The following is a 56,253-nucleotide window of genomic DNA, read 5'->3' as shown; positions in this document are numbered from 1 at the left end:
GAGGAGGGCGAACTGATCGGCCGGGTGAACCTCGTGGATGTGACGGCGGACGGCTCGGCCGAACTGGGCTATCGGGTGGGCGAATCCGCGGCGGGGCGGGGCGGGGCCACGGCGGCGGTGGGGGCCGTATGCCGGCTGGCCGCGACGAGGTACGGGTTGACCTCCCTCACGGCGGTCACCACGCTCGACAACCTGGCCTCCAGGACCGTCCTGGAACGCAGCGGCTTCTCCGCCGAGGGCGAGATCACGGTGGGCGGCCGCCCCGGCATCGCCTACCGGCTCGCGTCCCTCTCACACCTCGGCCACTGACAGGGCCACACCAGCCGTCAGTCACGTACACGCGCCGCCCCCTTGTCGCCGGCTGCCTCCTTCCGGATGAGTTGAAGGAACGTCGGCGTGTTCTCAGTCGTGCGTACGTCGACGAAGGCGCGAACGAAGGCGCGCACATGACCGGCGTCGACAACCTGCCGTACCAGCTCATGCGCGAGATCGGTCCGCGCTGTGTACCGGCCGGGCAGGCGCGACGTGCCGACCCCGTAGTCGCTGACCGTGTCCGTGTCGAAGAGGCCGCCGGGGCGGAGGATCGTCCAGTCGAGGTCGGTGTCGCGGACGACGGCCTCCATGCGGCGCATGTCGTCGTAGACCGTGCGGCCCATGAACCGCATGACGGCCGGCTCCAGCACCTTGCGGAACAGGAGGTTCTCGCCGGGCGCAGACGTGCCGAAGAGGACGGTGGAGGTCACGGCGACGAAGCGTCGTACGCCGTGCTTGGTCATGGCCTGGGTGATGTGGGTGGCGCCGGCGGAGTACACGGTCACCGGGTTCTTGCTGTACGGAACGCCGAGCGCCGAGATCACGGCGTCCTGCCCGGCCACCGCACGCTCGACCGCGACGGGGTCGTGCACATCGGCCTCGACCACCCGCAGTCGCGGGCCCCGCACCGGAAAGGCCTCCGGGTGGCGTGTGACGGCGGTGACCGCGTGCCCCTCCGCCCCCGCCCGCTCGACGACCAGCCGACCCGTCGGCCCGTTCGCTCCGAAAACGACAATCTCCATTGCGCTGTCTCCTCCTGAGGTCCTGCCAACCAGAGGAGCCGGGCGGCCGTGAGTGTGACACGCCCCTCAAAAATCGGAGTTAATGCGGGTAACACCCCTGGTCAGCGGAGTAAGCGCGTACCGACCAATCAGTTTGGTGAAACCCTCGCGCACACGCCTACCTCCGAGTAGCGTGCGTGGCTCCGCTCGCCCACCCCCAACTCCTGAGCCGCGCAAGGAGCACCGGGATGTCCTACGACCCGTCACCGTCGTACCCGCATCAGCAGTACCCCCCGTATCAGCCGTATCAGAACCAGCCGCACCAGCCGCACGACTCCTCACCGCCCTACTCCACCTACCCCTGGCAACCCGCCGCCCCGCCCGAACCCCCCAGACAGCGCCCGCAGCACCGCCCCGCCCTCGGTCACCACAGCGACCTGCGGATCCTGCGCAGCGCCTACCGCTGGCAGCGGCGGACGGCCACGCTCACCGCGCTCGGGTACTTCACGCTCTTTCTGATCCTGTCCGCGTTCGCCCCGGGGTTCATGTCGAGCACGGTCGCCGACGGAATGCCCACGGGCCTGCTGCTCGCGATGATCCAACTGCCGGTCACCTGGCTGGCGATCGCGTTGTACGAGCACACGGCCCGGCGTTACGTCGATCCGATCGCGGACCGTATCCGCAGGGAGTCCGAGCTGAACGCCAAGCGGGAGGAGGAGGCGGGGCGATGACGGGATTCAGTGATTCCGCGCAGGCGATGTCCTTGGTGGCGTTCTCGACGGTCGCCACCATCACGCTGCTGCTGTGCGTGATGACCGGGCCCGACCGGGACGACCTCGACGAGTTCTACACCGGCTACAGCTCCCTGTCCCCCATGCGCAACGGCCTCGCGATCGCGGGGGACTACATATCCGCCGCGACCGTGCTCGGCACGGGTGGCGTGATCGCTCTGTACGGGTACGACGGTGTCGTCCTCGCGCTCAGTACGGCGCTGTCGCTGATGCTGCTGATGTTCCTGCTGGCCGAACCCCTGCGCAACGCGGGTCGGTTCACGATGGGGGACGCGCTGGCGCGGCGGATGCCGGGGCGCGGTGTGCGGATGGCCGCGTGCGTGGTGACGATCGCCGCGCTGCTGCCGCTGATGCTGGTGCAGTTGGCCGGGACGGGGCAGTTGCTGGCGTTCATCCTCGGGTTCTCCGGCGATTCGCTGAAGACCGGCTGCATCATCGGACTGGGCGCGATGATGATCAGCTACGCGGCGATCGGCGGCATGAAGGGCACGGCCCTCATCCAGATCATGAAGATCGTGATGCTGCTCGGGTCGGGCGCGGTGGTCGCCGTACTGATCATGAACAGGTTCGACTGGGATCCGGGCGCGCTGTTCGACACGGCGGCGGAGAAGAGTGGCGTGGGGTCCGCCTTTCTGCAGTCGGGGCTGGAGTTCGCGGGCAGTCCGCATCCCCGCCTCGACATGATCAGCTCCCAGCTGGCCGTGGTCCTCGGCGGGGCGTGTCTGCCGCACGTCACCATGCGCATGTACACCGCCTCCAGTGCCCGTCAGGTCCGCCGGTCGATGTCCTGGGCGGTGTCGTCGGTGGTGCTGTTCGTGCTGGTCATCACGGTCGTCGGGTTCGGCGCGACGGCGTTGATCGGCCGGGCGGTGATCGCGCAGGAGGACCCGCAGGGCAACACGGCGTATCTGCTGGCCTCCCGGGCGGCCTTCGGTGCCGACGTCTCCACGGCGGAGACGCTGCTGTTCACGACCGTGACCACGGCGCTCTTCCTCACCCTGCTCGCCTCCGTCGCCGGCATGATCCTCGCCTGCGCCAACTCCCTTGCCCACGACGTGTTCGCGGCCCGTGTGCACGAGATGTCCGAGCGCCGCGAGATGATGCTGGCGCGGGTGTCGGCGCTGGCGGTCGGGGTTCCGGCGATCGTGCTGGCCACGCTGGTCCAGCACCGCAGCCTGCAACCCCTGGTGACCCTGTCCTTCTGCCTGGGCGCCTCCGCCATCGCGCCCGCCCTCGTCTACAGCCTCTTCTGGCGCCGCTACACCCGAACCGGCCTGCTCTGCACACTGATCGGCGGCTCGCTGGTCGTGGTGCTGCTGATGCCGGGCACGAACCTGGTCTCCGGCTCCCCCTTCTCCGCCTTCCCCGAGGCCGACTTCAACTGGTTCCCGTTCACGACGACGGGCCTGGTGTCGATCCCGGCGGGATTCCTCTTCGGGTGGCTGGGCACGGTGGCCTCGGGAAAGCGGAAGTCGGAGGAGCAGCGGCGGCAGTACGAGGCGGTGGAGGGCTGGATCCTGGCGGGGGCGGTGCGGAAGGGCGGCTGACGCCGTCGAGGGGCGCCGTTCAAGGCCGGGCGCGCTGTCGATGGGCGCCGTTCAAGGCCGGGCGCGCTGTCGATGGGCGCCGTTCAAGGCCGGGCGCCCCTCGACACACAGGCGCCCGTTCACGGTCGGGCGCCCCCTGACACGGGCCCGGCTGCACGGCGGCCCGGTACCGCCGGATCCGGCGGATCCGGCGGATCCGCCGACGTCACTCCATCGCCGCCCGCCCCGTGAGCGCCGTCAAACTGTTCCGTACGTGATCCATCTGCGCCCGTACGTCGTCCCACCGCTCCCCGTGCTCCCGCAGCACCCGCTCCGTCTCCCGGGCGATGCGCTCCTCCCGCGCCCGCGCCTCCGCGAGCACGGCGGCCGCCCGCGTCCGTGCCTCCTCCTGCCGGCGGCGCGCGGACGCCTCCGCCTCGGCGAACGCCTGCTTCGCCTCCGACAACGCCGCTTCGGCCCGCGCCACCCGCTCGGCGTTGTGCGCGTCCAGCGCGGCTGCCCGCTCCTCCGCCTCCCGCTCGGCCTCGGCCCACCGTTCGGCGTGCTCCTTGGCCTGTTCGCCGAGCATGCCGGTGGTGCGCTGCCGCACCTCGCGCAACGCCGCGAGGGCCTCCCCGCGCCCCTCCTTCACCTCGCGCCGGGCGCCGATACGGATCTCGTCGGCCTCGGCGCGCGCCGCGAGCAGGCGGTGCCGGGCGCGTTCGTCGGCCTCGGAGCGCACCGCGTCGGCGTGCGCCTGCGCGGCTTCGCGCACGCCGTCCGCACGCTCCCGCGCCTCCTCGACGAGGCGCTGCGCCTCCTGCCGCGCGCTCTCCCGTACGGCGTGGGCCTCCTCCTGCCCCAGCTCGAAGAGCCGGCGCGCACGCTCCCCGAGCGCCTCGTACGTCTGCGGGGCGAGCGCCGCCACGGTCTCCCGCAACCGCGCCGCCTCCGCCTCCATCTCCTTGGCGAGCACGGTGAGACGGGCGGCGCGCTCCCAGGCGGCGTCGCGGTCCCGGGAGAGGGCACCGGCGTACGCATCGACCTGTTCGGGGCGGTAGGCGCGCCCCCGTACGGCCACGAATCCATGTGGTGAGACCGATGCGCTGCTCATCCTGGAACCCCTCTCCGTCGAACTCTCCGCCGGACTGCCGGACTGCCGGACTCTTCTCCGAACCGACACGAATGGATGCGAAATAATGATTTCGCGGACATCTTGATGTATCGGACGGAAGTGTTCATAACGCGACACTCCGCACATCGGTTACGGGTCACGCGGCGCACACAAAAGGGCCGGGCCCGGTCACACGACCGGGCCCGGCCCTTTCCACACAGGGTGTCTCAGCTGAGGCGTCTCACAGCAACCCGTCCCACATCTGCTCCAGCAGCACCGACCACCAGCTCTCCGGCGAACCGAGCGCCGCCGGGTCGAGCGCGGCCAACTGGGCCTGGAAGTCGACGGTCCAGCGTCCCGCCTGCTCCTGGTTCAGCCCGAACCTGAGCCGCCACATCCGGCCGAGCAGCGCCAGGCACCGCTGGAACTCGGGCAGCCCCGTGTTCACGAACTGCGGCGGTACGGGCGCACCGCCCGGCCCCGCCTCCACGGGTACCGCCACGATGTTCGCCGTGCCGTACTGCACGCAGACCGCCCGGCCGAAGTCGCTGCCCATCACGAGGTACGAGCCCGCGTCCGAGGCCGGCTGCACCCCGCGCTCGGCCGCCAGTTCCGCCAGCGTCGGCACCGGCCGGCCCGGCTGGGCCTGCGCCCAGAAGAACGGGCCCATGTCCATCGGCAGCCCCGCCACCACCAGCGAGTGCGCCACGACCGGCGGCACGCCCTGCCGGGAGACGGCGGCCTGCTCAAACCGGAAGACCCCCGGCCCGAACGCCCCCGCCACCTCCTGCGCCACGCCCTCCGGCGGAATCGGCGGCGCGGGCGGCACCTGCGGAACCGGCACCCGCACCGGAGCCGGGCGGGCGGGCCCGTCGGCGACCTGGTGCAACTCGCCCTGGTGCTCGAGGAGTTGCTGCATGCCCTGCTGCCGGCTCGCGTGATCCGTGCCGTACGGCGCGATGCTCGCGATCCGTGCCTGCGGCCACTGCTCCCGGATCATCCGCGCACAGTACGCACCCGGCAGCTCGCAGGACTCCAACTCCGTGTGCAGCTCCAGCACCTGGTCCGGCGGCACGTTCATCGCCCGCAGCTCGTGGAAGATCTGCCACTCCGGATGCGGCGTCCCCGGCACCGAACGCCGGATCAACTGCTGCTCCGACCCGTCCTGCGCGCGGTACCGCAGTACGGCCTGATACCCGGGCCCGACCGTCGGCTGTCCCTGCTGCTGCGGATATCCGTACGCCGACGGCTGCCCCGGCATGGGCTGCCCGGGCGGCGGCATCGCCCCAGGAGGCACGGCACCGGGAGGCGGCATGGCACCGGGCGGCATCGACTGCTGGGCACCCGGGACGCCATGCCCGCCGGGGGCACTGGGTACGCCCGGGGCTTGCGGCGGCGGAGGCGCGCCGGGGGCGCCCATCGGGGGCCCGGCCAGCATGGTCTCCGCGTGGTGGACGGCACCCCGCGCGCCGGGCGCACCAGGGGCACCGGGGGTGCCAGGAGGCTGCGGCGCGCCAGGCGTGCCCGGAGCGCCGGGCGGCTTGGGCGCACCAGGCGCACCAGGAGCTCCCGGCGGCTGCGGCCCGCCCCCGCCGGGGCCCACCCGCCCAGGATCGGCAAACATCGTGGGGGCATGGTGGACCTCGCCCGGAGGCGTACCGGGGGGAGCCTGCGGGGCAGGCCCTACAGGACCCTCAGGGCCGTCGGGGCCGAGCGCCGACACCATCTGAGTCGGCACGTACCCGCCGGCCGCGTGCGCACCCGGCGCACCGGGACCACTCGGCGGGGGCGTGCTGCCCGGACGCGCCCCCGGCGTTCCCGGGGCACCCGGCGGAGGCGGCGGAGGCGGCGGGTTCGCCCCGGCACGACGCGGCGGAGGCCCCGCCTTGCTCGTCGCCGCGTCGGCGATGTCCCCGGCGTTCGGCGCGAGCGACCGCCCGCCCGGAGCACCGGGCCCGGCGACGGGAGGCTGAGGCGCCCCCGCGGCACCGTGGGGCGCCTGCGGAGAGCCGTACGAGGAAGGCGCACCCGGCGGAGGCGGAGGCGTCGCCCCCGGCACGGGCCCACCCGGAGGCGGCGTACCCGGCACACCCGGGCCCTGCGGATACCCGTACGACGAAGGCGCACCCGGGCCCTGCGGATACCCGTACGACGAAGGCGCACCCGGCGGAGGCGGGGGCGGAGGCGGAGGCGTCGCCCCCGGCACGGGCCCACCCGGAGGCGGCGTACCCGGCACACCCGGCCCCTGCGGATACCCGTACGACGAAGGCGCACCCGGCGTCCCGGGCGCCGGCGTACCGCCCTGCCCACCAGGCCCGCCCTGCCCACCCGGCGCGTTCGGCTCGTCGACCGCCGGAGCGAGCGCCGTCGGCGGGAGCCCGCTGCCACCCGACATCAGCGCCGTCTTGGCGTCCGGCGGTGCGTCCCCGTCGTCGGCACCGCTCAGCGGCGGCGCGAACACGGTCGCGGGCAGTGGAACGGAACGGTCCTCGCCGGCATCCGCGTTGGTGTCGGTCCCGGCCCACGGCGTCGCCCCGGCGGGCACACCGGAAGGCCCGGCCTGCGTCTCAGGAAGCGCCTCCCCGGCCCGAGCCTCCGCACCAGCACCAGCAGCCACACCGCCACCCGAACCCGCGGACGCCCGCCGATCCGGAATCCCCAACTTGTCCGCCGCCTCCTGCAACCACTCCGGCGGCGTCAACAGGAACGACGTCTGGTTCAGGTCCACCCGAGCCGCAGGCGCCGGCACCGCGTCGGCGACGGCATCGGCACGGCCGTACTCCTCCTCGTACCGGCGGATCACCTCGCCCACCGGCAGCGAGGGCCACAGCGTGGCCTCCCCGCTGTCCCGGGCGATGACCAGCCGCTGACCGCCACCGTCCGAACGCGGCCCGTCCGCACGGTCCTCGGCCCACATCACGAACCCGAGGTCGAACTCCCGTACCCGCACCTCACGATGCTGGTACGACGGCACATCCCCGTTGATCCACTCTTCGGCGCGCTCCTGCGCCTGCGCAAACGTCACCATCGTTCAGCTCACTCCCCCACCGACGAGACGGGCACGGACCGCGCGAACCCGCCGTCCACCATCAGGTTCGCCACCGTCTCCAACTCCGGCGGACTGCCCGCGAGCCGCGACAGGAACGCGTCGAAGTCCTCACCGCACGGCAGCAGCAACCGCTCCACGCGCTCGGCCGGCGCCCACGACGGATCGACGTCCCGCGCGTCGTCGTACGCGCAGAACCACACCGAACCGGCCCGCTCGCCCTTCACCTTCACGGCCAGCAACCCGCCCTGGACGAAGCCGACTCCCAGGTAGTCCTTGGTCAGATGGTCCCGCAGGCACTTGTTGACGTACACGAGGTCGTTGACCGCCGCCTCGTCCCGCACCGTGAAGAACGGCTGGTCGATCAGCAGGCCCAACTCGGCGTCCAGGGCGGTGCCCACCGGCGCGCACCCGCCCGCCGCCTTCAGGAACGACCGGTACGCACCCGGCAGCCGGTACCCGAGGTCCTCCTCGACGCCCAGCACCTGCGACTCGGTCACCGCCACACCCGACTTCGGCAGCCCGAAGTGCGCGGGACGCGTCTCCTGGAGCGGCCGCGTGCCCCTCTTGTTCTGGTCCACGGCAGCCGTCGCGATACCGCCGTGATGCCGCAGCAGCGCCTTCACATCGACCGGCACCAGTTCCAGCCGCCGCGAACCCGCCGCGTGATGCCACGTCCAGCCGTGCGGAGTCGCCACCGCGGGCACCGTGTCCCACAACTCGTGCCCCGAAGCCGCCAGGGCCGCGTTCGCCGACACGTAGTCCGTCAGCCGCAGCTCGTCGACGCCGAAACCCTCCGGAGGATCCGCGATCTCCGCGACCGCACGCGCGTAGGGCGAGAAGACGGGGAAGCCGTGCTCGTCCACCCGCACCCCTCTCGGGTGACGGGCCGCCCGGACCGGATCCGGGAAATGCACGACCTGCCCGGCGTAGGCCGCGTTCGGCGGCGCGGCTTGCTGCCCGAGCCGACCTGTCGTCATGGCGGTTGCCCCCTGCGGCACTCTGGTACGACCCGCAGCGACCCCCTTCGGCCACTACGCACCGTATCGACTGTCTCGTCCGACTCCACGCGTCGACCGCGTGGATCGCGGTGCGGACAGCCTATGCGGTACGACAAGACCGGTCACCGGACACCGGTCAGCACCCCTCCGCTTCCGTGACCAGCCGTCACCTCGTCGTGACTGCCTGCCCAAACCCGGGCGTGTCGCACCGCCCCAGCTTCCGCACCAGCCACGCCGTTTGGCACTCTGTGTCGTCCGGGGGATGCTCGGGAGGGGATGACGATCATGAACGCGACGCAGACGGGACCACACGCAGGACCGCGACCAGGCACGTCCGGCGACCCCCGGACGGCCCGGCAGACACCACCACACACAGGCCCGCACACCGGCCCGCACACCGGCGCCTCCGGCGACCCCCGCGTCGGCTGGAGCAGCACCGAGACCCCGCACGCCCCCACCCTGCGCCACCGCCGCGACGGCATACTCCCCACCGTCGCCGCCGCCCTCTCCGTACGCGGCGCCACCCTCACCGGCACCGCCGCCCGCGGCGACCAGCCGCCCGCCCTGCACCCTCTCGTGCAGGACTTCCTCGACACCCTCCCCAGCGACCGACGCGACCGCTTCACCGGACGCTGCGCCGAAGCCATGCTCATCTCACGCCACATCACGGCCATCGACGCCGCCCGCACCAGACGCGCCGCCCGCAGACCGATGACCAACGGCGAGGCCCGCAAGGCCCTCAAGCAGGCCAAACTCACCACCAGACGCATCCGCGAGGACGGCGACCCCCTCCACGGCAGCTTCGCCGCCCCCTGCCGCGCCTGCGCAGCCCTCAGTGCCCACTTCGGCGTCCGCGTGGTCGACTCCACGGCGCCGGACGACTGAGTCCACACGACCGGGTCCGGACGACCGGGTCCGGACGACCGGGTCCGGACGACCGGGTCCGGACGACTGAGTCCAACGGGCACGCCTCACGTACATCCTCAGGACGTACCCCGACGATCTCGACGAACCAAGGGAAGATGCACCCCGACCGCACCTCCACCACACGCTTCCCCGTCCCCGTCGACGCCACCCTGCGCGCCGCCGGCTGGCAACCCGGGCGCTGGGACATAAAGCAGGCCGAGATCTGGGCCGACGCCCTGCGCGACCACGCCTCACCCGCCGGACACCGGCACGCCGTCTTCCCCGCCGCCGTCGAGGCCTGGGCCGAATTCGGCGGACTCCACCTCACACCCACCGGCCCCGGCCGCCAGATCGCCCCCGCCGCCGTCCACCTCGACCCCCTGCACGGCCTTCACATGGCCCGCACCCTCGGCGACCTCGGCCGCGCCCTGGACACCGAGGTCTGCCCGCTCGGCGCCGAGACCGACACCCAGGCGATCCTCGCCATCGACACCGAGGGCCGCGTCTACGCCCTCGACCACACCGGCGACTGGTACCTCGGCCCCGACCTCGACCAGGCCCTCGCCGCCCTCGTCGCCGGCATCGAACCGACCCGCCTGACGGCGGGCTGACGCCTCCCGAGCGATCGCGCTACGAGGCCGGAATCACCGCCGACACCCGAAAACCCCCCGCGTCCGTCGGCCCCGACACGAACACCCCGCCCAGCGCCACGACCCGCTCCCGCATGCCCACCAGCCCGTTGCCACCGGACGGCAACCGCGCCGACGACTCCGACGCCACCTCCGGCGGCGGCTCGTTCTCCACCTGCATCGCGATCTCCGACACCCGATGCGCGAGCCGTACGTACGTCTTCGCCCCCGCCGCGTGCTTGTGGACGTTCGTCAACGCCTCCTGCACCACCCGGAACGCCGTCTGCTCGATGTCCGAGGCATACGGCCGCGTCTCCCCCTCCACCGACAGGTCGACCACCATCCCCGCGGCCGCCGACTGCCCCACCAGCACATCCAGATCGGACAGCGAAGGCCCGGGCCCGTCGCCCGCACCCTCGTCCTCGGCGACCCGGGAAGCCGCCACCGCCGCGGCCGCCCCCACCGCCGCCAACGGCACCTCCTCGCGCCGCACAGCGGCCGCTCTGCCGTCCCCGGTCCGCAACACCCCGAGCATCTCCCGCAACTCGGTCAACGCCTGCCGCCCCATGTCCCCCACAAGCGCGGCATTTTTCACAGCCTTCTCGGGATCCTTCCGAGCAACGGCCTGCAGCGCGGCAGCATGCACGACCATCAGGCTCACCCGGTGCGCCACCACATCGTGCATCTCCCGCGCGATCCGCGTGCGCTCCTCGTTCCGCGCCCACTCGGCCCGCTCCTCGGCCCGCTCGGCCAGCAACTGCAGCTCCCGCTCCAGACTGTCCGCCCGCTCCCGCAGGCTCTCCATCAGCCGCCGCCGCGCCCCCACATACATCCCGAACAGCAACGGCGGCGCGGTCAGCCCCAAGGACGCGGTGATCGCCGCGAACGGCAGGAACCAGTCCCCCAGCGTCAGGTCCCCCCGCACCATGTCCTGCCGCACCCGCACGAACGTCACGATCAGCGTCCCCACCAGCTGCATCCCCGCCAGCGAACCGATGATCCGCCTCGGCAACTCCGACGCCGCCAGCGTGTACAGGCCGACGATGCCCATCAGGAAGCCCATCTGGGCGGGCGTGATCGCGATCGACACGAGCACGACAGCGATCGGCCACCGCCGCCGCAACACCAGCACCGAGCCGGCCAACAGTCCGAACACGATCCCCGCGGCGACCGGAATCCCCGCGTCCCGCGCGAAGGGATACCCCTCCACCGCACACTCCACCGCGGACACCACGGCCAGACTCACGTCCAGCACCGCACTGCGCCGCCTGACCCACCACCACGGCCCTCCCAAGGCCGTCGTGTGGTCTTCCCCCGTCGTGGTCATGCCTCCAGCCTACGGGCGCCGGGTGCCCCTTTTCCGGCGAGTTTCCGTGACTGGCCTACACCACACTCCGCGACCGAACGGCGACGAAACCACCCGATATCCCTCGAACTGCTGAATCGCTCACCGTTCGACCCCGGAAGATCGGATTCCGCCCGGACGGTATGCCCATGGCACATCCACAAGTCAAGTACGCGGACTTCGAGGCGTTGCGGGAGCGGGCGGTGGCGCTGCGGCGGGCGGGACTCAGCCGACGCCAGATCCGCGACCGGCTGCACGTCGACAACAACGACATCCTCAACCGGCTTCTGGAGGGCGAACCGCCCCCGGAATGGACGAATCGGCCGAACGCGAAGGACGACCTGAGGCACAGGGCGAGGGAACTCCGGCTCCAGGGCTGGACATACGACCAGATCCAGGTGGAGCTGGGATGCTCCAAGAGTTCGATCTCGCTGTGGGTACGGGATCTGCCCAAGCCGGAGCGCCGAAAGCGGACGCGCGAGGAAGCATCGGCGATCGCCAAGCGCGGGTGGGAAGCGACGCTTAATCTGCGAGAGGAGGAGCGCCAGCGAACCAAACAGTCGGCAGCACAAGAGATCGAGAAGCTGACGGACCGCGAGCTGTTCTTGGTCGGCGTAGGCCTCTATTGGGCCGAGGGTTCGAAGAGCAAGCCGTATCGGCGGCAGGAGCGCGTCACCTTCGTGAACAGCGACCCCGGCATGATCACGCTCTTCCTGGCCTGGCTCAACCTGCTCGGCGTGGAACCGGAGCGCCTCAGGTTCGCCGTACAGATCCATGAGACCGCCAGCGTGGCAAGCGCCGAGCAATTCTGGGCAGATCATGTCGGCGTCGAACTAGTCGCGTTCCTCAAGACGACGCTCAAGAAGCACAACCCCAGCACGAACCGGAAGAACACCGACGAGAACTACTACGGCTGCCTGCGCATCGACGTCCGAGCAGGAGCCGACTTGTACCGTCGCATCGAAGGCTGGTGGTCTGGCATGGTGGTGGAGGCCAAGCGGCGAACCGCGTAGGCTGCACTCCATAATCCCCCGTGGTGTAATCGGCAACACGCGTCGCTTTGGACGATGTATTTCAGGTTCGAGTCCTGGCGGGGGAGCCATGCTCGGTTCGGGCCCTGACACCACTGTCAGGGCCCACTCTCATGTCCCCCACGAAACGCCCCGGTATCCTGCGGATGTCCAACCCTCCCCCTCCACAGCCGAAGGGCAACCCCGTGAGCGCCATTCGCCCGGCAGCCGTCGTCGTTCTCGCAGCGGGTGAGGGCACCCGTATGAAGTCGGCCACACCCAAGGTTCTGCACGAGATCTGTGGCCGGTCCCTCGTGGGACATGTGCTTGCCGCCGCGCGTGAGTTGCAGCCCGAGAACCTCGTCGTGGTCGTCGGCCACGCCCGCGAGAAGGTCACCCCGCATCTCGCCGAGATCGACGCCGACGTACGTACCGCGGTGCAGGCGCAGCAGAACGGCACGGGTCATGCCGTGCGGATGGCCCTCGAAGAGCTCGGCGGCACGATCGACGGGACCGTGGTCGTCGTATGCGGGGACACGCCCCTGCTCACCGGCGAGACGCTGCGGCAGCTCGCCGCCACGCACTCCGCCGACGGCAACGCCGTCACCGTGCTGACCGCCGCGGTTCCGGACGCGACGGGTTACGGCCGTATCGTGCGCGACGAGGTTTCCGGGGCCGTCACCGCGATCGTCGAGCACAAGGACGCCAGTGAGACGCAGCGGGCCATTCGGGAGATCAACTCAGGGGTGTTCGCCTTCGACGGGCAGCTCCTCGCCGATGCCCTGGGCAAGGTGCGTACGGACAACTCCCAGGGCGAGGAGTATCTGACCGACGTCCTCGGGATCCTGCGTGAGGCGGGGCACCGGGTGGGCGCCTCCGTCGCCGGTGATCACCGTGAGATCGCCGGGATCAACAACCGGGTGCAGCTCTCCGAGGCGCGGCGGATTCTCAACGACCGGTTGCTGAACCGCGCGATGCTCGCCGGCGTGAGCGTCATCGATCCGGCCACGACCTGGGTCGATGTCGACGTCACTTTCGAGCAGGACGCCGTCGTGCATCCGGGAACGCAGCTGCACGGCTCGACGCACCTGGGTGAGGGTGCCGAGGTCGGGCCCAACTGCCGGCTGACGGACACGCGGGTGGGTGCCGGGGCGCGCGTGGACAACACCGTCGCGGACGGCGCGGAGGTCGGGCCGCAGGCGACCGTGGGGCCGTACGCCTATCTGCGGCCGGGTACGCGTCTTGGGCTGAAGGCCAAGGTGGGTACGTACGTGGAGACCAAGAACGCCTCGATCGGCGAGGGGACGAAGGTTCCGCACCTGTCCTATGTCGGTGACGCGACGATCGGTGAGTACACCAACATCGGTGCCGCCAGCGTCTTTGTGAACTACGACGGGCAGGACAAGCACCACACCACCGTCGGGTCGCACTGTCGCACCGGTTCGGACAACATGTTTGTGGCGCCTGTCACGGTCGGGGACGGTGCGTACACCGCTGCCGGGTCCGTGATCACGAAGGATGTGCCGCCCGGTTCGCTGGCCGTGGCCCGCGGTCAGCAGCGGAATATCGAGGGTTGGGTGGCTCGTAAGCGTCCGGGGAGCGCGGCCGCGAAGGCGGCCGAGGCGGCCTCCCGGCAGAGGGAGAGCGAAGGCTGACCGGAAACGGCTGCGTCAAACACGGCGTACCGTGATAAGTGCACATCCGCACGCCCCACCAGCCGAGACGGCCTCTCGCAGCCAGCTGAGACGGTCTGTCGGCACCCAGTTGAGACACCTCTGAGGAGACAGTGCTGTGACCGGGATCAAGACGACCGGCGAGAAGAAGATGATGTTCTTCTCCGGCCGCGCCCACCCCGAGCTTGCCGAGGAGGTCGCCCAGCAGCTGGGTGTCGGGGTTGTCCCGACGAAGGCCTTCGACTTCGCGAACGGGGAGATCTACGTCCGTTATCAGGAGTCGGCGCGCGGTGCGGACTGCTTTGTGATCCAGAGCCACACGGCTCCGATCAACCAGTGGATCATGGAGCAGTTGATCATGATCGACGCGCTGAAGCGTGCCTCGGCCCGCTCCATCACCGTCATCGTGCCGTTCTACGGTTACGCGCGGCAGGACAAGAAGCACCGTGGGCGTGAACCCATCTCGGCGCGTCTGATCGCGGACCTGATGAAGACGGCCGGTGCTCACCGCATCCTGACCGTGGATCTGCACACGGACCAGATCCAGGGCTTCTTCGACGGCCCGGTGGACCATCTGTTCGCCCTCCCGCTGCTCGCGGACTACGTGGGCAAGAAGGTCGACAAGGACAAGCTGACGGTCGTGTCCCCGGACGCCGGCCGGGTGCGTGTCGCCGACCGCTGGTGCGACCGGCTCGGTGCGCCGCTGGCCATCGTGCACAAGCGGCGCGACAAGGACGTGGCGAACCAGGTGACCGTCCACGAGGTCGTGGGTGAGGTCAAGGGCCGGGTGTGTGTGCTGGTCGACGACATGATCGACACGGGCGGCACCATCTGCGCGGCTGCGGACGCCCTGTTCGCGCACGGCGCGGAGGACGTCATCGTGACGGCGACGCACGGTGTGCTGTCGGGTCCGGCGGCGGACCGGTTGAAGAACTCGCGGGTGAGCGAGTTCATCTTCACGGACACGCTGCCGACGCCGGGTGAGCTGGGCGCGGACCTGGACAAGATCAAGGTGCTGTCGATCGCGCCGACGATCGCGAATGCGGTGCGTGAGGTGTTCGAGGACGGTTCGGTGACGAGCCTGTTCGACGAGCAGTAAGCACTGCCTCGAAGATCCTTTTGGGTGTGGCCTCCCCGCCGAGTAGACTGCTCAAGTTGCTCGGCGAGGGAGGCCGTACCGCTTTTCAGGAGGCGTACGGCGGTCCGTTATCGACGCGCTCTTCGTAGCAGGCCGATTGTTTGGCCGGGTGACCACCTTCCCCGACTGTTCTACGAGGAGTGACCATGGCTGACGTCAAACTCGCCGCCGAGACCCGTACCGAGTTCGGTAAGGGTGCGGCCCGCCGTATCCGCCGTGACAACAAGGTTCCCGCCGTTGTCTACGGTCACGGTGCCGAGCCGGCCCACATCACGCTGCCGGGCCACGAGCTGCAGCTCGCCCTGCGCACCCCGAACGTCCTGCTCACGCTGGACATCGAGGGCAAGACCCAGTTGGCGATCCCGAAGGCCGTGCAGCGCGACGCGATCAAGGGCTTCCTGGAGCACGTCGACCTGCTTCTGGTGACGCGCGGCGAGAAGGTCAACGTCGAGGTCTACGTCCACACCGAGGGCGAGCTCGCGCCGGGCGCCTACCTGCTCGAGCACGTGCTGAGCACGCTGAACGTCGAGGCCGAGGCCACGCACATCCCGGAGTCGGTCACCGTCTCCATCGCGGGCCTGGAGGCCGGTGACTCCATCCTCGCCAAGGACATCCCGCTGCCCGAGGGCACCACGCTGCTGACCGACGAGGACGCGGTCGTCCTCCAGGTCCTGGCCGCCCAGGCCGAGGAGGCCCCGGCGGAGGGCGAGGCCGAGGCCGAGGCCTGATCCTCCCCGGAATACCGGCTGCCGGCCGCCGCTCCCCTCGGGGGCGGCGGTCGGCGCGTATGAAGGAGACATGCACGTGACGACCGATGCGAACGCCCCCTGGCTGATCGTCGGCCTCGGCAACCCCGGGCCCGAGTACGCGGCCAACCGGCACAACGTCGGCTTCATGGTCGCCGATCTGCTCGCGGAGCGGATCGGGGGCAGGTTCAAGCGGGCCGGTAAGGCGCAGGCGCAGGTCGTGGAGGGGCGGATCGGGCCGCCCGGGCCGGGGAACCGGCGGGTGGTGCTGGCAAAGCCGATGTCGTACATGAACCTGTCGGGCGGGCCGGTGAACGCGCTCAAGGACTTCTACAAGGTGCCCGTGGCGAACATCGTGGCCATTCATGACGAGTTGGACATCGACTACGGGGTGCTCCGGCTGAAGCTCGGCGGCGGGGACAACGGGCACAACGGGCTGAAGTCGATGACGAAGGTGATGGGTCCGGAGTATCACCGGGTGCGGTTCGGGATCGGGCGGCCTCCGGGGCGTATGCCGGTCGCGGACTTCGTGCTGAAGGATTTCTCGTCGGCGGAGCGCAAGGAGCTGGACTACTTCGTGGACCGGGCCGCCGATGCTGTGGAGTGCCTGGTGATCGAGGGGCTGGAGCGGGCGCAAAGCACGTACAACTCCTGACTTGTCGGGTCGGCCGATCAGGCGGAGTTGACTGTCGGTCCGGGCATGGCCAATGATCCCCGCCATGCCTGCCACACCCACCAGTTCCCGTCAGGCCTCGCTCGTCGCGTTGCGCTTCGGTCGCCTCGCGGCGATGGCCACGGTCGCGGCGCTGATCCTGATCGCGGGCGTGTGGGGGTCCTGGGGCACCGCTCAGCACGTGATGCTCACCAAGGGGCGGGAGCGGGGCACGGTCGAGGTGACGCGGTGCGGTGCCAAGACCTGTACGGGGCCGTACACGCCGATGTCGACCGGTTCGACGGCGCGGAAGAGCGTCGTCATCGAGCACACGGTGGCCGTGCGCAAGGGGCGGACGTACGACGTGGTCGTGAAGCCCGGCAGTGACGACGTGGTCCGGTCGGGTCCCGCCGGGATCCTCTACTCGTGGGTGCCGATGGGCGGCGCGCTGCTGCTCGCGTCCGTGGTGGTGGCGGGCGGGCTGCGGCGGACGCGGCTCGCGTGGGTGCTGGCGGGGTCGGGAATCGCACTGCTCACCGCTGTCTTCGTGACGATCTGAGGGGTTTCGGCGTTCTCAGGTCCTGTGGAGGAACTGAGTGTTGCCTGTTCGTGATTGACCTGTGGTCATTCCCGGCTGGAAGCTGAGCCACCCCCTCCACATCTTCCCGTTCACATCTCGAAGATGGACTACTGACCCATGCGTACCCTCTCTCGCGCCGGCGTCCTGTCCGCCGTCGCAGCGGCGGCCTTCCTGGCCGCCCCCCTCGCGCACGCCACCCCTCTTGCCACCAGCCCTGGCGACAACGGCACCGTGAAGATCCACGACGCCTCCACCGGCGAGGAGCTCCGCAAGAACGAGCCCCACGTCTGCACCTTCTACCTCGACGCCTTCGGCTTCGACGCCGTCCAGCAGGTCGACTGGCACATCGAGGCCTGGGCCCCGACGGCCGACGTCAAGGGTGAGACGGTGACGTCCGGCGAGATCGCCCTGGACGACGACGGTCACGGCCGTACGGACGACCTGTCGCTGCCCGACGGGCACTACAAGCTGTTCTGGAACTTCGAGGGCGAGAACGGCGCCGCCAAGCACAAGGTGTTCTGGACCGACTGCGAGGACGAGGGCGAGCCGGGCGGCGGGACGACCTCGACGCCGAGCGCGTCGGCATCCGTCTCTCCGTCCACGTCCGCGTCCGCGCCTGCTTCGGGTGCGGCTTCCCCCGCTGCCTCCGACAGCCCGGCCGCCTCCCCGTCCCCGCAGGGCGGCACCGGCGGCGACCTCGCCGAGACCGGCAGCGGCGCCCCGGTGGGCCTGCTGTCCGGGCTCGCGGCCGCGCTGGTCGCGGGGGGCGGTTACCTGATGTTCCGTCGCCGTAAGGCCTGATCGCACGTACAAACACGCACAAAGGTGCCCCCGAGTCTCCTGTATGAGGCTCGGGGGCACCTTTGTGTCCGATGTGTGTCCGAAGGGACCGTCAGCCGGTGTTGCGCAGGCCCGCCGCCACGCCGTTGACCGTCAGCAGCAGGGCCCGGGACAGCAGCGGGTCGGGCTGCTCGCCCGCGGCTGCCGCGTCGCGCTGGCGCTTGAGGAGGGTGACCTGGAGGTAGGAGATCGGGTCCAGGTAGGCGTCGCGGATGGTGAAGGTCTGCTTCAGCACGGGGGTGGCGTCGAGCAGTTCCTTCTCGCCCGTCACCTTCAGCACCTCGCGCACGGTCAGTTCGTGCTCGGCCCTGATCGTCTCGAAGACGTGCTTCAGGTCGTCGGGGACGAGTGTGTCGACGTAGTGGGCGGCGATCCGCAGGTCCGTCTTGGCGAGGGTCATCTCGACGTTGGAGACGAAGTTGCGGAAGAAGTGCCACTGCTCGTGCATCTCGTCGAGCACGGTGGCACCTTCCTGCCGCAGGCCCGCCTCGCGCAGCGCCTTGAGGCCGGAGCCGACGCCGAACCAGCCGGGCACGATCTGCCGGGACTGGGTCCAGCCGAAGACCCACGGGATGGCGCGCAGGCCGTCGAGTCCGGCGCCGGAGTCGGGCCGCCGGGACGGCCTCGATCCGAGGTGCAGGTCGGCGAGCTGGTCGACCGGGGTGGCCTTGAAGAAGTACGCGGGCAGGTCGGGGTCCTCGACGAGCCTGCGGTAGGCCGAGTGGGCGGCGTCGGACACCAGGTCCATGGCCGCGTCCCAGCGGGCCAGGGCGTCGTCGGACTGGCGGGGCGCGGTGTGCAGGGCGGAGGCCTGGAGGGTGGCCGCGACGGTCAGCTCCAGGTTCTCCCGGGCCAGGGACGGCACGAGGTACTTGTCGGAGATGACCTCGCCCTGCTCGGTCACCTTGATCTCGCCCTCCAGGGTGCCCCAGGGCTGGGCGAGGATCGCGTCGTGCGAGGGGCCGCCGCCGCGGCCGACGGTGCCGCCGCGGCCGTGGAAGAGCCTGAGGCGCACCCCGTACCGGTGTGCCACGTCGCGCAGGCGCCGCTGGGCGCGGTGGATCTCCCACTGCGAGGTCGTGATGCCGCCGAACTTCGAGGAGTCGGAGTAGCCGAGCATGACCTCCTGGACGTCGCCGCGCAGCGCGACCAGGCGCCGGTAGGACGGGTCGGAGAGCATGTCCTCCAGGATGGTGTCGGCGGCCTTGAGCTCGTCGGTGGTCTCCAGGAGCGGCACGATGCCGATCTTCGCCCAGCCGGCGTGCAGGTCGAGCAGGCCGGCCTCGCGGGCCAGTACGGCCGCCGCGAACACGTCGTCGGCGCCCTGGCACATCGAGATGATGTACGACTCGATGACCTCGGGCCCGAAGACCTCCAGGGCCCGCTTCACGGTCTGGAAGACACCGAGGGTCTTCTCGCCGGCCGCGTCCACGGGTGCCGGGGTGGGGCCGAGCGGGCGGCGGGAGCGCAGTTCCTTCGCGAGCAGCTTGCCCCGGTACTCGCGGGGCATGTCGGCGTACCGCCAGGACTCCTCGCCGAGCCGGTCGAAGAGCTGGCCGAGGGCGTGGTGGTGGGCGTCCGCGTGTTCGCGTACGTCCATGGTGGCGAGCTGGAGGCCGAACGCGGCGAGCGTGCGGATCGTACGGTCCATGCGGCCGTCGGCGAAGAGGCCGCCGCGGTGTTCCCTGAGGGAGGTCTGGATGAGCTTGAGGTCGGTCAGCAGCTCGGCGGTGCCGAGGTAGTCGCGGCCCGGCTCGTGCGGGATGCCCTTGGCCAGGCGGGTCTTGGTGTTCTCCAGCTTCTGCCGGATGCAGGTGGCCTTGAGGCGGTAGGGCTCCTCGGCGTTGAGGCGCTTGTAGCGGGGGCTGATCTCCGGGAGGCGCTCCAGGTCGGTGCCGAGGGAGTCCAGGAGCTCGTCGGTGGCGCCGGTGTAGCGGATGGAGTTGGAGAGGAAGCCGCGCAGCTCGTCGATCATCTCCAGGGCGTCGTTGATGCCGTGCTCGTGCTGGAGGATCAGGACGTCCCAGGTGACCTGGGGGGTGACGTTCGGGTTGCCGTCGCGGTCGCCGCCGATCCAGGTGCCGAAGGTGAGGGGCCGGGTGCTGTCGGGGAGCTTGACGCCGACCCGCTCCAGCTCGGCCGTCAGGTCCTCCAGCACGTCACCGACCGCGCCGGCGTGCAGCTCGTCCAGGTAGTAGATGGCGTTGCGGGCCTCGTCGGCGGGCTCCGGGCGTACGACGCGCAGCTCGTCCGTCTGCCATACGAGGTCGATGTTCTCGGCCAGGCGGGTGTCGTAGCGGCGGCGGTCGGCCTCGATGACCGGGACCTCCAGGAGGGCCGCGATGCGCCGGAGCTTGTTGAGGACCGAACGGCGGGCGGCCTCGGTGGGGTGGGCCGTGAACACCGGGCGGACGTTCAGGTTGGCGACCGTCTGGCGCAGGTGCTCGGGGTCGGCGTCCTTGAGGCGGTCGGCCGTGCGGGCGAGCAGGCTGCCCTCGGCGGCGCGCTTGGCGCGCAGTTCGCGGCCGCGGTGGACCTGCTCGGTGACGTTGGCCAGGTGGAAGTAGGTGGAGAAGGCGCGGACCAGCTTGGCCGCGGTCTGCAGTTCGGTGCCGCGCAGCAGCTCGGCGGCGGCTTCGCCGTCCTCACGGGTGAGGCGGCGGACCTTCTCGACCAGTTCGAGCAGCTCGGGACCCTCCTGGCGTACGAGGGTCTCGCCGAGCAGATCCCCCAGTCGCCGGATGTCGGCGCGCAGCTCGCTGCTGGTCGACATGGTGCTCGTCGTCAGGTCGTCGGCACTGCTCACAGGTGCGGCTCCTTGCAGTGTTGAAGCTCGTCCGGAGGGGAACCCGGATGGCGGTCGGGCGGCTGCTGCCGCATACGGGCCGGACATCCGGGAAGAAATCAGTGCGGACGGCGCTGTCCGACCGACACAAGGATAGGTGTCGATGCGGACGCGCAAAATGTCGGGCTCTTGCCGCAGGGCGGCACGCTGCCATACTTACGACGCCGTAGGTTACGGAACCGTAGGGAGCATCGCACGGTTCCCGCTGTCCGGCACCTGCCTCAATCCCAGACCCCACAGGGGACGCGCATGACCTCAAGCTCCGACGTGATCGAAGACCCTTCGAAGGCGGCCGACGACACCCCCACGCCCTCCGCCACCCTGGGTGGCGAGCAGAAGCGTTCTCTTGAGCAGATCACGCTGCTGCTCTTCATCACCGTCCCGTTCCTCGCGCTGCTGGCGGCCGTGCCGCTGGCGTGGGGCTGGGGTGTGAGCTGGCTGGACCTCGGCCTTCTGGTCTTCTTCTACTACCTGGGCTGCCACGGCATCACGATCGGTTTCCACCGCTACTTCACGCACGGCTCCTTCAAGGCGAAACGGCCCCTGCGGATCGCGCTGGCGATCATGGGGTCGATGGCGGTCGAGGGGCCGCTGGTGCGCTGGGTGGCCGACCATCGCAAGCACCACAAGTTCTCCGACGCCGAGGGCGATCCCCACTCGCCGTGGCGTTTCGGGGAGACGGTCCCCGCTCTGATGAAGGGCCTGTGGTGGGCCCACATCGGCTGGATGTTCGACGAGGAGCAGACCCCGCAGGACAAGTACGCGCCGGACCTGATCAAGGACAAGGCGATCCGGACGATCTCCCGGCAGTTCATCATGTGGACGCTCGTCTCGCTGTCGCTGCCCGCGGTGATCGGCGGTCTGGTGACGATGTCCTGGTGGGGCGCCTTCACCGGCTTCTTCTGGGGCTCGCTGGTCCGGGTGGCCCTGCTGCACCACGTCACCTGGTCGATCAACTCGATCTGTCACGCGGTGGGCAAGCGGCCGTTCAAGTCGCGCGACCGCTCGGGCAACGTGTGGTGGCTGGCGGTCCTGTCCTGCGGCGAGTCCTGGCACAACCTGCACCACGCCGACCCGACGTCGGCACGGCACGGGGTGGAGCGGGGCCAGCTGGACTCCTCGGCACGTCTCATCCGCTGGTTCGAGATGCTCGGCTGGGCCTATGACGTGCGCTGGCCGTCACGCTCGCGTATCGATTCCCGCCGTAACACGGATCAGGACGGTTCCCGACGCAAGAGGGAGACGGCCGAGGCGGCATGATTGACGGCGTGGCGACCGACTCCAGCAGCACCCCGAGCAATGAGAAGCCGCGGCGCGCGCGTCGCACCCGGATGACCGGTGTGGAGCGTCGCCAGCAGCTGCTGGAGATCGGTCGCACCCTCTTCGCCGCGAAGGGCTTCGAGGGCACCTCGGTGGAGGAGATCGCGGCGAAGGCCGGGGTGTCCAAGCCGGTGGTGTACGAGCACTTCGGCGGCAAGGAGGGGCTGTACGCGGTGGTGGTGGACCGCGAGATGCGGCGCCTGCTGGACATGGTGACCAGCTCCCTGACCGCCGGCCACCCCCGCGAACTGTGCGAACAGGCGGCCTTCGCGCTCCTGGACTACATCGAGGAGTACACGGACGGTTTCCGCATCCTGGTCCGTGACTCCCCCATCCCCCAGTCGACGGGTTCCTTCGCCTCCCTGATCTCGGACATCGCCACCCAGGTGGAGGACATCCTGGGCCGCGAGTTCAAGAACCGCGGCTTCGACTCCAAGCTGGCCCCGCTGTACGCCCAGGCGCTGGTCGGCATGGTCGCGCTGACCGGCCAGTGGTGGCTGGACGTCCGCCGCCCGAAGAAGGCGGAGGTGGCCGCGCATCTGGTCAATCTGGCGTGGCACGGGCTGGACGGGCTGGAGGCGAAGCCGCACTTGATAGGGCGCCGGAAGAGCTGAATGGCCGGTCGCAGGGCCGGCTCTGTGGGACCGTGGGGGCGTGATCAAGATGTCGACCAGCGCGGCCCGGTCCCAGCTCGACGACCTGGTGCGCCGCGTGGCCCACGGCGGGGAGACCATCGCACTCACCGACGGCCCGGTGACCGCGCTCCTGGTCTCGCCCCAGGTCATCGAGGACCTCGAAGACTCCCTGGCCATCGCCGACTACCAGCGGCGCAAGGCCGAGGGCACGCTCGAAGAGGGCGTCCCGCACGAGGAGGTCAGGCGCAGGCTGGGCTGGGTCCGCGACGCCCCTGATCAGCGGTGACGTGATCCGCAACCTCGTCACCCGCCTGGGCCGCACTCCCAGACCACCGGCTCCAGGAACTCCAGCCGGTTGCCCACCGGGTCATCGGAGTAAAAACGCCGATGACCCGGGAGGTCGTCGTCCCAGGTGACCGTCGCTCCACGGGCCTCCAGCGCGGCCGCGTAGGCCCCGATGTCCGTCACCCGAAGGCCGGGGTGGGCCTTCTTCGCGGGCCGGAAGTCGGTCTCGATCCCCAGGTGCAGGTGCACGGAACCCACCTGGAACCAGCACCCCCCGCGCGCCGCGAGCACCGGCGGCTTCGGGAGTTCCGTCATCCCGAGGACGCCGACGTAGTACGCCCGCAGCCGCTCCTCGGAGCCGGGCGGGGCGGCGAGCTGCACATGGTCGACGGCGGTGATCATCACGCCTCCTTGCGGGCGACCGCGAAGAGGCGGCGGAAGGGGAAGGGCGTGCCGTGCGGGCCGGTCGGATAGGCCTCGTGCAGGGCGGCCCGGTAGGTGCTCACGAACTCCTCCCTGGCCGCCGGGTCGTCGGCGAGGGCGGTGAGGACGGGGCGCAGGCCGGTCCCCTTCACCCAGTCGAGCACCGGGTCCTCGCCCTCCAGCAGGTGGACGTACGTCGTCTCCCACACGTCCGCCGTGCAGCCGAGGTCGGCCAGCCGCTCCAGGTAGGCCTCGGGCGTGAGGACGGCGTCGCCGTGGCGCAGGGTGTCGGCGAGGCGGTCCTTCCAGCGGGCGGAGTGGGCGAGTTCGCGCATCAGCCGGTGGCTGGGGGCGTCGAAGTTGCCGGGGACCTGGAAGGCGAAGGTGCCACCGGGCACGAGGCCCGCCACCCACTGCGCGAACCGCTCGACGTGCCCCGGCACCCACTGGAGGGTGGCGTTGCTGACGATCAGGTCGTACGGCTCCGGCGGCGCCCAGCCGCGTACGTCGGCGTGGGCGAAGTCGAGGCGGCCGCCGCCGGGGGTGGGGCCGGCGTGGTCCGCGTGCGCCCTGTCGAGCATCTCCGGCGAGTTGTCGTATCCGGTGATGTGCGCGGCGGGCCAGCGGTCGGCGAGCAGGGTCGTGACGTTGCCGGGCCCGCAGCCGAGGTCGGCGATGCGGGGCGGGGCGCCGGGGAGATCGGGGACGCGGGCGAGGAGGTCGACGAAGGGGCGGGCGCGGTGGTCGGCGTGGCGCAGGTACTGGGCGGGGTCCCAGGTGGGGGCGGTGGCGGGCATGGGCGGGCCTCCTCGTCGTGACCGTGTCCGACGTCCCAGCCTGCCGCCGACTTACCTTGACGTCAAGAGTGTTGACGTCAAGAGACTTCACATCGACACAACCACTACACTGATCGTCATGGAGGACGAGGTCGATCGGCTGGTATCAGCATGGCGCCGGGAGCGCCCGGACCTCGACGTGGAACCGCTCGAGGTACTCAGCCGGGTGAGCAGACTGGCCCGGCATCTGGACCGGGCACGCCGGCTGGCCTTCGCCGAGCACAGCCTGGAGCCCTGGGAGTTCGACGTGCTGACGGCGCTGCGGCGCGCGGGCACGCCGTATCAGCTCTCGCCGGGACAGCTGCTGACCCAGACCCTGGTCACCTCGGGCACGATGACGAACCGCATCGACCGCCTGGCCAAGAAGGGCCTGGTCGAGCGGCTGCCCGACCCCAGCGACCGGCGCGGCGTGCTGGTCCGCCTCACGGACGACGGCAAGGACCGCGCCGACCAGGCCCTGGCCGGGCTCCTGGACCAGGAGCGGGCGATCCTGGCCGAACTGTCCCGCGCCCAGCGGGGCGAGCTGGCCGGACTGCTACGCCAGTTGACCGCCCCGTTCGACAACATCCCCGGCTAGGTCGACCGGACCCACGCCCGCCCGCCGCGCCAGCGCGACGGCGGCCAGCGTGGAGTGCACGCCGAGCTTGCCGAGCACGTTCTGCATGTGTGTGCGGACGGTGTGCGGGGAGAGGAACAGTCGCTCGGCGACGGCCTTGCGGCCCAGCCCCGCGACCATGCAGCGCAGCACTTCCCGCTCCCTCGGCGTGAGGGACTCCACCAGCTGTTCGCTCTCGGTGCGGTGCTTGCGCGCGGCGGTCAGCTCCCGCAGGACACCGGTGAGCAGGGCGGGCGGCAGGTGGGTCTCGTCGCGCAGAACCCCTCGGATGACCGTCAGCAGCCGGGACAGCGAGCAGTCCTTGGCGACCCAGCCGGAGGCTCCGGCCTGCAGGGCGAGCGCGGCCCGCCTCGGGTCGTCCTTCTCGGCGAGGACGACGATCCGGACGGCCGGCTGCGACGAACGCACCCCGACGACCAGCGAGATCCCGTCGACGAGGCCGTCCTCGTTGGCCTCCTGAACAGGTACGGCGGGCCGGACACCGAGGGCGTTGCCGCCCAGGTCGGCGTCGACCAGCAGCACGTCGTAGCGGCGCCCCTCGGCTGCCGCGCGCTCCAGACTGCGCACGGCGGCGGGACCGCTGCCCGCCGCGGAGACGTCCACGTCGGGCTCGGCCGCCAGCGCCGCGGCGAGTGACTCGGCGAAGATGCGATGGTCGTCGACGACCAGGACTCGGATGCGAACCACGAAACCCCCTTCCCCAAGCTCCTGAAGAGCAGGGGATACCTCAAGGTCGGGAGAACGAAGACGGATTCGCGGGTACGACGCCCGGAGGCATCGGTCACCGCACGGCCGCCGCCGTGCAGTACCTGCTACCCCCACTTCGGGCGTCGTACCCGACTGTCTCGCCCCCTGATCAGCACCGGCCCCCACCGGTGCTGCTCATCAGGGTACGGCCGGGGGCCGGGAGCGGAAGGGCATTTGCAGAACTGACTGTCCGACGCGTTTATGGTGAGCCGCATGTTTCGTATGGAGACAGAAGTCGACAAGGAACGGCGCGATCTTCTCCGGACCCGGCTGCGGGAGACGAACACGGCGGCCTCTCCCGTGCTGCGCGCCCTGCGCGGCACCCCCGGCGAACGCGAACACCCGCTGCACGTCTGGATCCTGGACGAGGCCGACCGCCTGGCCGGCGGCCTCGTCGGCCACACCTGGGCGACCTGGCTCCATGTGACGTACCTGTGGGTCGACGACCGCCACCGCGGCGCGGGCCTGGGCTCCGGGATGCTCGCACAGGCGGAGCGGACGGCCCGCCGGGAACGGGGCTGTGCGGCCGTACGCCTGGAGACCTGGGACTTCCAGGCGCCGAGGTTCTACCAGAAGCAGGGGTACGAGGTGGTGTGCGTGATCCCCGACTATCCGCCGGGGATCACCGAGTACACACTGACGAAGCGGCTCAGCTGAGCCTGCGCGCTCCCGCCGCCGGGACGGCCTCGAAGACCCGCGGTGCGGTGAAGTCCGCCGCGGCGAAGGCCTCCTGGACGGCCTTGGTGATGGTGTCGACGTCGGCGGCCTCCGCGAGGACGATCGCCGAGCCGCCGAAGCCGCCGCCGGTCATCCGGGCGCCCAGCGCGCCCGCGCCCAGCGCGGTGTCCACCACCAGGTCCAGCTCCGGGCAGGAGATGCGGAAGTCGTCCCGCAGCGAGGCGTGGCCCTCCACCAGCACCGGGCCGATCGCGCGGGTGTCGCCCGACTCCAGCAGGGACACGACCCGCTCGACCCGCTCGTCCTCGGTGACGACATGGCGGACCAGGCGGCGGACCTCCTCCTCGTCGCCGAGGCGGTCGAGGGCCGCGTCGAGTTCGGCGTACGGCACGTCCCTGAGCGCGTCGACGCCCAGCAGGGCCGCGCCCTTCTCGCAGCCGGCGCGGCGCTTGCCGTACTCGCCGTCGCTGTGGGCGTGCTTGACCTGGGTGTCGACGACCAGCAGGCGCATGCCCTCGGCGGCCAGGTCGAAGGGGATCTGCTTCTGGGAGAGGTCGCGGGTGTCGAGGAACAGGGCGTGGCCGGCCTCGCAGCAGGCGGACGCGGTCTGGTCCATGATCCCGGTGGGGGCGCCGACGTAGACGTTCTCGGCGCGCTGGCACAGGCGGGCCAGCTGCCAGCCCTTGAGGCCGAGCTCGTACAGGTCGTTCAGGGCGAGCGCGACCACGACCTCCAGCGCCGCCGACGAGGACAGGCCCGCGCCGGACGGGACGGTCGAGGTCAGGTGGACGTCCGCGCCGGTGACGGCGTGACCGGCCTCGCGCAGGGCCCAGACCACGCCCGCCGGGTACGCCGTCCAGTTGCGGTCGGTCTCCGGGGCCAGGTCGTCGACGCGCAGTTCCACGACGCCGCCGTCGATGTCGGCCGAGTGCAGGCGCAGTACGCCGTCCTCGCGCCGGGACACCGCCGCGACCGTGATGTGCGGCAGGGCGAACGGCATGACGAAGCCGTCGTTGTAGTCGGTGTGTTCGCCGATGAGGTTGACCCGGCCCGGCGCCGCCCACACCCCCTCGGGACCGGCCCCGTACAGCTCCTCGAACCGCTCGGCGACAGCCCCTGCGACAGCCTCGCTCATGCCCTGACCCTGACCTTTCCGTACGTACTCGTTGGTACTACTTGCCCCGCCGCTGCGCGAAGTCCCACGCGTCCGCGACGATCCCCGCGAGGTCCGCGCGGGACGGGTTCCAGCCCAGTTTCTCGCGGGCGGCGGCGGCCGAGGCCACCAGGACCGCCGGGTCGCCGCCGCGGCGGGGGGCCACGACCTCGGGGATCGCGTGGCCGGTGACCTGCCGGACCGTCTCGATGACCTCGCGGACGGAGAAGCCGTTGCCGTTTCCGAGGTTGCAGATGAGGTGTTCGCCCGGGGTGGCGGCCTGCACCGCGAGGAGGTGGGCCTCGGCGAGGTCCGCCACGTGGATGTAGTCGCGGACGCAGGTGCCGTCCGGCGTCGGGTAGTCGTCACCGTAGACGGAGATCGCGTCGCGCTTGCCCTGCGCGACCTGGAGGACGAGCGGGATGAGGTGCGACTCGGGGTCGTGGCGCTCGCCGACCATGCCGCTTGAAAGCGTGCCGTACGCGCCCGCCACGTTGAAGTAGCGCAGGGAGACCGCCGCCAGTCCGTGGGCCGCCGCCTCGCTCGTGATCATGTGGTCGACCGCGAGCTTCGTGGCGCCGTACGGGTTGGTGGGCTGGGTCGGCGCCGACTCGACGATCGGGACCTCGGTCGGCTCGCCGTAGGTGGCGGCCGTCGAGGAGAAGACGAGCCGGCGCACGCCCGCCTCGCGCATGGCGCCGAGCAGGGCCATGGTGCCGCCGACGTTGTTGTCCCAGTACTTCTCGGGCTTGACGACCGACTCGCCGACCTGGGAGGAGGCCGCGAAGTGCAGGACGGCGTCGAAGGACGAATCGAGCCATTTGGCGGCGTCGCGGATGTCGCCCTCCACGAAGGTGGCGCCCGCCGGCACCCCCTCGCGGAAGCCGGTGGAGAGGTTGTCGAGGACGACGACCTCGTGACCCGCCTCCAGCAGATGCTGGGCGACCACGCTGCCGACGTATCCCGCACCGCCCGTGACCAGATACTTGCCGCTCATGAACTCGCTACCTCTCGCAGTCGCTCGGCCGCGGCTTCCGGCCGGATGTCGTTGATGAACACGTTCATGCCCGACTCGGAGCCCGCGAGGAACTTCAGCTTGCCGGAAGTGCGGCGGATGGTGAAAAGCTCGAGGTGCAGCGCGAAGTCGTCCCGGCTGACGCCCTCGAAGTCCTCCAGCGCACCGAACGGCGCCTGGTGCCAGGCGGCGATGTACGGCGTCGGAGACTCGCCTTCACCGAATATCCGGTCGAAGCGCCTCAAGAGTTCCAGATAGACCTTGGGGAACTCTGTGCGTGTCTCCTCGTCCAGTCCGAGCAGGTCCGGCACCCGGCGCTTCGGGTACAGGTGCACCTCGTACGGCCAGTGCGCCGCGTACGGCACGAAGGCGACCCAGTGCTCGCCCTCCAGGACGATCCGCTCGTCGGCGAGTTCGCGCTCCAGGACGGCGTCGAAGAGGTTCTCGCCTCCGGTCGCCTCCTTGTGAGTCGCCACTGAACGCAGCATCAGCGCGGTGCGCGGGGTGGTGAAGGGGTAGGCGTAGATCTGGCCGTGCGGGTGACCCAAGGTCACACCGATCTCCGCACCCCGGTTCTCGAAACAGAACACCTGCTCCACGGAGGGCAGATGCGACAGCTCCGACGTCCGGTCGGTCCACGCGTCCAGGACCAGCCGTGCCTGCTCCTCCGTCAGGTCGGCGAAGGACGCGTTGTGGTCGGAGGTGAAGCAGACCACCTCGCAGCGGCCCGAGTCGCCGGCCAGCGAGGGGAAACGGTTCTCGAAGACCACGGCGTCGTACGACGAGTCCGGGATCTCGCTCAGCCGCTCGCCCCGCGACGGGCACAGCGGGCACTCGTCGGCCGGCGGGTGGTAGATGCGGCCCTGGCGGTGCGAGGCGACGGCGACCGCGTCGCCGAGCAGCACATCCCGGCGGACCTCGGACGTGGTGACGGTCGGGTCCAGCGGACGGCGGTCGACCGCGTCCCGCACGGTGTCGTCACGCAGGTCGTAGTAGATCAACTCGCGACCGTCGGCCAGTCGGGTCGAGGTCTTCTTCACGCCGGACTCCTCATTCGAGCCACCGAATCATCACCGAATCATCAAACAGAACTAAACACATCGAAACACAACTCCCCACAGCCGTCAACATCACAATCAAACAAAAAGCGTCGACCAGAGTGTTCAATCACTGAACGCGGAGGCATAGGTTCCGGTCCGGATCAGTTCACGCAACGAAGCGAGTGCTTCGACGGCCGGAACAGCCCGCCCGACTCCCTGGCCTCGGAGGGCGGGCCAGCCGACGGTCCCGGCGAAGCAGGAGACGGACCAGGGCTTGCCGGCCTTGGGCGGGAAGTTCACGAGAAGGTGGACGTGGCCGTTCCCGCCGTTGAACTCCACCAGCTCGCAGTCGAAGTCCGTACCCGCCGACCGCATGATCTCCCCATGCACGTCAGATGCACATCGGTGAAGCCCTTGCGCCGGAACTTGATCACGAAAACACAGTGCTTGCCAGTTCTGATCTTCTTCATCTCACCCGCAACCCACGTACGTAGCGTGGCGGTCATGCAGCTTCGGTACAGCTTCCGCCTGCATCCGGACACCCCTCAACGGGCCGCACTGGCACGGGCGTTCGGGTGCGCCCGCGTCGTGTTCAACGACTCGGTGCGCGCCCGCGAGGACGCCCGGAAAGCGGGCAAGGGCTTCCCGACGGCCAGTGAATTGTCCAGGACGTTGATCACCGAGGCGAAGCGAACGGTGGAGCGGTCCTGGCTGGGCGAGGTCTCCTCCGTGGTGCTCCAGCAGTCCCTGCGCGACGCCGACGCCTCTTACAGGAACTTCTTCGCCGCACTCAAGGGCGAGCGCAAGGGCGCGATGATGGGTGCGCCACGGTTCAAGTCCCGCAAGGACAGCCGTCAGTCGATTCGGTTCACCGCCAATGCCCGCTGGTCGGTCACCGATTCCGGGAAGCTGAACCTCCCGAAGATTGGCGCGGTGAAGGTGAAGTGGTCCCGGACCCTGCCCACGAGGCCGTCCTCGGTCACCGTGGTCAAGGACGCTGCCTGACGGTACTTCGCCTCGTTCGTCGTTGACACCGACCAGGGCGCCGACGACGCCCGGATGCCCGACACCGACCACACGGTCGGCATCGACCTCGGCCTGAGCCATTTCGCCGTCCTCTCCGACGGCACGAAGATCGACTCCCCGCGGTTTCTGCGCCGTGCGGAGAAGAAACTCAAGAAGGTACAGCGGGAGCTGTCCCGCAAACAGATGGGCAGCAAGAACCGCGAGAAGGCCCGCCTGAAGGTCGCCCGGGCCCACGCCACAGTGACCGACGCCCGCCGGGAGTTCCACCACCAGCTCTCCACGAAGCTGATCCGCGAGAACCAAGCGATCGGTGTGGAGAATCTGGGGGTCAAAGCACTGGCGCGCACCCCGTTGGCCAAGAGCGTCCACGACGCCGGATGGTCGGCGTTCGTAACCATGCTGGAGTACAAGGCAGCGCGGTACGGCCGGACGCTGGTCAAGATCGGCCGGTTCGAACCGACCTCCCAGACCTGCTCGGCCTGCGGCATCAAGGACGGGCCCAAGCCCCTGAACGTCCGGGAATGGACCTGTACCGCCTGCGGGACCCTTCACGACCGGGACCACAACGCCGCGATCAACGTCAAAGAGGCCGCCGGACTGGCGGCATCAGCCTGCGGAGCGACGGTAAGACCAGGACCTGTCCCGGCACAGCGCGAAGAAACAGGAAGCCACGGATTCCCGCCCGAAATCTGCGCCGCGTAGCGGCGCAGATTTCGGGCGGGAAGGCCAGAATCCCCGGGCGCCAGCCCGAGGAGCGAGTCAAATCCCGTTCTCGTTCTGATCACAGGAGGATTGAGACACCATGACTGAGCACTCCAAATTCTCCGAGAGGAACGTCCAGCGCCAGGTCTCCGAACTGCAGACCAAGTCCGCGACCGCGGCCCGCCTCTTCGACATCCGCCGCATCATCGGCGGCCTGTTCGTCGTCTACGGCGTCATCGTCACCATCGCCGGCCTCACCGCGTCCGACGCCGACATCGACAAGGCCGAGGGCGTCAACATCAACCTGTGGACCGGCTTGGGAATGCTGGCCCTCGGCGTCTTCTTCCTGGTCTGGCTGAAGCTGCGCCCGGTGGCTCCGCCGCCGCCGGATGTGGTGGCCGAGGACGAGACAGTGAGGTGAGGGACGGGGCGGGGACGGCAGCCGGGCGTCCCGGGTGCCGTCCCCGCCCCAAGCCGGCCGGACGTCATCCGGCGCCCGCCTCCTCCGACGAGTGCGGTACCGGCCCCGCCCGGTCCAGCAGACCCGTCCGTGCCGCCAGTGCCGCCGCCTCCAGCCTTGACCCCACGCCCAGCTTCATCAGTACGCGCTGGACATGCGTCCGGGCCGTGGACGGGGCGATGCCCATGCCGGCGGCGATCAGCCGGGTGTCCTCGCCGTCGGCGACCCGGACCAGGACCTCGACCTCCCTGGGGGTCAGCATCTGCAGCAGGCGCTGGCCCTCGTCGTCGGGCTGGGCCACCGGGTTGAGCAGTTCGCTGAACGCGCCCTGGAGCAATTGCGGCGCCACCGCCGCCTCGCCCGCCCGGGCCTTCATGATCGCGCGCTCGACCCCCTCGATCCGCTCGTCATGCCGTACATAGCCGGAGGCTCCCGCGGCGAACGCCGCCGCGATCCCGCGCGGACTGGGCACCGGGCCCAGCACCAGCACCGCGACCTGCGGACGCTCCCGCTTGATCCGTACCACCGGGTCGAACATCCCCGGCTCCGCCGGTGTCGCCGTCCCCAGCAGGCACACCTCCGGCGCCCGGCTGATCACCAGCTCCGCCGCGCCTGCGGCAGGCGCCGCCGCGGCGAGCACCCGGTGCCCCCGCAGTTTCAGCGCCGAGGCCAAGGCCTCGGCGAGCAGTCGGTGGTCGTCGACCACCATGAGCCGCACTCCCATCGAGCCCAACCCCCCAGTCCCCCAATGGATCCCCATGCATCAACTGTGAGTGCATCACTGTGGATGCCCCACTATGGATGCCCACTGGTCCGCACGGACAGAAGCCCCCTCCCGGCTCCCCCCGTCCTTCATGCCCCCGGAAGCTACACGCTTGTTCGACGTTGCGCTTCCCCTACCGGGACAGAAGTGCCCCGGATCGACGGAATTTCTGGTTTTCCTCGCATTCGAGGGTGATGAGCGGTACGCGCACGGCCCCGCCCCTGAGCAGGGACGGGGCCGTGTCAACGAAGGTCCACAAGGCGACTCGAACGGTTCAGTTCGCGCCGAACGCGATCACCAGGTACTCCTTCTCGTCGCCCGTACTCCCCAGGTCACTGGCGAAGATGTCGGACATGAACAGGTGTCCCTGCGAGTAGAGGATCTCGGAGTAGTCCGGCGACATGCTGGTCTCCACGTCCCGCACCGACTCCGTGGCCGGGTTCTCCAGCAGCTTGGTCTCCTTGAAGGTGCTGCCGTCGATGCTGACGATCTGACCGCCCTTGTCGTACGGCGGACGCTTGTACGCGATGATGTTCGTGCCGTCCATCCGCAGCGGCATGATCGTGTAGTCGTCGCCCGCGTCGGCCCGCTGGCCGGCCAGCTTGCCGGTGGCGAGGTCGATTGCGACGATGTGGTTGGTCTGCGAGAACTCGCCGGAGCCGTCTTCCTCCTCGGTCGCCACGTAGAGCCGGTCCTTGCCGACCGCGAGCTGGTGGCACTCCTCGATCTTGGTGATGCCGTCGCAGCTGGCCGCGTACTGGTCGCTGGGCGCCGAGATACGGGTGCGCAGCTTGCCGGTCTTGTTGTCGATGGAGAAGAAGTCCGAGATGCCGCTGCCGTCCTTCGCGGACTCGCCGACGTCGGCGGCGACGACCAGCGGGTCGGTCGACACGACACTGGCGTAACTGATTCCGGTCGCCATCTTGTAGTCGGAGATCACCTTCCCGGACTTCGGGTCGATGGTCTGGATGTGCAGCTCGGGTGCGTCGTACGAGCCGCACCTGCGCACCGCGACCAGCTTCGCGCCACCGCCGTACCCGGTGTCGTAGCAGGTGTCGGTCGGCTTCGGGGCCCACAGCTGCTTGCCGGTGCCGAGGTCGAAGGCGGCGCCGCCGCTGGAGCTGCCCAGGGCGACGGTGTTGCCGCTGACGGTGATGTTGTTGAAGCTGATCGCCTCGTCACCGGAGTTGGCGGTCTTCGTCCACAGCTTCTTGCCGGCGGCGAGGTCGATCGCCGCGATCTGGCTGCAGCCGTGCGAGGGCTCGGCCTTGGTCGGCATCTTCGGCTGGTAGGTGATCGCCGTCCGGCCGTCGGTGGTGACGTGGTTGCTGCCCTGGCACACCGGGCCGGGGAGCTTGATCGTCCACAGCTTGGTGCCCTTGTCCGGGTCGTAGCCGACGACCTCGGCGACGCCGCTCTTGGCGTACACCTTGTCGGTGAGCCAGGAACCGGCCGTGGAGATGGTGCTGTCCTTGCTGACCTCGGGCGCCGGGACCTGGAAGAGGACCTTGGAGGCGGGGTTGCCGGGGACCTTCTCCACCGGGGTGGTGGAGGTGCCGGTGGTGCCGCCTTCGGCGTCGCTCCCGCCGGTGCCGCCCCCGTCGCCTTCCTTGTTGTCGTCGGTGCCGCCGGTGTCGCCGGTACCGCCGCTGGAGCTGGCGGTGTCGTCCTTCTTGCCCTCGTCACCGGAGCTGGACGCGTACCAGACGCCGCCGCCGACGATCAGCGCGATGGCCACGACGGCCGCGACGATGATGGTCAGCTGCGCGTTGAACTTCCGCCCGCCGCCCGGCCGGCCCGGCTGCGGCTGGAGGGGCATGGTCCCGTGCGGGTAGCCGTAACCGGGCTGCTGGCCGTACGGGTTCGGCTGCTGGCCGTAGGGGGCCGCAGGCTGCTGACCGTAGGGGGCGGCAGGCTGTTGACCGTACGGGTTCGGCTGCTGGCCCGGGTAGCCGTAGCCCGGGGGCGGCGGCGGGGTCTGGGGCGCCTGGGGTGCCGGCGCCTGCGGATAGCCGTAACCCGCAGGGGGCTGCGGCGGCTGGGACTGCTGCTGCGGGTAGCCGTAGCCCGGCTGCGGCTGGCCCGCCGGAGGCGTCTGCGGGGCGGCCGGGGGCTGCGGCGGCTGGTCCTGCGGCGGGCCGAAACCGCCTTGCTGCGGGGGCTGGTTGGGCGGCGGAGGGGGCGGTTGGGTCATGACGTGAGTACCTCGGGAGCGGTGTCGGCGGGGACGGCGGGGACGGCGGCGACGGCGGCGACGGCGGCGACGGCGGGGACGGCGGGGACGGTGAACTGCCGGAAGAGAAGGGTCACTTGCCGTAGGCGAGCATCAACTTCTCCTTCTTGTCGGTGTCTCCGGCCAGCCGCGTGGTCGAGAGGTAGAAGCGCCCGTCGACCCAGTCGATGTCCTTGGAGTAGAACCCGCTCTCGATGTCCACGGTGCCCTCCGGCATCTGCAGCAGCGTCGTCGGCGTGCGCGTGCTGCCGGTCGTCGGGATCGAGACGATCCGGCCGCCCGCGTCGTACGACGGCTGCACATAGGCGACGAGCCTGCCGCCCTCGGTCTTCATCGGCAGCATCGACTCGTCCGCCGGGGACTTCACGCGCCACTTCTCCTTGCCGTCGGCGAGGTTGATCGCGACGATCTCGTTCGCCCCGGTGGTCGCCTCGGTGGGCAGGTAGAGCGTGTTCGCGTCGGCGGCCACGCCCTCGCAGGCCTGGAGGTCACCGCCGAGGAATCCCCAGCCGCACTCGGGGGCGAAGTCCTCGTCGACGGCGACCTGCGAGCGGAAGGTGCCGGTGGCGGTGAGTGTGGAGATGTTCCACGCGTTCTTGTCGTCGTTGGTGCTGTAGACGACGAGCGGGTCGGCGGAGTACACGTGCTCGACGGTCCAGCCCTTGTCGAACTTCTGGGTCCACTTGACCTTGCCGGTGCTGGGGTCCAGCTCCTGCATCTCGTCGTGCTCGGTCGTCTTGCTCGCGTCGCAGGAGGCGACGACGAGCAGCCGGGCGCCGCCCGCGAAGGCGGTCGGGAAGCAGGCGGTGCCGTACTTCTTCTTGTCGAACAGCTTCTTGCCGGTCTTCACGTCGTACGCCGTGCCGGACTGCGAGCGGCCCACCATCAGGGTCTTGCCGGTGATGGACAGCTCGATCGAGGCGGTGCTGTCGAACAGCGCGCCGTCCTCGACCTCGCCGGTCCAGCCCTTCACACCGGTGTTGAGGTCGATCTCCTGGAGCTGGTTGCACTCGGCACGGTCGCTGGTGCCGTTCATGTACGCGACGACGATCTTGTTGTCGGCCGTCTTCTGCGGGGTGACCGCGCAGATCTTCTGCTCGAAGGTGATGGTGTCCCAGGAGGGGGCACCGTCACCGACGTTGTAGGCGACAAGTTGCTTGTACGCCGCCTTCACCGCGGTCTTGTCGGTGATCCACATGCCGGGGGCGTCGGCTCCGTCGCCGGGTGCGTCGGGTGCCTCCTTGTACCAGAGCACCTTGGCCTCGCCGGCCTTCCGGCCCTCGTTGAGGTTCTCCGGGTCCGCGCCGCCGGCACCGCTGCCGTCGCCGGGGTTGATCGGGGACTCGGAGGCGGAGGGCTTGGGGTCGTCGCTCTTCTGGGCGGTCGGCTTCTTGTCCTCGTCACCGCCGCCGGCGACCGCGAACACGGTCCCGCCGATGACGAGCAGCGCGGCCACGGCGGCACCGATGACGAGGGCCGGCTTGCCCTTGAAGCGGTTCCCGGAGCCGGGCGGCGGAGTGCCGGGCGCGCCCGGGTACTGGGGCTGCGGCGGGTAGCCGTACCCCTGCGGTTGCGCGTACGGTCCCGGCTGCTGCGGCTGGCCGTACGGTCCCGGCTGCTGCGGCTGTGCGTACGGCCCCGGTTGGCCGTAGGGGCCGGGCTGCGGCGGGGCGTACGGACCGGACGGCGGCGCGGGCTGCTGCGGATAGCCGTAACCGGGTTGCGGCGGCGCCTGCGGTGGTGGCGGGGCCCCGAATCCCCCGCCCTGCTGTGGTGGTGGCTGGTCCTGCGGTGCTCCGAAGCCACCCTGCGGCGGCTGGTTGGGCGGCTGGGTCATCAGCGCGTTCCCCCGTTCAGTCACTGATTTTTAGCCACGCCCTGAGGTTCGTGTCGCGCCCAGAGTCGTACTCAGAAAGTTCTCAGACGGCCATTTCTATCACTCGGGACCACAACGCACCGGGCCGGTTCTGCCCCTGTTCCCAAGGGAAGACCGGCCCGTGATGCCGCCGTTATGCGCCTTCACGCACCCTTCACGCGTCGTCGGCGAGTTCCAGCCAGCGCAGCTCCAGTTCGTCCCGCTCGCCGGCCAAGTCGCGCAGTTCGGCGTCGAGTTTGGCCACCTTCTCGAAGTCCGTGGCGTTCTCGGCGATCTGCGCGTGCAGCCTGGCCTCCTTCTCGGAGACCTTGTCCAACTGCCGCTCGATCTTCTGGAGTTCCTTCTTGGCGGCACGCTGGTCGGCCGCGCTCTTCTCCGGTACGGCCTTGTCGGCGACCGGCGCGGGGGCCGAGGCTGCCGCCGCCTCCTCCATGCGCCGACGCCGCTCCAGATACTCGTCGATGCCGCGCGGCAGCATCCGCAGCGTGGCGTCGCCGAGGAGGGCGAAGACCCGGTCGGTGGTGCGCTCGACGAAGAACCGGTCGTGGGAGATCACGATCATCGAGCCGGGCCAGCTGTCGAGCACGTCCTCCAGCTGGGTCAGGGTCTCGATGTCGAGGTCGTTGGTGGGCTCGTCGAGGAAGAGCACGTTGGGTTCGTCCATCAGCAGCCGCAGCAGCTGCAGCCTGCGCCGCTCACCGCCGGACAGGTCGCCGACCGGCGTCCACTGCTTCTCCTTGTTGAAGCCGAACGTCTCGCACAGCTGCCCGGCGGTCATCTCGCGCCCCTTGCCGAGGTCGACGCGCTCGCGCACCTGCTGCACGGCCTCCAGCACCCGCAGCTTGGGGTCGAGTTCGGTCACCTCCTGGGAGAGGTAGGCGAGCTTGACGGTCCGTCCTACGGCGACCCGCCCGCCGACCGGCTGCTTGTCGCCCTGCGTCCACGCGGCCTCGGCCATGGCGCGCAGCAGGGAGGTCTTCCCGGCGCCGTTCACCCCGACGAGGCCGATCCGGTCGCCCGGGCCGAGCTGCCAGGTCACGTGCTTGAGCAGCACCTTGGGGCCGGCCTGGACGGTCACGTCCTCCAGGTCGAAGACGGTCTTGCCGAGCCGCGAGGACGCGAACTTCATCAGCTCGCTGCTGTCCCGGGGCGGCGGCACGTCCGCGATGAGCTCGTTGGCGGCCTCGACGCGGAAGCGCGGCTTGGACGTACGGGCGGGCGCGCCGCGCCGCAGCCATGCCAGCTCCTTGCGGACCAGGTTCTGCCGCTTGGTCTCCTCCGTGGCGGCGATGCGCTCACGCTCCGCGCGCGCGAAGACGTAGTCGGAGTAGCCGCCCTCGTACTCGAAGACGTCGCCCTTCTGCACGTCCCACATCCGGGTGCAGACCTGGTCCAGGAACCACCGGTCGTGGGTCACGCACACGAGCGCGGAGCGGCGCTCGCGCAGGTGCCGGGCGAGCCAGGCGATGCCCTCGACGTCGAGGTGGTTGGTGGGTTCGTCCAGGACGATCAGGTCCTGCTCCTCGATAAGCAGCTTGGCGAGCGCGATCCGGCGTCGCTCGCCGCCGGAGAGCGGGGCGATGACGGTGTCGAGCCCCTGCGGGAAGCCGGGCAGGTCGAGCCCGCCGAACAGCCCGGTGAGTACGTCCCTGATCTTGGAGTTTCCGGCCCACTCGTGGTCGGCCATGTCCCGGATGACCTCGTGCCGGACGGTCGCCGTCGGGTCGAGGGAGTCGTGCTGGGTCAGCACGCCGATCCGCAGGCCGCCGGAGTGGGTGACCCGGCCGGTGTCGGCGTCCTCCAGCTTGGCGAGCATCCGGATCAGCGTCGTCTTGCCGTCGCCGTTCCGCCCGACCACGCCGATGCGGTCGCCCTCGGAGACGCCGAGCGAGACGCCGTCCAGCAGGGCACGGGTGCCGTACACCTTGCTGACATTCTCGACATTGACCAGATTGACGGCCATTACTCTCCTGACAAGGGGGACGATCGACCTTCCAGAGTAGTCGGCGGGGTGGATGGTCATTCCCGGCCGGGTTTCTCGCCCCCGCCGCCCCTACCCGTCCCATCCTCCAGGGGCTCTGCCCCTTCGACCCCGTACCAGGGGGCTCCCGGGACCTGGACCCCCGGGACCTTCGCCCACCCACCACCCGACTCGGTTGGATGAGAGGTGAACCAATCAAGAGACCGAGACCGGTGGTGGGTGGGCACAGGTCCGGGGGTCTGGGGGCGGAGCCCCCAGGAACGCGCACCCCCACCGGGGATCAGCGCGTGACCGTGGCCCCCGGCGCCGGCCCTGAAGTCGTCCGTACGCTCCGGCACGTGCCCGACGTCCGCAGCGCCTGAGCCACCTTCGCCGCCGGCTCGGCGTCGCGCGCGAGGAAGGCCGTGGTCGGGCCCGAGCCCGAGACAAGGGTCGCCAGGGCACCCGCGGCCCGCCCGGCCGCGAGGGTGTCGGCGAGTTCGGGGAAGAGGGAGAGGGCGGCGGGCTGGAGGTCGTTGGAGACCGCGGCGGCGAGCGCCTCGGGGTCGCCCTTGGCGAGGGCGTCGAGCAGGGGCTGGGAGGCGACCGGCTCGGGGATGTCGAGCCCCTCCGTCAGCCGGTCGAACTCGCGGAAGACGGCCGGGGTCGACAGCCCGCGCGACGCCATCGCGAACACCCAGTGGAAGGTGCCACCCACATCGAGGAGCCGCAGCTTCTCCCCGCGCCCGGTGCCGAGCGCCGCGCCGCCGACCAGACTGAACGGCACGTCACTGCCCAACTCGGCGCAGATGTCGAGGAGTTCCTCGCGGGAGGCCTGCGTGCCCCACAGCGCGTCGCACGCGAGCAGGGCCCCCGCGCCGTCCGCGCTCCCGCCCGCCATGCCTCCCGCCACCGGGATGTCCTTGTTGATGTGGATGTGCACGTCCGCCGTACGGCCGTACCGCAGGGCCAGCGCCTCGGCCGCGCGCGCCGCCAGATTCGTACGGTCCAGGGGGACCTGGCCGGCGTCCGGCCCCGCGCAGGTCACGCGGAGTGCGTCGGCCGGGGTCACCGTCACCTCGTCGTACAGGCCGACCGCGAGGAACACGTTGGCCAGGTCGTGGAACCCGTCGGGCCGGGCGGCGCCGACCGCGAGCTGGACGTTGACCTTGGCGGGGACGCGGACGGTGACGCTCACTGCTCGGCCTGCTCCTTCGGGGGTTCGGGGGTCGCCCCCCGAGTTGACGCGGCCTCGGCGATCCGCGCGAACTCCTCCACCGTCAGGGCCTCGCCGCGTGCCTGCGGCGAGACGCCGGCGGCGACGAGGGCGGCCTCGGCGGCGGCCGCGGATCCCGCCCAGCCGGCGAGCGCGGCCCGCAGGGTCTTCCGCCGCTGGGCGAACGCGGCGTCGACGACGGCGAAGACCTCGCGCCGGGAGGCGGTCGTCTTGAGCGGCTCGGCCCGTCGCACCAGCGAGACCAGCCCGCTGTCGACGTTCGGCGCGGGCCAGAAGACCTTGCGGCCGATGGCACCGGCGCGCTTGACCTCGGCGTACCAGTTGGCCTTGACCGACGGGACGCCGTACACCTTCGAGCCGGGCGGGGCGGCGAGCCGGTCGGCCACCTCCGCCTGGACCATCACGAGGGTCCGCTCGATGCTCGGGAAGGTCTCGAGCATGTGCAGCAGGACCGGTACGGCCACGTTGTACGGCAGGTTCGCGACCAGCGCGGTCGGGGCGGCACCCGGCAGCTCCCGCACCTGCATCGCGTCGGAGTGCACCAGCGCGAACCGGTCGGCCCGGTCCGGCATCCGCGCCGCGACGGTCGCGGGCAGCGCCCCGGCGAGCACGTCGTCGATCTCGACGGCGACGACCCGGTCGGCGGCCTCCAGCAGCGCGAGCGTGAGCGAGCCGAGTCCCGGTCCCACCTCGACCACGGTGTCGTCGGGGCGGACATCCGCGGTGCGGACGATACGGCGGACCGTGTTCGCGTCGATCACGAAGTTCTGGCCGCGCTGCTTGGTGGGACGCACACCGAGCGCGGCCGCGAGTTCACGGACGTCGGCGGGCCCGAGGAGGGCGTCTGGGGCGGGGCTGCTCACGGGACAAGAGTACGGGCCGCGGTTGACGTGGCTGGCCGGCTTGCCCGGCGCCGGGGCCGGGGCCGGGGCGGCACGAGTCGGCCCCGGCCGCGCCTCATCCCTGCAGCCGCGTCCCACAGTGCGGCCAAGGACTCGTCCCCCGCCGCACATACAGCTTCTTCGCCCGGAACGTCTGCTCCGCGGCCGACGCGTCCTGCGGCCGCCCCTTCCCGCCGAGGCTCTGCCAGGTCCGGGTGTCGAACTGGTAGAGCCCGCCGTACGTCCCCGAGGAATCGACCGCGCCCGGCCGCCCCCCGGACTCACACTCCGCAAGTCCCTGCCAGTTGAGATCGTCGGCTCCCTGCACGGACGTCGGCATCGGCTTCGTGCCCACCTTCACCACCTGCGCGCGCGGCTCCCGCACCAGCTCGGTCCGGGTCCGCCGCGGCTTCTGCTTGACGCCGTTGACGGTCCGCAGGGAGTAGGTGACCCGCCGCAGCCCCGGCTGCCCGGCCCGCTCGACGACCTCGGTGCCCCGGAACAGGGAGGGGTCCTCGGTCCGGTGCACCTCGCAGGGGATCGCCTCGTCGCGGACCTCCTTGCTGCCGGTGATCCGCAGCACGGTGACGGTCTGCCCGTCGCGCGGGAAGCTCTCCGGCGCGACGGACGTGGCGTCCTGCCCGCGCAGGGTGACCCCGGCCTCCTCGACGACCTCGCGCACGGTCGCCGCGTTGGTGCGGATCGTGCGCGCCCGGCCGTCCGCCATGACCGTCACGGCCCGCTCGGTACGCACGTCCAGCGCGAGCCCCTCGCGCCCGATGCGCCGGGAGCGCGAGGCGGACAGATACGCGCCCTCCGCACGCACCCCCATCTGCTGAAGCGCCCCCTCCACCGTGCGCGCCGTCGTCCACACCTCGCGCCGGTGCCCGTCGAGCGTGAGCCGGACGGGACGCCCGTAGCGCACCGCGACCTCGTCGCCGCTGTCCAGTTCCTCGTCGGGGGCGGGCGCGACCACGTCGTGCGCGCCGACCCGCACGCCTTCCTCGGCGAGCAGTTCGGTGACGTCGTCCGCGAAGGTGTGCAGGGTGCGCGGCGTGCCGTCGACGCTGAGCTCGATCGCCTTGTCCTTGGCGACGAACGCGGTGGTGCCGCCCGCGAGGAACGCGACGACCAGCGCCTGCGGCAGCAGTCGGCGCATGGTCCCGTCCGAGCGCTCGGCGTACCGGGCCCTGCGCCGGCGCGCGGCCCGCGCGTTCCCACCGTCCTCCGCCACGGGCTCCGGCACGGGCTCCGGCACGCTGTGCCGCGGCGGTCCGGGCTCGCGCGCCTCGTAGGCGGGCGCGTACGTGTCGTCAGCGCGCGGGGACATGTCGTCGGCCGGCGGATACAAGTCGTCGTACGACGTCGGCGCCACGTACACGCCATAGGCCAGCGTCTGCGCGCTGTGCACGTCGGTGTACGGCTCGCTCGGGCCGTACGTCTCGTACGTCTGGTAGTGCGAGTTGCTCACGCCGACACGCTCCAGGGGCCGGAGGGGTCCAGAGGGGTCCGGATCGGGCCCCCAGAACCTAGCGGAGCGACTGTCACTCTCCAAAGCGATGCGGCTACCCAGAGTTGCGTTCGGACGGGTCGGTAACGGAACGGTCGCGGCTCAGTAGCCGAACGCGCGTGCCGTGTTGGCGGCGAGTGCCGACGCCAGCGCGTCCTCGTCCATGCCGCGCACGGCGGCCAGCGCGCGCACCGTGACCGGAATGAGATACGGGGCGTTGGGCCGTCCGCGGTACGGCACCGGCGTCAGGAACGGCGCGTCGGTCTCCACCAGGAGCAGCTCCGGCGGGGCCACGGCCACGGCGTCCCGCAGGTTCTGGGCGTTCTTGAAGGTGACGTTGCCGGCGAAGGACATGAAGTACCCGGCGGCGGCGCAGATCTCGGCCATCTCGGCGTCGCCCGAGTAGCAGTGGAAGACGGTGCGTTCGGGGGCGCCCTCTTCCTTCAGCACGCGCAGCACGTCGGCGTGGGCGTCGCGGTCGTGGATGACCAGGGCCTTGCCGTGCCGCTTGGCGATCTCGATGTGGGCGCGGAACGACCTCTCCTGCGCTTCCTTGCCCTCCGGCCCGGTGCGGAAGTAGTCGAGGCCCGTCTCGCCGACGCCCTTGACCTGCTCCAGCCCGGCCAGCCGGTCGATCTCGACGAGCGCCTCGTCGAGGCCCGCGTCTCCGCCCGGCGTGCGCGCGCCCTGCCGGGACCAGCCGTCAGGGTCACCGTGGACGATCCGCGGGGCCTCGTTGGGGTGCAGGGCGACGGTCGCGTGGACGGCGTCGTACCGCGCGGCCGTCTCGGCCGCCCACCGGGAGCCGGCCACGTCGCAGCCGACCTGCACGACCGTGGTCACGCCCACCGACGCGGCTTTCGCGAGCCCCTCCTCCACGGTCCCCGACTGCATGTCGAGGTGGGTGTGGGAGTCGGCGACCGGCACCCGGAGGGGTTCCGGGAGCGGCGGGGCGGCGTTCTTGTCGGCGGCGTTCGAAGGCATGCCCCGATCCTACGAAAGGGGCACGCGGCCTCGGCCGGCGATCAGCTCAGCTCGCCCTGCGCTGGAACGGGTGCAGGAGATCGGACAGGTGCCAGTGATGGCCCTCCCCCTGCTCCCTTTGCTGCTCACCTTCGCGCTGCTCACCTTCGCCCACCGGCGCCTCCACCGGTCCGGCGGGCGGCATGCGGTGCTGCCGGTGCGCCGCGTCGCGGGCCGAGGCGACCCGGCCCGGCCGCATGATCCGTACGACGTGGTTGTCGCAGTTGGTGCACGTGGGCCGGGAGAGCGGGGAGGGCACCACCTGGCCGTCCGCCACGTAGAGCACGAACTCGTGGTCGTCGGCGTCCACGTGGTGCTCTATCTCGTACGACTGCTCCCACCCGTGCCCGCAGCGCATGCAGGCGAAGGAATACGACTCGTGGACGACGGCGGTCGCGCCGGCGCGGAGGCCGTTCTGCGTCTGCCCTGCGATCTCACTCATGCCAGCTCCTGGTGTCCGCTGGGGACGACTGGGACGGGTACGTCCTCTTCAACCCAGTGGACGCCTCGGCGGGCATGAAGGCAGCAGACCTGTCGACTGTTGGCGGCGATTTGGGCGTCCCTTGCCCTACTGCCCCGTTGACCCGCTCCCGGCTTTGCCTTTTGAGCTGACTCTTTACGCACCCATGGGGCGCACCACCGGGGCGCCCGCTCAGCGGAGATACGCCCTGCTCAGAAGGAGTTTCACGCCCCCCGGTCCAAGGCGTTCACGCCCCCGTCCAAGGCGATCACGCCCCCGCGTTCTTCGCCGCCACCACCGCGTCGAACACCTGCCGCTTGGGCAGCCCCGCGTCGGCGGCCACCGCGGCGATGGCCTCCTTGCGCCGCTCCCCCGCCTCCTCGCGCACCCGCACCCGCCGCACCAGCTCCGCGGCGTCGAGTTCCTCGGGGCCGCGCTCCGGCGCCCCCTCCACCACGACGGTGATCTCCCCGCGTACGCCCTGAGCCGCCCACGCGGCCAGCTCGCCCAGCCCGCCGCGCCTGACCTCCTCGTACGTCTTGGTCAGCTCCCGGCAGACGGCGGCCCGCCGGTCGGTGCCGAACACCTCGGCCATCGCGGCGAGGGTGTCGTCGAGCCGGTGCGGGGCCTCGAAGTAGACGAGGGTGCGCCGCTCCTCGGCGACCTCCCGCAGCCGGGACAGCCGTTCGCCGGCCTTCCGCGGCAGGAACCCCTCGAAGCAGAAGCGGTCGACGGGCAGCCCGGACAGCGCGAGCGCGGTGAGCACGGCGGACGGTCCGGGTACGGCAGTGACCCGGATGTCCTTCTCGACGGCGGCGGCCACGAGCCGGTACCCGGGGTCGGAGACCGAGGGCATCCCGGCGTCCGTGACGAGCAACACACGCGCGCCCTTCACCAACTCCTCGACCAGCTCCGGCGTACGGGCGGCCTCGTTGCCCTCGAAGTACGAAAGAACCCTCCCCTTGGGCGTCACCCCCAGCGCCTGCGTCAGCCGGCGCAGGCGCCGCGTGTCCTCCGCGGCGACGACGTCGGCCCCGGCCAGCTCCTCGGCAAGACGGGGCGGGGCATCGGAGATGTCGCCGATGGGAGTACCGGCAAGGACCAGGGTTCCGGGCGCAACTGTCACGTTTCCATCCTCGCAGGGGCCCAAGCACGGGACTCACACAGCGCCGTTCCCTACGATGGCGCGGTGACCAGTACCGCGTCCTCCATGGACACCCGGCAGGAGCAGGCCCTTCAGGACCAGCGGCCGTCGTGGCAGCAGCGGCTGCGCCGTTTCGGCTATGCGGCGGCGCCCAGAGGCGACGTACGCGACCGCCTGGTGCCGCCGTACGTCGAGCCCAGCCCTCGGCTGTGGCAGGTCCTCGGGGTGTCGAAGGAGTTCGCCGGGCGGATCGGCCGCTGGTCGGCGTGGGGCGGTCCACTGCTGGTGACGCTGTTCGCGGGCGTCATCCGGTTCTGGAACCTGGGCAGCCCGAAGGCGGTGATATTCGACGAGACGTACTACGCGAAGGACGCGTGGGCGCTCGTGCACCGCGGGTACGAGGTCAACTGGGACAAGAACGTCAACGACCTGATCCTGTCGAACAACGGGAACGTCCCGATCCCGACGGACGCGGCCTACGTCGTGCACCCGCCGGTCGGCAAGTACGTCATCGGGCTCGGGGAGCTGATCTTCGGGTTCAACCCCTTCGGCTGGCGGTTCATGACCGCCCTGCTCGGCACCCTGGCGATCCTGATGCTGTGCCGGATCGGCCGCCGTCTGTTCCGCTCGACGTTCCTCGGCTGTCTGGCCGGCGCGCTGATGGCGGTGGACGGCCTGGCGTTCGTGATGGCCCGCACCTCGCTGCTCGACGGTGTGCTGATGTTCTTCGTGCTGGCCGCGTTCGGCTGTCTGCTGATCGACCGCGACCGGGCGCGCGAGAAACTCGCCGCCGCCCTTCCGGCCGACGCCGACGGCCGGGTCCGCCCCGACGCGCACATCGCGGAGACCACCCGCTTCGGGTGGCGCCCCTGGCGCTGGCTGGCGGGTCTGATGATGGGCCTGGCGATCGGCACGAAGTGGAACGGCCTGTACGTCCTGGTCTTCTTCTGCGTGCTGGCCGTGCTGTGGGACGTCGGCTCCCGCAAGGTCGCGGGCGCGGGCCGCCCGTACGCGGCGGTGCTCAGGCGCGACGTCGGCTTCGCGTTCCTGGCCACCGTGCCGGTCGCGATCGCCACGTACGTCCTGTCCTGGCTGGGCTGGATCCTCTCCCCCGCCAACGGCAGCGGCGGCTACTACCGCAACTGGGCCGCGACCGACGGCAAGGGCGGCAGCTGGACCTGGCTCTTCCCCGACTGGTGGCGCAGCCTGTGGCACTACGAGCACGAGGTCTACAAGTTCAACATCAACCTCTCCTCGCCGCACACCTACCAGTCCAACCCGTGGAGCTGGATCGTCTCCGGCCGCCCGGTCTCGTACTTCTACGAGTCCCCCGCCCCCGGCAAGGACGGCTGCCCCACGGACGCCGGCGAGAAGTGCGCCCGCGAGGTCCTCGCCATCGGCACACCGCTGCTGTGGTGGGTGGCCTGCTTCGCGATCCTGTACGTCCTGTGGCGCTGGTTCTTCCGCCGCGACTGGCGGGCCGGCGCGATCGCCTGCGGTATCGCGGCCGGTTACCTGCCCTGGTTCCTCTACCAGGACCGCACGATCTTCTTCTTCTACACGATCGTCTTCGTCCCGTTCCTCTGCCTGGCCGTCGCCATGCTCCTCGGCGCGATCATCGGCCCGCCGGGCTCCAGCGACACCCGCCGGGTGGCGGGCGCCACGGGTGCGGGCGTCCTGGTCCTGCTGATCGCCTGGAACTTCATCTACTTCTGGCCCCTGTACACCGGCACCGCCATCCCGATAGACGAGTGGCGGTCGCGGATGTGGCTGGACACATGGGTCTAGCCGGCCCGTGAGCAGCCGGAGTACTTAGTCACAGACCTCGCCACATTCGCTCAACAAAAGGGAAACATCCGTTACAGCAGCCACACCTTCCGCATAGAGTGCGACCCGTTGGCAGCCTTTCTGAACGCGTTCAGAAGATGCGTGGAAGGCACAAGGGGGAGGGGAAGCGCCGTAATGGGCAAGGGGGTAAAGACCGCCGTCGTCGGTGGTGTGTTTGCCGTGATGGTCGGCGGCGCCGGGTACGGGGCGTACAACTTCGTGTCCGCGCTGAACGAGGACGGGGGCGGCGGGACGGGCACGGCCGCCGGGCCGGCACCGGTCAAGAGCGGGCCGCCGAGCGCGGACGAGGTCAAGGAGACGACCGCCAAGTTCTTCGCGGCCTGGGAGAAGGGCGACGCCGCGGACGCGGCGGCGTACACGAACAACGACACGGCGGCCGAGCCGCTGCTGACGGCGTACGGCGCGGCCGCCCACATCGGTGACGTGAAGATCACTCCCGGTACGGCGTCCGGTGCGACCGTTCCGTACACCGTGAAGGCGAAGGTGTCGTACGACGGGAAGTCGAAGCCGCTGACGTACAAGAGCGAGCTGACCGTCGTGCGCGGGGTCACCACCGGGCGGGCGCTGGTCGACTGGCAGCCGTCCGTGATCCATCCCGAACTGCAGCGGGACGACACCCTGGTCACCGGGGAGGCGGCGAGCCCGCCGATCGAGGCCGTCGACCGCAACGGGACCGTGCTGACGGAGGAGAAGTACCCCTCCCTCGGGCCGGTCCTGGACGCGCTGCGCGGCAAGTACGGCGACAAGGCCGGCGGCACCCCGGGCATCGAGCTGGTGATCCGGCACCCGGAAGGGGGCGCCGCCGACACCCCGCTGGTGACCCTCGCCAAGGGCAGGGCGGGCAAGCTGGAGACCACGCTCAGCGCGACCGCGCAGGCCGCGGCGGAGAAGGCGGTCAAGCAGTACGCCCAGTCGTCGGTCGTCGCCGTCAAGCCCAGCACGGGTGAGGTGCTGGCGGTGGCGAACAACCGCAAGGACGCCTTCAACGCGGCGTTCGAGGGCACGGCCGCGCCCGGCTCCACGATGAAGATCATCACTGCCGCGATGCTCATAGACAACGGCGTGACCTCGATGAACGGCCCGGCGCCCTGTGAGAACACCGCCGTGTGGCAGAGCCAGACCTTCAAGAACCTGACGGGCATGAAGCCCAACCTGAACGCCACGCTCGCCAACAGCTTCATGCGGTCCTGCAACACCGCCTTCATCAAACTCATCGACGAGAATCCGCTCACCGACGAGTCGCTGACCACGGAGGCCCAGACCCGCTTCGGCATCGGCCTGGACTGGAAGACCGGCATCGTCTCCTTCGACGGCAGCGTCCCCGCCTCCGGCGGCCCGGACCGCGCGGCCAACGCGATCGGGCAGGGCCAGGTCCAGATGAACCCGCTGAACATGGCCTCCGTGACGGCCACCGCCATCACCGGCGACTTCCGCCAGCCCTACCTGGTCTCGCCCAAGCTCGACGACCGCCAACTGGCCACCGCCAAGGGACTGCCGTACAACACGGCCTCCCAGCTGAAGCAGATGATGCGGCTCACCGCGACCCAGGGCACCGCCCAGGAGGCGATGTCGGGGCTCGGCGGGGACATCGGCGCGAAGACCGGCTCCGCAGAGGTCGACGGGCAGGCCGTGTCCGACAGCTGGTTCACCGGCTTCCGCAACGACGTGGCGGCAGCGGCCATGACCCAGCAGGGGGGACACGGCGGCGACGCGGCGGGCCCGATTGTCGCAGCTGTGCTACGAGCTGCCGGCTGAAGTCACCCGCACAGCACGGGACCCTAGGGTGGTGTCGTCGTTGAGGTGGAATGAGGGCAACGGGGACCCTGGGGATCGTGCGGAGGATCGAAAGCTGTGGGTAACAGAAGGCGCGTCGCCGAGCGACGACGGAAGACCAAGCCCGCCGTGATCGGCGGGATGATCGCCGTGGTCGTCGGCGGCGCCGGCTTCGGCGTCTACGCGCTGTACGGCGGCGGGGCGGCGGCCGACGACCGGACGCAGACGACGTCCGCCGGCGAGAAGGCGAAGGACATCCCGTCCGGCCCCCTCTCGGCGACCGAGGTCACCACCGCCGCGCAGACCTTCCTCACGGCCTGGCAGCAGGGCAAGGTGGCCGCGGCGGCCGCCGCCACGGACGACGCGAAGTCGGCCACCACCTCGCTGACCGGCTACACCAAGGACGCCCACATCAAGGGCGTCACGCTCACCCCGGGCGCCCGCACCGGCGACAAGGTGCCCTTCTCCGTGAAGGGCACGGTGTCGTACAAGGGCGTCGAGAAGCCGCTGACGTACGACAGCGCGCTGACGGTTGTCCGCGGCACCACCGACGGAAAGCCCGTCGTCGACTGGCACTCCGCCGTCCTCCACCCCGACCTCCAGGACGGCGACACCCTGGTCACCGGCGAGTCCGGGACCCCGCCGATCAAGGCGGTCGACCGGGACGGGGGCGAGCTGACCGCGGCGAAGTACCCGTCGCTGGGCCTGGTCCTCGACGGGCTGCGCGAGAAGTACGGCAAGACGGCCGGCGGCAAGGCGGGCATCGAGCTGCGGGTCGTCCGCGCCAAGTCCGCGAAATCGTCGAAGGCATCCGACAAGACCCTGCTCGAGCTGAGCAAGGGCACGCCGGGCACCGTGAAGACGACCCTGAGCCCCAGGCTCCAGGCGGCTGCGGAGACTCAGGTGGCCAAGAAGGCGCGGTCGTCGGTCGTCGTCATGCGCCCCTCCACCGGCGAGATCCTCGCCGTCGCGAACGCCTCCCACGGCTTCAACACCGCCTTCCAGGGCTCCCTCGCCCCGGGCTCCACGATGAAGGTCATCACCTCCACGCTGCTGATCGACAAGGGCCTGGCGTCGGCGGACAAGCCGCATCCGTGCCCGAAGTACTTCACGTACGGCGGCTGGAAGTTCCAGAACGACGACAAGTTCGAGATCAAGGACGGCACCTTCAAGGCGAGCTTCGCCCGCTCCTGCAACACGGCCTTCATCAGCCAGGCGCCCGATCTGGAGAACGACGACCTGACCAAGCAGGCCCAACAGGTGTTCGGCCTGGGGCTCAACAACTGGGCGATCGGCGTGTCGTCCTTCGACGGCTCGGTGCCGGTGCAGAGCGCGGCCCAGATGGCGGCCTCGCTCATCGGGCAGGGCGGGGTCCGGATGAATCCGCTGAACATGGCGTCGGTGTCGGCGACCATCGAGTCCGGCAGCTTCAAGCAGCCCTACCTGGTGTCCCCGACGGTCGACGACCGCACGCTGGCGAAGGCCTCGCGCACGCTGTCCGCGGGCACCCTGTCCCAGCTGCGGGAGCTGATGGCGTACACGGCGGCCTACGGTACGGCGGCCGAGGCGATGTCCGGGGTCACCGGGAACGTCGGCGCGAAGACCGGCTCGGCGGAGGTCGACGGCCAGAAGAAGCCGAACGGCTGGTTCACCGCGTACCGGGGCGACCTGGCGGCCGCGGGCGTGGTGCAGCAGGGCGGACACGGCGGCGAGACGGCCGGCCCGATCGTGGCGTCACTGCTGAAGCTGGGCGGCTGACTCGCCGCGTCCCACGGGCGTGGCCAGGTACGTCCGCCGCAGGAACCTGAGCAGCGCCTTCGTCTCGAACTGCACCACCGAGACACCCTGCGCGGAGTGGAACTCGACCACGGCCTGCACCCGCCCGCACGGCCACACGCGGACCTCTCCGCTGCCGACCGGTGCCCGCAGGCCCTGTTCGAGGAGCGAGCGCGAGAAGGTCCACTCGTCGTGGGTGCTGGGAAGCCCGACCCTGACCGAGCGCGGGTCGGTCTCGGGGTCGTAGCGCAGGATCACCGGGACCGCCTCGTCCTCCACGATGTCCGCGTCCGAAACGATGTGGGCTCGCGCGTACTGTTCGACTACAGACATCGTGACGGGCCTCTCACGCTGTGTAACCTGTGCGGAAGCTGTGCATCCACTCCCCCTCCAGCGTCGCATATTTCCCGGATTCCGCCCCTGGAGCCGTACAGCTTGCTCGTGACCGCTCCTGGCTGTTCGTTCTGCGTCTCTCTTGCAAGCCGTTCGCAACAAGCCACTATCATCGAACGGTGCATGTGCCTGACGGATTCATCGACGCCCCCATATCCGTAGCGACCGGAGCGGTCGCCGCGGCCGCCGTCGCGGTGAGCCTGCGCGGAGCCCGCCGCGAACTGGACGAACGCACCGCGCCGCTGGCCGGCCTGGTGGCTGCGTTTATCTTCGCCGTGCAGATGCTGAACTTCCCCGTCGCCGCGGGGACCAGCGGACATCTGCTCGGCGGCGCCCTCGCGGCGATACTCGTCGGCCCCTACACAGGGGTCCTGTGCATCGCCGTGGTCCTGCTCATGCAGGGAATCCTGTTCGCGGACGGCGGCCTCACCGCGCTCGGCGTGAACATCACGGTCATGGGCGTCGTCACGACGGTCGTGGCCTACGTCCTGTTCCGCGGACTCGTGAAGGTGCTGCCCCGCAAGCGGCGTTCCATCACCGTCGCCTCCTTCGTCGCCGCCCTGGTCTCCGTGCCGACCGCGGCCCTCGCCTTCACCTTCCTCTACTGGCTCGGCGGCACCACCGACGTCTCCATCGGCAAGGTCGCCACCGCCATGGTCGGCGTGCACATCCTCATCGGCATCGGCGAGGCCGCGATCACCGCTCTGACCGTCGGCGCCGTCATCGCCGTCCGCCCGGACCTCGTGTACGGCGCCCGCGGCCTCCAGCAGAAGCTGAAGCTGCGGGTCAACGGCGAGCTGGTCGACGTACCGGACGCCGAACCGGTGCCTGTCGCCGCCCGGTCCCACCGCAAGGTGTGGGCGGCCGGCCTGGTCACCTCCCTCGTCCTCGCCGGGTTCGTCAGCTTCTACGCCTCCGCGAACCCCGACGGCCTGGAGAAGGTCGCCGCCGACAAGGGCATCGACGCGAAGGCCGAGGAGCACGCGAACGCGGACTCCCCGCTCGCCGACTACGGCGTCAAGGATGTCGATGACGCCCGCCTGTCCGGGGGGCTGGCGGGCGTCATCGGCGTGGGTGTCACGGTCGTCGCGGGCAGCGCGGTCTTCTGGGCGGTGCGCAGGCGCCGTACCGACGACACCTCTCCCGTGAGCACGGGCGTCTGACGTGGGCGCCGGGCACGCGCACAGGCTCTACCGGCACGGGCACTCCCCCGTGCACGGCCTGCCGCCGCACACCAAACTCGCGGCGACCTTCGCCTTCGTGGTGGTCGTGGTGTCGACCCCGCGGGAAGCGATGTGGGCGTTCGGCCTGTACGCCGTCCTGCTGGCGTGTGTCGCGTACGCGGCCCGCGTGCCCGCCGGTTTCCTGCTCAAGCGGCTGCTGATCGAGGTCCCGTTCGTCGCCTTCGCGGTGCTGATGCCGTTCGTGGCGGAGGGCGAGCGGGTCGAGGTGCTGGGCCTCCAGCTGAGCGTGAGCGGCCTGTGGGGCGCCTGGAACGTGCTCGCCAAGGGCACCCTGGGCGTCGCCGCATCGGTGCTGCTGGCTTCGACGACGGAACTGCGCGAACTGCTCCTCGGCCTGCAACGGCTCAGACTCCCGCCGCTGCTCGTGCAGATCGCCTCCTTCATGATCCGGTACGGCGACGTCATCGCGGACGAGATGCGGCGGATGCGGATCGCCCGGGAGTCGCGGGGCTTCGAGGCGAGCGGCGTCAAGCACTGGGGCGTGCTCGCCAAGTCCGCCGGCGCCCTCTTCATCCGCTCCTACGAACGCGGCGAGCGCGTGCACCTCGCCATGATCAGCCGCGGGTACGCCGGCTCGATGCCGGTCATCGACGAGGTGACCGCGTCCCGGGCGCAGTGGTCGTACGCGCTGGCCCTCCCGTTCGCCGCTCTCGTCGTATGTCTGCTGGGATGGACGCTGTGACCGCTTCTCTCGAGGTCTCGGGCCTCGCCTTCGCCTATCCCGACGGACACCAGGCGCTGTTCGGCGTGGACTTCTCCATCGCGCGCGGCGAACGGGTCGCGCTGCTCGGGCCGAACGGCGCCGGCAAGACGACCCTGGTGCTGCACCTCAACGGCATCCTGAGCGGCGGCACCGGCACGGTGCGGGTCGCCGGGCTGCCCGTCGGCAGGCAGCACATGGCCGAGATCCGGCGCAAGGTCGGCATCGTCTTCCAGGACCCGGACGACCAGCTCTTCATGCCGACCGTGCGCGAGGACGTGGCGTTCGGTCCGGCGGCGGCCGGGCTGAAGGGGCCGGAGCTGGAGGAACGGGTGCTGGTGGCGCTGCGGCGGGTCGGCATGCAGGACTTCGCCGAGCGGCCCCCGCACCACCTCTCCTTCGGGCAGCGGCGCCGGGTGGCGGTCGCGACCGTGCTGGCGATGGAGCCGGAGATCCTCGTCCTCGACGAGCCCTCATCCAACCTCGACCCCGCCTCCCGCCGCGAACTGGCCGACATCCTGCGGTCGTTGGACGTGACCGTCCTCATGGTCACCCACGACCTGCCCTACGCCCTGGAACTGTGCCCACGCTCCCTGATCCTGAGCGACGGCACCATCGCCGCCGACGGGAAGACGGCCGAGCTCCTCGCCGACGACGCGCTGATGCGCGCGCACCGGCTGGAGCTGCCGTTCGGTTTCGATCCGCGTTCGGTGCCGGCGATCGAGAGCCGTCCCTGACAATGGGCGCGTGACGAACCAAGAGGACGCCGGTGTCGAGGGCTCGCTGCTGCTGGACGACCAGCTGTGCTTCGCGCTGTACGCCGCCCAGCGCGCGGTGACGGCCGCGTACCGGCCGCTCCTGGAGGACCTCGGCCTCACCTACCCGCAGTACCTCGTGCTGCTGGTGCTGTGGGAGCGCGGCGAGATCACGGTCAAGGAACTCGCGGGCGCGCTGCGCCTGGACTACGGCACGGTGTCGCCGTTGCTCAAACGGCTGGAGAGCGCGGGGCTCGTGCGCCGGGAGCGCTCGGAGAGCGACGAGCGCTCGGTGCTGATCGCGTGCACGGGACGCGGCGAGGAACTCAAGGAGCGCGCGGCGCGCGTACCCGGCGCCCTGCTCACGGCGACGGAGCTGGAGGGCGCGGAGGGCGCGCGGTTGCGCGAGGAGTTGTGGCGGCTCGCGGACCGGGCGGAGGCCGCGGCGGCGCGCGCCCGCTGACATCGTCCCTGACCTCACCCCGCTGACATCGCGTTACCCGCGGTTGCCGCCCCCGGTCGCGGAAGGCACTGCTACTGGCCGGTACCTTGTGCACGATGTACTTGCTGGGGGAGGTTCTGCCGTGATCGAAGAGACCGTCGAAAGCACCGCCGTCTCCGTCGACACCCGTCCGACGAAGATCGTGTACGTCGCCGAGGCCACCGCGCACGGCGGCAGGGACGGCTATGTCACCAGTCAGGACGGGCAGATCGAGCTGAAGGTCGCGATGCCGCCGGAACTCGGCGGGGACGGCAACGGCACCAACCCGGAGCAGCTGTTCGCGGCCGGCTACAGCTCCTGCTTCCACAACGCGCTGGTGCTGGTCGGCCGCCGGTCGGGCTACGACCTGACCGGCTCCACGGTCGCCGCGAAGGTCGGCCTCGGCCCCAACAAGCAGCGCGGCTACGGCCTCGCGGTCGCCCTCAGCGTCTCGCTCCCGGTCCTCGACGCGGACATCGCGGCGAAGCTGGTGGACGCGGCGCACGAGGTCTGCCCGTACTCGAACGCGACCCGCGGGAACATCGACGTGACGATCCTGCTTGGCTGAGGGGAGGGGGAGACCCCGGAGCGAGACGAACCCGGCGAGACGCACCCGGCGAGACGAGGAGTACGCACGTGGACGTGAACGGCACAGTCGCCGAGGGCTTCGAGCCGGTCAGGGAAGCGTTCGTACGGAACTTCGAGACGCTCGGGGACCGGGGCGCGGCCCTGGCCGTCTACCGGGACGGGCACCGGGTCGTCGACCTGTGGGCCGGTACCAGGGACGTCGACGGCACCGAGCCCTGGCGGCGCGGCACCGCGCAGATCGTGCGCTCGGCGACCAAGGGCGTCGCCGCCGCCGTACCGCTGCTGCTGCACCAGCGCGGGCTGCTCGACCTGGACGCGCCCGTGGGCGAGTACTGGCCCGAGTTCAAGGCGCGCGGCAAGGAACGGGTACGGGTCAGGCACGTACTGAACCACCGTGCCGGCCTCCCGGTCCTGGACCGTCCGCTCACGCCCGAGGAGGCGCTGAACCCGGCGCGCGGCGCCGAGGCGGTCGCCGCCCAGGCCCCCGTCTGGGAGCCCGGCACCGGCCACGGCTACCACGCGCTGACGTACGGCTGGATGCTGGACGAACTGGTGCGGCGCGTGACCGGCCGGTGGGCCGGCGAGTGGATCGCGGCGCAGATCGCCGGTCCGCTGGGCGCCGACCTGTGGCTGGGCCTGCCGGAAGCCGAGGAAGCCGCCGGCCGGACGGGCCGGGTGGGCCGCCTCGAGACACCGGAGCCCGCCACCGGGGCCGCCCTGCGCGTGCGCCCGAAGCGCGCGGTCACCGAGGCCTACGCCGACCCGGACTCCCTCACCCGCCGCGCCTTCGCCGCGATCACCCCCTTCCCCGACCAGAACGCCCCGGCGTACCGGGCGGCCGCCCTGCCCGCCACCAACGGCATCGCGACCGCCGACGGCCTCGCCCGCGTCTACGCCGCCCTGATCGGCGAGGTCGACGGCATCCGTCTCTTCGACCCGGCCACCATGGAGGCGGCCCGGGCCGAGGAATCGGCGGGCCCCGACCGCGTCCTCGTCGTCAGCACCCGCTTCGGCCTCGGCTACATGCTGCACGGCAGCGCGTCACCGCTCCTCGGCCCGGGTTCCTTCGGCCACCCGGGCCGCGGCGGCTCCCTCGGCTTCGCCGACCCGGAGACCGGCATCGCCCTCGGCTATGTGACGAACGGCTTCCGCAAGACCGTGACGGCCGACCCGCGGGCGCAGGCGCTGGTCAGGGCGGTGCGGAGCGTCGTCGTAGGGCCATAGCGGCTCAAACGCGGCTCAAACGCGGCTCAGACGTGGATCGGGTGGGAGGTCCGGCCGGACGCCTGGTCGATCTCGCCGTGCGCCTTGGTCAGCAGCTGCATGGCCAGTTCGTTCAAAGCGCGGGCGGCGGCGACCTCCTCCCCCACCCTCGGCTGATTCGCGTCGGTGTGGTGGCGGGTGGCGTGTCCTCGCGTGCGTACTTCCGTGCCGTCGGGCAGGCGCACCATCGCGGCCGCCCGTGTGTGCGAGTCATCCTCCTGGAACTCGAGCTCGATGTGCCATCCCACAGCGGTGTGCATCATGACGATCACCTCCGGAAGACCTGATTCCAGGGTGCTCCTTCAGCCCGTTCGCGACTAGTCGGGCTCCGTTGCTTAGAGCCTAAGCGGCTCTCAGCATTCCAGGCATTTCGGCCCGAAAGGTCCGTCACATCACCAAAGCGTGAGGGCTTCGGCTTGAGGACGGTCTCTCGCTTCCGTCTGCCGCTGCTGCGGCAGGGTTGCGCCACCTGCCCGCCCCGCACTCGTCTTGCGGCGGGTGCGGGTGGCGCGGGTCTTACGGTCGGCTCCACG

General features: G+C 70.6%; 52 protein-coding genes, 1 tRNA gene and 1 pseudogene (1 of these 54 only partly in view). 29 read left to right on the top strand and 25 right to left on the bottom strand.

Going from position 1 to position 56,253, the window contains the following annotated elements:
- Nucleotides 1–309: the 3' portion of a GNAT family N-acetyltransferase gene (locus tag AC5P09_RS13395; RefSeq protein ID WP_493874087.1), read on the top strand. It extends 192 nt beyond the left edge of the window; only the last 309 of its 501 coding nucleotides appear in the window; its start codon lies off the left edge, out of view; its stop codon occupies nt 307–309.
- A gap of 17 nt (nt 310–326) precedes the next feature.
- Here AC5P09_RS13395 and AC5P09_RS13390 read toward each other — a convergent pair whose 3' ends face one another.
- Nucleotides 327–1,055, bottom strand: coding sequence for an NAD(P)-dependent oxidoreductase (locus AC5P09_RS13390; protein ID WP_493874086.1), 729 nt, complete (start codon nt 1,053–1,055; stop codon nt 327–329).
- 227 nt (nt 1,056–1,282) lie between these two features.
- On the opposite strand from AC5P09_RS13390, the gene AC5P09_RS13385 reads away from it, so the two are divergent.
- The gene (locus AC5P09_RS13385; RefSeq protein ID WP_493874085.1) at nt 1,283–1,765 is read left to right on the top strand and encodes a DUF485 domain-containing protein; all 483 of its coding nucleotides are present in this window, start codon (nt 1,283–1,285) and stop codon (nt 1,763–1,765) included.
- Nucleotides 1,762–3,372, top strand: a complete 1,611-nt coding sequence (locus AC5P09_RS13380; RefSeq protein ID WP_493874084.1) for a sodium/solute symporter — start codon at nt 1,762–1,764, stop codon at nt 3,370–3,372. The genes AC5P09_RS13385 and AC5P09_RS13380 overlap by 4 nt, the downstream gene beginning before the upstream one ends.
- A gap of 205 nt (nt 3,373–3,577) precedes the next feature.
- On the opposite strand, the gene AC5P09_RS13375 is transcribed toward AC5P09_RS13380, so the two are convergent.
- From AC5P09_RS13375 to AC5P09_RS13365, 3 genes are all read right to left on the bottom strand, one after another.
- Complete coding sequence (locus AC5P09_RS13375; RefSeq protein WP_493874083.1) at nt 3,578–4,465, bottom strand: cellulose-binding protein; 888 nt, start codon at nt 4,463–4,465, stop codon at nt 3,578–3,580.
- Between the two features lie 241 nt (nt 4,466–4,706).
- Nucleotides 4,707–7,493 carry an SUKH-4 family immunity protein gene (locus tag AC5P09_RS13370; RefSeq protein ID WP_493874082.1) on the bottom strand — a complete coding sequence of 929 codons (2,787 nt, stop codon included), beginning with the start codon at nt 7,491–7,493 and terminating at the stop codon, nt 4,707–4,709.
- Nucleotides 7,494–7,501: 8 nt separating this feature from the next.
- Complete coding sequence (locus AC5P09_RS13365; RefSeq protein ID WP_266438391.1) at nt 7,502–8,491, bottom strand: SMI1/KNR4 family protein; 990 nt, start codon at nt 8,489–8,491, stop codon at nt 7,502–7,504.
- Between the two features lie 297 nt (nt 8,492–8,788).
- Here AC5P09_RS13365 and AC5P09_RS13360 point away from each other — a divergent pair, with 297 nt between their 5' ends.
- Both AC5P09_RS13360 and AC5P09_RS13355 read left to right on the top strand, forming a co-directional pair.
- Nucleotides 8,789–9,397: a YwqJ-related putative deaminase gene (locus AC5P09_RS13360; protein WP_493874081.1), complete on the top strand. Its 609-nt coding sequence runs from the start codon at nt 8,789–8,791 to the stop codon at nt 9,395–9,397.
- Between the two features lie 137 nt (nt 9,398–9,534).
- The gene (locus AC5P09_RS13355; protein ID WP_493874080.1) at nt 9,535–10,029 is read left to right on the top strand and encodes an SUKH-3 domain-containing protein; all 495 of its coding nucleotides are present in this window, start codon (nt 9,535–9,537) and stop codon (nt 10,027–10,029) included.
- A 19-nt stretch (nt 10,030–10,048) separates the two neighbouring features.
- On the opposite strand, the gene AC5P09_RS13350 is transcribed toward AC5P09_RS13355, so the two are convergent.
- Entirely contained in the window at nt 10,049–11,374 is a 1,326-nt protein-coding gene (locus tag AC5P09_RS13350) for a sensor histidine kinase (RefSeq protein WP_493874079.1), read from the bottom strand.
- Between the two features lie 167 nt (nt 11,375–11,541).
- Here AC5P09_RS13350 and AC5P09_RS13345 point away from each other — a divergent pair, with 167 nt between their 5' ends.
- From AC5P09_RS13345 to AC5P09_RS13310, 8 genes are all read left to right on the top strand, one after another.
- On the top strand, nt 11,542–12,405 hold the full coding sequence (locus AC5P09_RS13345) for a hypothetical protein (RefSeq protein WP_493874078.1): 864 nt from the start codon (nt 11,542–11,544) through the stop codon (nt 12,403–12,405).
- Between the two features lie 14 nt (nt 12,406–12,419).
- A tRNA-Gln gene (locus tag AC5P09_RS13340) sits at nt 12,420–12,494 on the top strand.
- A 114-nt stretch (nt 12,495–12,608) separates the two neighbouring features.
- Complete coding sequence (gene glmU / locus AC5P09_RS13335) at nt 12,609–14,057, top strand: bifunctional UDP-N-acetylglucosamine diphosphorylase/glucosamine-1-phosphate N-acetyltransferase GlmU (RefSeq protein ID WP_493874077.1); 1,449 nt, start codon at nt 12,609–12,611, stop codon at nt 14,055–14,057.
- A gap of 136 nt (nt 14,058–14,193) precedes the next feature.
- The gene (locus AC5P09_RS13330; RefSeq protein ID WP_493874076.1) at nt 14,194–15,174 is read left to right on the top strand and encodes a ribose-phosphate diphosphokinase; all 981 of its coding nucleotides are present in this window, start codon (nt 14,194–14,196) and stop codon (nt 15,172–15,174) included.
- 185 nt (nt 15,175–15,359) lie between these two features.
- Nucleotides 15,360–15,941 (top strand): 50S ribosomal protein L25/general stress protein Ctc, encoded by a 582-nt coding sequence (locus AC5P09_RS13325; RefSeq protein WP_493874075.1) that lies wholly within the window; start codon nt 15,360–15,362, stop codon nt 15,939–15,941.
- A 70-nt stretch (nt 15,942–16,011) separates the two neighbouring features.
- Nucleotides 16,012–16,614 carry an aminoacyl-tRNA hydrolase gene (gene pth / locus AC5P09_RS13320; protein ID WP_493874074.1) on the top strand — a complete coding sequence of 201 codons (603 nt, stop codon included), beginning with the start codon at nt 16,012–16,014 and terminating at the stop codon, nt 16,612–16,614.
- Nucleotides 16,615–16,666: 52 nt separating this feature from the next.
- On the top strand, nt 16,667–17,170 hold the full coding sequence (locus AC5P09_RS13315; protein ID WP_493874073.1) for a hypothetical protein: 504 nt from the start codon (nt 16,667–16,669) through the stop codon (nt 17,168–17,170).
- Nucleotides 17,171–17,308: 138 nt separating this feature from the next.
- Complete coding sequence (locus AC5P09_RS13310) at nt 17,309–17,992, top strand: LPXTG cell wall anchor domain-containing protein (RefSeq protein WP_493874072.1); 684 nt, start codon at nt 17,309–17,311, stop codon at nt 17,990–17,992.
- A 91-nt stretch (nt 17,993–18,083) separates the two neighbouring features.
- On the opposite strand, the gene ppc is transcribed toward AC5P09_RS13310, so the two are convergent.
- Nucleotides 18,084–20,837, bottom strand: coding sequence for a phosphoenolpyruvate carboxylase (gene ppc / locus AC5P09_RS13305; protein WP_493874071.1), 2,754 nt, complete (start codon nt 20,835–20,837; stop codon nt 18,084–18,086).
- A 288-nt stretch (nt 20,838–21,125) separates the two neighbouring features.
- On the opposite strand from ppc, the gene AC5P09_RS13300 reads away from it, so the two are divergent.
- From AC5P09_RS13300 to AC5P09_RS13290, 3 genes are read left to right on the top strand one after another with little or no spacing between them, the layout of a single operon-like run.
- Nucleotides 21,126–22,136, top strand: a complete 1,011-nt coding sequence (locus AC5P09_RS13300) for an acyl-CoA desaturase (protein ID WP_493874070.1) — start codon at nt 21,126–21,128, stop codon at nt 22,134–22,136.
- Nucleotides 22,133–22,810, top strand: a complete 678-nt coding sequence (locus tag AC5P09_RS13295; protein ID WP_493874069.1) for a TetR family transcriptional regulator — start codon at nt 22,133–22,135, stop codon at nt 22,808–22,810. Before AC5P09_RS13300 ends, AC5P09_RS13295 begins: the two co-directional genes overlap by 4 nt.
- Before the next feature lie 49 nt (nt 22,811–22,859).
- Entirely contained in the window at nt 22,860–23,117 is a 258-nt protein-coding gene (locus AC5P09_RS13290) for a type II toxin-antitoxin system prevent-host-death family antitoxin (protein WP_493874206.1), read from the top strand.
- Nucleotides 23,118–23,134: 17 nt separating this feature from the next.
- Here the strand turns inward: AC5P09_RS13290 and AC5P09_RS13285 are convergent, their stop codons facing one another.
- Complete coding sequence (locus tag AC5P09_RS13285; RefSeq protein WP_493874068.1) at nt 23,135–23,518, bottom strand: VOC family protein; 384 nt, start codon at nt 23,516–23,518, stop codon at nt 23,135–23,137.
- Complete coding sequence (locus AC5P09_RS13280) at nt 23,518–24,336, bottom strand: trans-aconitate 2-methyltransferase (RefSeq protein WP_493874067.1); 819 nt, start codon at nt 24,334–24,336, stop codon at nt 23,518–23,520. Before AC5P09_RS13280 ends, AC5P09_RS13285 begins: the two co-directional genes overlap by 1 nt.
- 118 nt (nt 24,337–24,454) lie before the next feature.
- On the opposite strand from AC5P09_RS13280, the gene AC5P09_RS13275 reads away from it, so the two are divergent.
- Nucleotides 24,455–24,952 (top strand): MarR family winged helix-turn-helix transcriptional regulator, encoded by a 498-nt coding sequence (locus tag AC5P09_RS13275; RefSeq protein WP_266438349.1) that lies wholly within the window; start codon nt 24,455–24,457, stop codon nt 24,950–24,952.
- On the opposite strand, the gene AC5P09_RS13270 is transcribed toward AC5P09_RS13275, so the two are convergent.
- The gene (locus AC5P09_RS13270; RefSeq protein ID WP_493874066.1) at nt 24,911–25,678 is read right to left on the bottom strand and encodes a LuxR C-terminal-related transcriptional regulator; all 768 of its coding nucleotides are present in this window, start codon (nt 25,676–25,678) and stop codon (nt 24,911–24,913) included. The two genes, AC5P09_RS13275 and AC5P09_RS13270, sit on opposite strands and share 42 nt — an antisense overlap.
- Nucleotides 25,679–25,939: 261 nt before the next feature.
- Here AC5P09_RS13270 and AC5P09_RS13265 point away from each other — a divergent pair, with 261 nt between their 5' ends.
- Entirely contained in the window at nt 25,940–26,395 is a 456-nt protein-coding gene (locus AC5P09_RS13265) for a GNAT family N-acetyltransferase (protein ID WP_493874065.1), read from the top strand.
- On the opposite strand, the gene galK is transcribed toward AC5P09_RS13265, so the two are convergent.
- The 4 genes from galK to AC5P09_RS13245 form a co-directional block, all read right to left on the bottom strand.
- A complete protein-coding gene (galK, locus tag AC5P09_RS13260; protein ID WP_493874064.1) occupies nt 26,388–27,551 on the bottom strand; it encodes a galactokinase in 1,164 nt (387 codons plus the stop codon). The genes AC5P09_RS13265 and galK overlap by 8 nt on opposite strands.
- 37 nt (nt 27,552–27,588) lie before the next feature.
- Nucleotides 27,589–28,566, bottom strand: a complete 978-nt coding sequence (gene galE / locus AC5P09_RS13255) for a UDP-glucose 4-epimerase GalE (RefSeq protein WP_493874063.1) — start codon at nt 28,564–28,566, stop codon at nt 27,589–27,591.
- On the bottom strand, nt 28,563–29,624 hold the full coding sequence (gene galT / locus AC5P09_RS13250; protein ID WP_493874062.1) for a galactose-1-phosphate uridylyltransferase: 1,062 nt from the start codon (nt 29,622–29,624) through the stop codon (nt 28,563–28,565). The genes galE and galT overlap by 4 nt, the downstream gene beginning before the upstream one ends.
- A 123-nt stretch (nt 29,625–29,747) precedes the next feature.
- Nucleotides 29,748–30,014, bottom strand: a complete 267-nt coding sequence (locus AC5P09_RS13245) for a transposase (RefSeq protein ID WP_493874061.1) — start codon at nt 30,012–30,014, stop codon at nt 29,748–29,750.
- A 114-nt stretch (nt 30,015–30,128) separates the two neighbouring features.
- Between AC5P09_RS13245 and AC5P09_RS13240 the strand changes: the two are divergent.
- Together AC5P09_RS13240 and AC5P09_RS13235 are read left to right on the top strand one after the other, a co-directional pair.
- Nucleotides 30,129–31,352 (top strand): annotated as a pseudogene (locus AC5P09_RS13240) (RNA-guided endonuclease InsQ/TnpB family protein).
- Nucleotides 31,353–31,452: 100 nt separating this feature from the next.
- Nucleotides 31,453–31,773: a hypothetical protein gene (locus AC5P09_RS13235; RefSeq protein ID WP_493874060.1), complete on the top strand. Its 321-nt coding sequence runs from the start codon at nt 31,453–31,455 to the stop codon at nt 31,771–31,773.
- 64 nt (nt 31,774–31,837) lie between these two features.
- On the opposite strand, the gene AC5P09_RS13230 is transcribed toward AC5P09_RS13235, so the two are convergent.
- From AC5P09_RS13230 to rsmI, 10 genes are all read right to left on the bottom strand, one after another.
- Nucleotides 31,838–32,536, bottom strand: coding sequence for a helix-turn-helix transcriptional regulator (locus AC5P09_RS13230; RefSeq protein ID WP_493874059.1), 699 nt, complete (start codon nt 32,534–32,536; stop codon nt 31,838–31,840).
- Between the two features lie 313 nt (nt 32,537–32,849).
- On the bottom strand, nt 32,850–34,769 hold the full coding sequence (locus AC5P09_RS13225) for an outer membrane protein assembly factor BamB family protein (protein ID WP_493874058.1): 1,920 nt from the start codon (nt 34,767–34,769) through the stop codon (nt 32,850–32,852).
- Between the two features lie 112 nt (nt 34,770–34,881).
- Nucleotides 34,882–36,645 (bottom strand): outer membrane protein assembly factor BamB family protein, encoded by a 1,764-nt coding sequence (locus AC5P09_RS13220; protein WP_493874057.1) that lies wholly within the window; start codon nt 36,643–36,645, stop codon nt 34,882–34,884.
- A 193-nt stretch (nt 36,646–36,838) separates the two neighbouring features.
- Nucleotides 36,839–38,647, bottom strand: a complete 1,809-nt coding sequence (locus tag AC5P09_RS13215) for an ABC-F family ATP-binding cassette domain-containing protein (RefSeq protein WP_493874056.1) — start codon at nt 38,645–38,647, stop codon at nt 36,839–36,841.
- Nucleotides 38,648–38,945: 298 nt separating this feature from the next.
- The gene (locus tag AC5P09_RS13210) at nt 38,946–39,842 is read right to left on the bottom strand and encodes a 4-(cytidine 5'-diphospho)-2-C-methyl-D-erythritol kinase (protein WP_493874055.1); all 897 of its coding nucleotides are present in this window, start codon (nt 39,840–39,842) and stop codon (nt 38,946–38,948) included.
- Nucleotides 39,839–40,744 carry a 16S rRNA (adenine(1518)-N(6)/adenine(1519)-N(6))-dimethyltransferase RsmA gene (gene rsmA / locus AC5P09_RS13205; protein ID WP_493874054.1) on the bottom strand — a complete coding sequence of 302 codons (906 nt, stop codon included), beginning with the start codon at nt 40,742–40,744 and terminating at the stop codon, nt 39,839–39,841. Before rsmA ends, AC5P09_RS13210 begins: the two co-directional genes overlap by 4 nt.
- A 94-nt stretch (nt 40,745–40,838) precedes the next feature.
- Nucleotides 40,839–42,233: a resuscitation-promoting factor gene (locus AC5P09_RS13200; RefSeq protein WP_493874053.1), complete on the bottom strand. Its 1,395-nt coding sequence runs from the start codon at nt 42,231–42,233 to the stop codon at nt 40,839–40,841.
- A 141-nt stretch (nt 42,234–42,374) separates the two neighbouring features.
- Nucleotides 42,375–43,256 carry a TatD family hydrolase gene (locus tag AC5P09_RS13195; RefSeq protein WP_493874052.1) on the bottom strand — a complete coding sequence of 294 codons (882 nt, stop codon included), beginning with the start codon at nt 43,254–43,256 and terminating at the stop codon, nt 42,375–42,377.
- A gap of 46 nt (nt 43,257–43,302) precedes the next feature.
- Nucleotides 43,303–43,737, bottom strand: coding sequence for a hypothetical protein (locus AC5P09_RS13190; RefSeq protein WP_493874051.1), 435 nt, complete (start codon nt 43,735–43,737; stop codon nt 43,303–43,305).
- 286 nt (nt 43,738–44,023) lie between these two features.
- Complete coding sequence (rsmI, locus tag AC5P09_RS13185; protein WP_493874050.1) at nt 44,024–44,881, bottom strand: 16S rRNA (cytidine(1402)-2'-O)-methyltransferase; 858 nt, start codon at nt 44,879–44,881, stop codon at nt 44,024–44,026.
- A gap of 63 nt (nt 44,882–44,944) precedes the next feature.
- Here rsmI and AC5P09_RS13180 point away from each other — a divergent pair, with 63 nt between their 5' ends.
- The 3 genes from AC5P09_RS13180 to AC5P09_RS13170 all read left to right on the top strand — a co-directional run bounded on the left by AC5P09_RS13180 (nt 44,945) and on the right by AC5P09_RS13170 (nt 50,278).
- The gene (locus AC5P09_RS13180; RefSeq protein WP_493874049.1) at nt 44,945–46,687 is read left to right on the top strand and encodes a dolichyl-phosphate-mannose--protein mannosyltransferase; all 1,743 of its coding nucleotides are present in this window, start codon (nt 44,945–44,947) and stop codon (nt 46,685–46,687) included.
- Between the two features lie 174 nt (nt 46,688–46,861).
- Entirely contained in the window at nt 46,862–48,502 is a 1,641-nt protein-coding gene (locus tag AC5P09_RS13175) for a penicillin-binding transpeptidase domain-containing protein (protein ID WP_493874048.1), read from the top strand.
- A 96-nt stretch (nt 48,503–48,598) separates the two neighbouring features.
- Nucleotides 48,599–50,278 carry a penicillin-binding transpeptidase domain-containing protein gene (locus AC5P09_RS13170; protein WP_493874047.1) on the top strand — a complete coding sequence of 560 codons (1,680 nt, stop codon included), beginning with the start codon at nt 48,599–48,601 and terminating at the stop codon, nt 50,276–50,278.
- On the opposite strand, the gene AC5P09_RS13165 is transcribed toward AC5P09_RS13170, so the two are convergent.
- Nucleotides 50,255–50,629, bottom strand: a complete 375-nt coding sequence (locus AC5P09_RS13165) for an SsgA family sporulation/cell division regulator (protein ID WP_493874046.1) — start codon at nt 50,627–50,629, stop codon at nt 50,255–50,257. The genes AC5P09_RS13170 and AC5P09_RS13165 overlap by 24 nt on opposite strands.
- Nucleotides 50,630–50,808: 179 nt before the next feature.
- Between AC5P09_RS13165 and AC5P09_RS13160 the strand changes: the two genes are divergently transcribed.
- From AC5P09_RS13160 to AC5P09_RS13135, 6 genes are all read left to right on the top strand, one after another.
- Nucleotides 50,809–51,852, top strand: a complete 1,044-nt coding sequence (locus AC5P09_RS13160; protein ID WP_493874045.1) for an energy-coupling factor ABC transporter permease — start codon at nt 50,809–50,811, stop codon at nt 51,850–51,852.
- A gap of 1 nt (nt 51,853) precedes the next feature.
- Nucleotides 51,854–52,615, top strand: a complete 762-nt coding sequence (gene cbiQ / locus AC5P09_RS13155; protein WP_493874044.1) for a cobalt ECF transporter T component CbiQ — start codon at nt 51,854–51,856, stop codon at nt 52,613–52,615.
- Nucleotides 52,591–53,370: an energy-coupling factor ABC transporter ATP-binding protein gene (locus AC5P09_RS13150; protein ID WP_493874043.1), complete on the top strand. Its 780-nt coding sequence runs from the start codon at nt 52,591–52,593 to the stop codon at nt 53,368–53,370. Before cbiQ ends, AC5P09_RS13150 begins: the two co-directional genes overlap by 25 nt.
- A 10-nt stretch (nt 53,371–53,380) precedes the next feature.
- The gene (locus AC5P09_RS13145; RefSeq protein WP_493874042.1) at nt 53,381–53,851 is read left to right on the top strand and encodes a MarR family winged helix-turn-helix transcriptional regulator; all 471 of its coding nucleotides are present in this window, start codon (nt 53,381–53,383) and stop codon (nt 53,849–53,851) included.
- 121 nt (nt 53,852–53,972) lie between these two features.
- Nucleotides 53,973–54,437: an organic hydroperoxide resistance protein gene (locus AC5P09_RS13140; RefSeq protein ID WP_266438261.1), complete on the top strand. Its 465-nt coding sequence runs from the start codon at nt 53,973–53,975 to the stop codon at nt 54,435–54,437.
- 68 nt (nt 54,438–54,505) lie between these two features.
- The gene (locus tag AC5P09_RS13135) at nt 54,506–55,681 is read left to right on the top strand and encodes a serine hydrolase domain-containing protein (RefSeq protein ID WP_493874041.1); all 1,176 of its coding nucleotides are present in this window, start codon (nt 54,506–54,508) and stop codon (nt 55,679–55,681) included.
- Between the two features lie 26 nt (nt 55,682–55,707).
- On the opposite strand, the gene AC5P09_RS13130 is transcribed toward AC5P09_RS13135, so the two are convergent.
- Entirely contained in the window at nt 55,708–55,983 is a 276-nt protein-coding gene (locus AC5P09_RS13130) for a DUF1876 domain-containing protein (protein WP_493874040.1), read from the bottom strand.
- Between the last annotated feature and the right edge of the window lie 270 nt (nt 55,984–56,253).

It is taken from the genome of Streptomyces sp. a15 (assembly GCF_059026085.1).
The sequence above is the reverse complement of the archived record's forward strand: the minus strand, read 5'-3'. Positions and strand labels throughout refer to the sequence as shown.

Coding starts and splice junctions, on each gene's coding strand:
- AC5P09_RS13375 (WP_493874083.1), bottom strand. CDS start 4,465: ATGAGCAGCGCATCGGTCTCACCACATGGATTCGTGGCCGTACGGGGG.
- AC5P09_RS13130 (WP_493874040.1), bottom strand. CDS start 55,983: ATGATGCACACCGCTGTGGGATGGCACATCGAGCTCGAGTTCCAGGAG.
- AC5P09_RS13385 (WP_493874085.1), top strand. CDS start 1,283: ATGTCCTACGACCCGTCACCGTCGTACCCGCATCAGCAGTACCCCCCG.
- AC5P09_RS13150 (WP_493874043.1), top strand. CDS start 52,591: ATGTCTGCTGGGATGGACGCTGTGACCGCTTCTCTCGAGGTCTCGGGC.
- AC5P09_RS13360 (WP_493874081.1), top strand. CDS start 8,789: ATGACGATCATGAACGCGACGCAGACGGGACCACACGCAGGACCGCGA.
- AC5P09_RS13310 (WP_493874072.1), top strand. CDS start 17,309: ATGCGTACCCTCTCTCGCGCCGGCGTCCTGTCCGCCGTCGCAGCGGCG.
- AC5P09_RS13190 (WP_493874051.1), bottom strand. CDS start 43,737: ATGAGTGAGATCGCAGGGCAGACGCAGAACGGCCTCCGCGCCGGCGCG.
- galK (WP_493874064.1), bottom strand. CDS start 27,551: ATGAGCGAGGCTGTCGCAGGGGCTGTCGCCGAGCGGTTCGAGGAGCTG.
- AC5P09_RS13370 (WP_493874082.1), bottom strand. CDS start 7,493: ATGGTGACGTTTGCGCAGGCGCAGGAGCGCGCCGAAGAGTGGATCAAC.
- AC5P09_RS13365 (WP_266438391.1), bottom strand. CDS start 8,491: ATGACGACAGGTCGGCTCGGGCAGCAAGCCGCGCCGCCGAACGCGGCC.
- AC5P09_RS13165 (WP_493874046.1), bottom strand. CDS start 50,629: ATGTCTGTAGTCGAACAGTACGCGCGAGCCCACATCGTTTCGGACGCG.
- AC5P09_RS13275 (WP_266438349.1), top strand. CDS start 24,455: ATGGAGGACGAGGTCGATCGGCTGGTATCAGCATGGCGCCGGGAGCGC.
- AC5P09_RS13350 (WP_493874079.1), bottom strand. CDS start 11,374: ATGACCACGACGGGGGAAGACCACACGACGGCCTTGGGAGGGCCGTGG.
- AC5P09_RS13380 (WP_493874084.1), top strand. CDS start 1,762: ATGACGGGATTCAGTGATTCCGCGCAGGCGATGTCCTTGGTGGCGTTC.
- AC5P09_RS13300 (WP_493874070.1), top strand. CDS start 21,126: ATGACCTCAAGCTCCGACGTGATCGAAGACCCTTCGAAGGCGGCCGAC.
- AC5P09_RS13280 (WP_493874067.1), bottom strand. CDS start 24,336: ATGCCCGCCACCGCCCCCACCTGGGACCCCGCCCAGTACCTGCGCCAC.
- AC5P09_RS13230 (WP_493874059.1), bottom strand. CDS start 32,536: ATGGGAGTGCGGCTCATGGTGGTCGACGACCACCGACTGCTCGCCGAG.
- AC5P09_RS13290 (WP_493874206.1), top strand. CDS start 22,860: ATGTCGACCAGCGCGGCCCGGTCCCAGCTCGACGACCTGGTGCGCCGC.
- AC5P09_RS13175 (WP_493874048.1), top strand. CDS start 46,862: ATGGGCAAGGGGGTAAAGACCGCCGTCGTCGGTGGTGTGTTTGCCGTG.
- AC5P09_RS13235 (WP_493874060.1), top strand. CDS start 31,453: ATGACTGAGCACTCCAAATTCTCCGAGAGGAACGTCCAGCGCCAGGTC.
- AC5P09_RS13285 (WP_493874068.1), bottom strand. CDS start 23,518: ATGATCACCGCCGTCGACCATGTGCAGCTCGCCGCCCCGCCCGGCTCC.
- AC5P09_RS13220 (WP_493874057.1), bottom strand. CDS start 36,645: ATGACCCAGCCGCCCAACCAGCCGCCGCAGGGTGGCTTCGGAGCACCG.
- AC5P09_RS13295 (WP_493874069.1), top strand. CDS start 22,133: ATGATTGACGGCGTGGCGACCGACTCCAGCAGCACCCCGAGCAATGAG.
- AC5P09_RS13325 (WP_493874075.1), top strand. CDS start 15,360: ATGGCTGACGTCAAACTCGCCGCCGAGACCCGTACCGAGTTCGGTAAG.
- AC5P09_RS13225 (WP_493874058.1), bottom strand. CDS start 34,769: ATGACCCAACCGCCCCCTCCGCCGCCCAACCAGCCCCCGCAGCAAGGC.
- galE (WP_493874063.1), bottom strand. CDS start 28,566: ATGAGCGGCAAGTATCTGGTCACGGGCGGTGCGGGATACGTCGGCAGC.
- AC5P09_RS13345 (WP_493874078.1), top strand. CDS start 11,542: ATGGCACATCCACAAGTCAAGTACGCGGACTTCGAGGCGTTGCGGGAG.
- AC5P09_RS13215 (WP_493874056.1), bottom strand. CDS start 38,647: ATGGCCGTCAATCTGGTCAATGTCGAGAATGTCAGCAAGGTGTACGGC.
- AC5P09_RS13315 (WP_493874073.1), top strand. CDS start 16,667: ATGATCCCCGCCATGCCTGCCACACCCACCAGTTCCCGTCAGGCCTCG.
- pth (WP_493874074.1), top strand. CDS start 16,012: ATGCACGTGACGACCGATGCGAACGCCCCCTGGCTGATCGTCGGCCTC.
- AC5P09_RS13355 (WP_493874080.1), top strand. CDS start 9,535: ATGCACCCCGACCGCACCTCCACCACACGCTTCCCCGTCCCCGTCGAC.
- AC5P09_RS13195 (WP_493874052.1), bottom strand. CDS start 43,256: ATGCCTTCGAACGCCGCCGACAAGAACGCCGCCCCGCCGCTCCCGGAA.
- AC5P09_RS13265 (WP_493874065.1), top strand. CDS start 25,940: ATGGTGAGCCGCATGTTTCGTATGGAGACAGAAGTCGACAAGGAACGG.
- AC5P09_RS13390 (WP_493874086.1), bottom strand. CDS start 1,055: ATGGAGATTGTCGTTTTCGGAGCGAACGGGCCGACGGGTCGGCTGGTC.